The sequence below is a fragment of the Polaribacter irgensii 23-P genome (genome assembly GCF_000153225.1).
In the GTDB taxonomy this organism is placed as follows: Bacteria; Bacteroidota; Bacteroidia; order Flavobacteriales; family Flavobacteriaceae; genus Polaribacter; species Polaribacter irgensii.
The window spans coordinates 1,959,555-2,017,225 of sequence record NZ_CH724148.1 but is presented as its reverse complement, the minus strand read 5'-3'; the positions used below and the strand labels follow the sequence as shown (position 1 = coordinate 2,017,225).

Annotated in this window: 52 protein-coding genes (1 of these 52 only partly in view); 33 read left to right on the top strand and 19 right to left on the bottom strand. The window is 33.5% G+C overall.

The window, feature by feature from the left end; genetic code table 11:
• The 4 genes from gcvT to PI23P_RS09025 form a co-directional block, all read left to right on the top strand.
• Positions 1-35 carry the 3' end of a glycine cleavage system aminomethyltransferase GcvT gene (gcvT, locus tag PI23P_RS09040; protein WP_004570510.1) on the top strand. Its footprint begins 1,051 nt before the window's first position, so 35 of the gene's 1,086 nt are visible here — the last part of the coding sequence; its start codon lies off the left edge, out of view; it ends in the stop codon at positions 33-35.
• Between the two features lie 172 nt (positions 36-207).
• Complete coding sequence (locus PI23P_RS09035; RefSeq protein ID WP_004570508.1) at positions 208-1,323, top strand: SDR family oxidoreductase; 1,116 nt, start codon at positions 208-210, stop codon at positions 1,321-1,323.
• Between the two features lie 18 nt (positions 1,324-1,341).
• A complete protein-coding gene (locus PI23P_RS09030; RefSeq protein WP_004570507.1) occupies positions 1,342-2,340 on the top strand; it encodes a metal-dependent hydrolase in 999 nt (332 codons plus the stop codon).
• A 134-nt stretch (positions 2,341-2,474) separates the two neighbouring features.
• Positions 2,475-2,960 (top strand): DoxX family membrane protein, encoded by a 486-nt coding sequence (locus PI23P_RS09025; protein WP_238300010.1) that lies wholly within the window; start codon positions 2,475-2,477, stop codon positions 2,958-2,960.
• An 83-nt stretch (positions 2,961-3,043) separates the two neighbouring features.
• On the opposite strand, the gene PI23P_RS09020 is transcribed toward PI23P_RS09025, so the two are convergent.
• The 3 genes from PI23P_RS09020 to PI23P_RS09010 form a co-directional block, all read right to left on the bottom strand.
• Complete coding sequence (locus tag PI23P_RS09020) at positions 3,044-4,231, bottom strand: hypothetical protein (protein WP_004570505.1); 1,188 nt, start codon at positions 4,229-4,231, stop codon at positions 3,044-3,046.
• 110 nt (positions 4,232-4,341) lie between these two features.
• The gene (gene ychF, locus PI23P_RS09015) at positions 4,342-5,433 is read right to left on the bottom strand and encodes a redox-regulated ATPase YchF (RefSeq protein ID WP_004570504.1); all 1,092 of its coding nucleotides are present in this window, start codon (positions 5,431-5,433) and stop codon (positions 4,342-4,344) included.
• A gap of 158 nt (positions 5,434-5,591) precedes the next feature.
• Positions 5,592-5,942 carry a 4Fe-4S binding protein gene (locus PI23P_RS09010; RefSeq protein ID WP_004570503.1) on the bottom strand — a complete coding sequence of 117 codons (351 nt, stop codon included), beginning with the start codon at positions 5,940-5,942 and terminating at the stop codon, positions 5,592-5,594.
• 69 nt (positions 5,943-6,011) lie between these two features.
• Between PI23P_RS09010 and PI23P_RS09005 the strand changes: the two genes are divergently transcribed.
• From PI23P_RS09005 to PI23P_RS08980, 6 genes are all read left to right on the top strand, one after another.
• On the top strand, positions 6,012-7,076 hold the full coding sequence (locus tag PI23P_RS09005) for an acyl-CoA reductase (protein WP_004570502.1): 1,065 nt from the start codon (positions 6,012-6,014) through the stop codon (positions 7,074-7,076).
• A gap of 1 nt (position 7,077) precedes the next feature.
• Complete coding sequence (gene serC / locus PI23P_RS09000; RefSeq protein ID WP_004570501.1) at positions 7,078-8,145, top strand: 3-phosphoserine/phosphohydroxythreonine transaminase; 1,068 nt, start codon at positions 7,078-7,080, stop codon at positions 8,143-8,145.
• Positions 8,146-8,261: 116 nt separating this feature from the next.
• A complete protein-coding gene (locus PI23P_RS08995; protein ID WP_004570500.1) occupies positions 8,262-9,212 on the top strand; it encodes an NAD(P)-dependent oxidoreductase in 951 nt (316 codons plus the stop codon).
• A gap of 3 nt (positions 9,213-9,215) precedes the next feature.
• Positions 9,216-10,454 carry a DUF1015 domain-containing protein gene (locus tag PI23P_RS08990; protein ID WP_004570499.1) on the top strand — a complete coding sequence of 413 codons (1,239 nt, stop codon included), beginning with the start codon at positions 9,216-9,218 and terminating at the stop codon, positions 10,452-10,454.
• 48 nt (positions 10,455-10,502) lie between these two features.
• Positions 10,503-11,177, top strand: a complete 675-nt coding sequence (locus PI23P_RS08985; RefSeq protein ID WP_004570498.1) for a YggS family pyridoxal phosphate-dependent enzyme — start codon at positions 10,503-10,505, stop codon at positions 11,175-11,177.
• A 24-nt stretch (positions 11,178-11,201) separates the two neighbouring features.
• Positions 11,202-12,287, top strand: coding sequence for an exonuclease domain-containing protein (locus PI23P_RS08980; protein WP_004570497.1), 1,086 nt, complete (start codon positions 11,202-11,204; stop codon positions 12,285-12,287).
• Positions 12,288-12,324: 37 nt separating this feature from the next.
• Here the strand turns inward: PI23P_RS08980 and recG are convergent, their stop codons facing one another.
• Complete coding sequence (gene recG, locus PI23P_RS08975; protein WP_004570496.1) at positions 12,325-14,421, bottom strand: ATP-dependent DNA helicase RecG; 2,097 nt, start codon at positions 14,419-14,421, stop codon at positions 12,325-12,327.
• Between the two features lie 316 nt (positions 14,422-14,737).
• On the opposite strand from recG, the gene PI23P_RS08970 reads away from it, so the two are divergent.
• From PI23P_RS08970 to PI23P_RS08950, 5 genes are all read left to right on the top strand, one after another.
• Positions 14,738-15,955 (top strand): RsmB/NOP family class I SAM-dependent RNA methyltransferase, encoded by a 1,218-nt coding sequence (locus PI23P_RS08970; protein WP_004570495.1) that lies wholly within the window; start codon positions 14,738-14,740, stop codon positions 15,953-15,955.
• A gap of 466 nt (positions 15,956-16,421) precedes the next feature.
• Entirely contained in the window at positions 16,422-20,105 is a 3,684-nt protein-coding gene (purL, locus tag PI23P_RS08965) for a phosphoribosylformylglycinamidine synthase (RefSeq protein WP_004570494.1), read from the top strand.
• Positions 20,106-20,725: 620 nt separating this feature from the next.
• Positions 20,726-21,532 (top strand): helix-turn-helix domain-containing protein, encoded by an 807-nt coding sequence (locus PI23P_RS08960; protein WP_004570493.1) that lies wholly within the window; start codon positions 20,726-20,728, stop codon positions 21,530-21,532.
• An 821-nt stretch (positions 21,533-22,353) separates the two neighbouring features.
• Positions 22,354-24,141 (top strand): AMP-dependent synthetase/ligase, encoded by a 1,788-nt coding sequence (locus PI23P_RS08955; RefSeq protein WP_026288368.1) that lies wholly within the window; start codon positions 22,354-22,356, stop codon positions 24,139-24,141.
• Positions 24,142-24,299: 158 nt separating this feature from the next.
• Positions 24,300-25,016, top strand: coding sequence for a YqjF family protein (locus tag PI23P_RS08950; protein WP_004570491.1), 717 nt, complete (start codon positions 24,300-24,302; stop codon positions 25,014-25,016).
• 145 nt (positions 25,017-25,161) lie between these two features.
• Here the strand turns inward: PI23P_RS08950 and PI23P_RS08945 are convergent, their stop codons facing one another.
• Together PI23P_RS08945 and holA are read right to left on the bottom strand one after the other, a co-directional pair.
• On the bottom strand, positions 25,162-25,746 hold the full coding sequence (locus tag PI23P_RS08945) for an SOUL family heme-binding protein (protein ID WP_004570490.1): 585 nt from the start codon (positions 25,744-25,746) through the stop codon (positions 25,162-25,164).
• A 55-nt stretch (positions 25,747-25,801) separates the two neighbouring features.
• Entirely contained in the window at positions 25,802-26,803 is a 1,002-nt protein-coding gene (gene holA / locus PI23P_RS08940) for a DNA polymerase III subunit delta (protein WP_004570489.1), read from the bottom strand.
• 197 nt (positions 26,804-27,000) lie between these two features.
• Between holA and PI23P_RS08935 the strand changes: the two genes are divergently transcribed.
• Together PI23P_RS08935 and PI23P_RS08930 are read left to right on the top strand one after the other, a co-directional pair.
• Positions 27,001-27,444 carry a type I restriction enzyme HsdR N-terminal domain-containing protein gene (locus PI23P_RS08935; RefSeq protein ID WP_026288367.1) on the top strand — a complete coding sequence of 148 codons (444 nt, stop codon included), beginning with the start codon at positions 27,001-27,003 and terminating at the stop codon, positions 27,442-27,444.
• A 102-nt stretch (positions 27,445-27,546) separates the two neighbouring features.
• Positions 27,547-28,545, top strand: coding sequence for a glycosyltransferase family 2 protein (locus PI23P_RS08930; protein ID WP_004570487.1), 999 nt, complete (start codon positions 27,547-27,549; stop codon positions 28,543-28,545).
• A 62-nt stretch (positions 28,546-28,607) separates the two neighbouring features.
• On the opposite strand, the gene PI23P_RS08925 is transcribed toward PI23P_RS08930, so the two are convergent.
• The 8 genes from PI23P_RS08925 to nusB all read right to left on the bottom strand — a co-directional run bounded on the left by PI23P_RS08925 (position 28,608) and on the right by nusB (position 35,067).
• A complete protein-coding gene (locus tag PI23P_RS08925; protein WP_004570486.1) occupies positions 28,608-29,225 on the bottom strand; it encodes an L-threonylcarbamoyladenylate synthase in 618 nt (205 codons plus the stop codon).
• A gap of 68 nt (positions 29,226-29,293) precedes the next feature.
• The gene (locus PI23P_RS08920; RefSeq protein ID WP_004570485.1) at positions 29,294-29,995 is read right to left on the bottom strand and encodes a response regulator transcription factor; all 702 of its coding nucleotides are present in this window, start codon (positions 29,993-29,995) and stop codon (positions 29,294-29,296) included.
• Between the two features lie 10 nt (positions 29,996-30,005).
• Positions 30,006-31,562 (bottom strand): sensor histidine kinase, encoded by a 1,557-nt coding sequence (locus PI23P_RS08915; RefSeq protein WP_238300009.1) that lies wholly within the window; start codon positions 31,560-31,562, stop codon positions 30,006-30,008.
• A gap of 120 nt (positions 31,563-31,682) precedes the next feature.
• Positions 31,683-32,273, bottom strand: coding sequence for a dephospho-CoA kinase (coaE, locus tag PI23P_RS08910; RefSeq protein ID WP_004570483.1), 591 nt, complete (start codon positions 32,271-32,273; stop codon positions 31,683-31,685).
• A 1-nt stretch (position 32,274) separates the two neighbouring features.
• Entirely contained in the window at positions 32,275-33,213 is a 939-nt protein-coding gene (locus PI23P_RS08905; protein ID WP_004570482.1) for a CdaR family protein, read from the bottom strand.
• Between the two features lie 100 nt (positions 33,214-33,313).
• A complete protein-coding gene (yajC, locus tag PI23P_RS08900) occupies positions 33,314-33,631 on the bottom strand; it encodes a preprotein translocase subunit YajC (protein WP_004570481.1) in 318 nt (105 codons plus the stop codon).
• Positions 33,632-33,633: 2 nt separating this feature from the next.
• Complete coding sequence (locus tag PI23P_RS08895; protein ID WP_004570480.1) at positions 33,634-34,098, bottom strand: DUF1573 domain-containing protein; 465 nt, start codon at positions 34,096-34,098, stop codon at positions 33,634-33,636.
• 30 nt (positions 34,099-34,128) lie between these two features.
• Positions 34,129-35,067: a transcription antitermination factor NusB gene (gene nusB / locus PI23P_RS08890; protein WP_004570479.1), complete on the bottom strand. Its 939-nt coding sequence runs from the start codon at positions 35,065-35,067 to the stop codon at positions 34,129-34,131.
• 256 nt (positions 35,068-35,323) lie between these two features.
• Here nusB and PI23P_RS08885 point away from each other — a divergent pair, with 256 nt between their 5' ends.
• Entirely contained in the window at positions 35,324-37,078 is a 1,755-nt protein-coding gene (locus PI23P_RS08885; RefSeq protein WP_004570477.1) for an ABC transporter ATP-binding protein, read from the top strand.
• A gap of 81 nt (positions 37,079-37,159) precedes the next feature.
• On the top strand, positions 37,160-37,528 hold the full coding sequence (locus PI23P_RS08880; RefSeq protein ID WP_004570476.1) for a PUR family DNA/RNA-binding protein: 369 nt from the start codon (positions 37,160-37,162) through the stop codon (positions 37,526-37,528).
• 157 nt (positions 37,529-37,685) lie between these two features.
• On the opposite strand, the gene PI23P_RS08875 is transcribed toward PI23P_RS08880, so the two are convergent.
• Positions 37,686-38,747 carry a chorismate-binding protein gene (locus PI23P_RS08875; protein WP_238300008.1) on the bottom strand — a complete coding sequence of 354 codons (1,062 nt, stop codon included), beginning with the start codon at positions 38,745-38,747 and terminating at the stop codon, positions 37,686-37,688.
• Positions 38,748-38,754: 7 nt separating this feature from the next.
• Positions 38,755-39,177, bottom strand: a complete 423-nt coding sequence (locus PI23P_RS08870; protein ID WP_004570474.1) for a PaaI family thioesterase — start codon at positions 39,175-39,177, stop codon at positions 38,755-38,757.
• A gap of 70 nt (positions 39,178-39,247) precedes the next feature.
• On the opposite strand from PI23P_RS08870, the gene PI23P_RS08865 reads away from it, so the two are divergent.
• The 6 genes from PI23P_RS08865 (at position 39,248) to PI23P_RS08840 (ending at position 46,017) form a co-directional block, all read left to right on the top strand.
• Positions 39,248-39,748 (top strand): IS1096 element passenger TnpR family protein, encoded by a 501-nt coding sequence (locus tag PI23P_RS08865; protein ID WP_004570473.1) that lies wholly within the window; start codon positions 39,248-39,250, stop codon positions 39,746-39,748.
• Positions 39,749-40,393: 645 nt separating this feature from the next.
• Positions 40,394-40,516, top strand: coding sequence for a T9SS type B sorting domain-containing protein (locus PI23P_RS12915; RefSeq protein ID WP_081439204.1), 123 nt, complete (start codon positions 40,394-40,396; stop codon positions 40,514-40,516).
• A 161-nt stretch (positions 40,517-40,677) separates the two neighbouring features.
• The gene (gene uvrB / locus PI23P_RS08855; RefSeq protein ID WP_004570471.1) at positions 40,678-42,666 is read left to right on the top strand and encodes an excinuclease ABC subunit UvrB; all 1,989 of its coding nucleotides are present in this window, start codon (positions 40,678-40,680) and stop codon (positions 42,664-42,666) included.
• Positions 42,667-43,228: 562 nt separating this feature from the next.
• Positions 43,229-44,035: a pyrroline-5-carboxylate reductase gene (gene proC, locus PI23P_RS08850; RefSeq protein ID WP_004570470.1), complete on the top strand. Its 807-nt coding sequence runs from the start codon at positions 43,229-43,231 to the stop codon at positions 44,033-44,035.
• 1 nt (position 44,036) lies between these two features.
• A complete protein-coding gene (gene proB, locus PI23P_RS08845; protein WP_004570469.1) occupies positions 44,037-44,807 on the top strand; it encodes a glutamate 5-kinase in 771 nt (256 codons plus the stop codon).
• A 10-nt stretch (positions 44,808-44,817) separates the two neighbouring features.
• Positions 44,818-46,017 carry a glutamate-5-semialdehyde dehydrogenase gene (locus tag PI23P_RS08840; protein ID WP_004570468.1) on the top strand — a complete coding sequence of 400 codons (1,200 nt, stop codon included), beginning with the start codon at positions 44,818-44,820 and terminating at the stop codon, positions 46,015-46,017.
• A gap of 69 nt (positions 46,018-46,086) precedes the next feature.
• Here the strand turns inward: PI23P_RS08840 and sucC are convergent, their stop codons facing one another.
• Positions 46,087-47,283 (bottom strand): ADP-forming succinate--CoA ligase subunit beta, encoded by a 1,197-nt coding sequence (gene sucC, locus PI23P_RS08835; protein WP_004570467.1) that lies wholly within the window; start codon positions 47,281-47,283, stop codon positions 46,087-46,089.
• Positions 47,284-48,366: 1,083 nt separating this feature from the next.
• Here sucC and PI23P_RS08830 point away from each other — a divergent pair.
• Genes PI23P_RS08830 through PI23P_RS08820 form a run of 3 tightly spaced genes read left to right on the top strand, consistent with a single transcriptional unit; the run spans position 48,367 to position 50,379 of the window.
• Positions 48,367-49,026: an ABC transporter ATP-binding protein gene (locus tag PI23P_RS08830; protein ID WP_004570464.1), complete on the top strand. Its 660-nt coding sequence runs from the start codon at positions 48,367-48,369 to the stop codon at positions 49,024-49,026.
• Between the two features lie 38 nt (positions 49,027-49,064).
• Positions 49,065-49,613, top strand: a complete 549-nt coding sequence (locus tag PI23P_RS08825) for a CPBP family intramembrane glutamic endopeptidase (RefSeq protein ID WP_004570463.1) — start codon at positions 49,065-49,067, stop codon at positions 49,611-49,613.
• 1 nt (position 49,614) lies between these two features.
• Positions 49,615-50,379: a TIGR02757 family protein gene (locus tag PI23P_RS08820; protein ID WP_004570462.1), complete on the top strand. Its 765-nt coding sequence runs from the start codon at positions 49,615-49,617 to the stop codon at positions 50,377-50,379.
• Positions 50,380-50,626: 247 nt separating this feature from the next.
• Here the strand turns inward: PI23P_RS08820 and PI23P_RS08815 are convergent, their stop codons facing one another.
• Positions 50,627-51,898 carry an NAD(P)/FAD-dependent oxidoreductase gene (locus PI23P_RS08815; RefSeq protein ID WP_004570461.1) on the bottom strand — a complete coding sequence of 424 codons (1,272 nt, stop codon included), beginning with the start codon at positions 51,896-51,898 and terminating at the stop codon, positions 50,627-50,629.
• Between the two features lie 544 nt (positions 51,899-52,442).
• On the opposite strand from PI23P_RS08815, the gene PI23P_RS08810 reads away from it, so the two are divergent.
• From PI23P_RS08810 to PI23P_RS08790, 5 genes are read left to right on the top strand one after another with little or no spacing between them, the layout of a single operon-like run.
• Entirely contained in the window at positions 52,443-54,377 is a 1,935-nt protein-coding gene (locus tag PI23P_RS08810; RefSeq protein ID WP_004570460.1) for a BatA domain-containing protein, read from the top strand.
• Positions 54,374-55,633 (top strand): dihydroorotase, encoded by a 1,260-nt coding sequence (locus tag PI23P_RS08805; RefSeq protein ID WP_026288365.1) that lies wholly within the window; start codon positions 54,374-54,376, stop codon positions 55,631-55,633. The genes PI23P_RS08810 and PI23P_RS08805 overlap by 4 nt, the downstream gene beginning before the upstream one ends.
• Positions 55,634-55,636: 3 nt before the next feature.
• Complete coding sequence (locus PI23P_RS08800) at positions 55,637-55,963, top strand: magnetosome magnetite crystal formation protein family (RefSeq protein WP_004570458.1); 327 nt, start codon at positions 55,637-55,639, stop codon at positions 55,961-55,963.
• A 17-nt stretch (positions 55,964-55,980) separates the two neighbouring features.
• Positions 55,981-56,637, top strand: a complete 657-nt coding sequence (locus PI23P_RS08795; RefSeq protein ID WP_004570457.1) for an alpha/beta hydrolase — start codon at positions 55,981-55,983, stop codon at positions 56,635-56,637.
• 21 nt (positions 56,638-56,658) lie between these two features.
• Positions 56,659-56,964 (top strand): TIGR04104 family putative zinc finger protein, encoded by a 306-nt coding sequence (locus tag PI23P_RS08790; RefSeq protein WP_238300047.1) that lies wholly within the window; start codon positions 56,659-56,661, stop codon positions 56,962-56,964.
• A 15-nt stretch (positions 56,965-56,979) separates the two neighbouring features.
• Here the strand turns inward: PI23P_RS08790 and PI23P_RS08785 are convergent, their stop codons facing one another.
• The gene (locus PI23P_RS08785) at positions 56,980-57,648 is read right to left on the bottom strand and encodes a class I SAM-dependent methyltransferase (protein ID WP_004570455.1); all 669 of its coding nucleotides are present in this window, start codon (positions 57,646-57,648) and stop codon (positions 56,980-56,982) included.
• Positions 57,649-57,671: the final 23 nt, after the last annotated feature.

Genomic DNA, 57,671 nt, shown 5'->3' with positions numbered 1-57,671 from the left:
CAACGCTTATAAAGCTCCCTTTTTACAAAGGATAAAGCTTTGGAGTTCACAAAATAAATAGCCAATTAATTTGAATACAAAGGCGCATGAGTATCTCCAAACGAATTTTATAGATTTGGCAATACTGAAACAAAATTCTAAGGTTTTAGTCTCGTATGCAGACATCTTTAGTTTAAAAATAACCTACCAAATATTACAAAAAAAATCATGAATTGTCTATTAACAGGTGGCACGGGAATCGTTGGAAGTCATATTCTATTTGAATGGTTGCACACCGCTCTTATTGATAAAACGGTAGCACATCTTTTCGTCGTCATTCGCGATCATGAAAAATCTGCACAACAACGCTTGATCGCTATTTTAGAAGCTCCTTCGCGCCCAGCATACTTAAACGCTTTCACACTTGCCAATTGCTTAGAAAAAATCACAGTAATTTCTAGTGATCTCGACACACTTGATAAAAAGACTTTAGAATTACATGATTTCGATACAGTAATTCACTGTGCTGGATCCACTAGTTTACTGCACACATTGGACTCTAAAGATAAAGTACACACCCAGAACTATTTAGTAACAAAAAGACTTTTAGACAATTTACCGCAAAAAGTAAATCGTTTTATATACATAAGTACGGCATACTCCTTTGGTATTCAGCCTGAAAAAGTAGGAGAGGCCATCGAAAACTGTGTAGTTGATAATTTTAGAAATCCTTATGAGCAATCAAAATATGAAAGTGAATTGTATGTAAAAGAGATTTGCAAACAAAAAAAAATTACTTCTCAAATTTTAAGACCTAGCATCATTTGTGGACGCCTGCTAGATGCTCCGTTCTTTGAAACACCGAAATTTGACGTCTTCTATTCTTGGGCAATGTTTTTAGAGAAGTATGCACATAAATCAAAGGAACGCTTCAGAATTTGGATAGATACAAAAAGTGGATTGAATATTGTTCCTGTAGACTTTGTTGCCAAAGCGATCCTACACGCTTTTTTAAACCCAAAAATCCAAGAATTTAATATTGTAAACCCAACTCAAATTCTCCATAAAGAGTATGTAGGAGCCGTCTTGGATTCTTTCAATGTGCAACGATATGAATATGTCTCAGAAAAACCTACACACTTAAATTCTTTTGAGCAGCTGTATTATAAAACGATAGGCAGTCTTTTTGAAAAGTACATTTCTGTTCCCGATTTACAATTCGAATCAGATCAGGTTTTGAAATTTAGCAGTTATTTAAATTTGGATACAACCCTTGGAGTACACAAAAATTTCATGAACTTGATCCGTTTTTCCGTTGAAAAAAAATTTAGAAAAAGTTATTAATAAACATAAAAATACGCATTGGACTCATTAACCCAAATAATTTTAGGTGCTGCGGTTGGAGAAGCTGTTTTAGGAAAGAAAATTGGTAATAAAGCCATGTTGTATGGCGCTATTGCTGGAACTATTCCAGACTTAGATGTATTTTCATCATTTTTTACAGACACCGTTACTGCGCTAGAAACACACAGAGGGTTTACGCATTCTATCTTTTTTTCAGTACTTTTTGCACCTATTTTAGCATTTATAATTACCCGTTTTGAAGCCTATAAAAACATCAAAGATTGGTCTTGGCTTTTCTTTTGGACGTTTGTAACACACCCAATCTTAGACGCGCAGACTACCTGGGGAACGCAACTTTTTTGGCCTTTAGACCTCCGGTTGGCTTTTAAAAACATCTTTGTAATCGATCCTTTGTACACACTCCCCTTCCTCGTCTTTCTTATTTTAGCGATGCGTCAAAAAAAAGGTGCAAAAAAAAGACGCTTCTATAATAATTTAGGATTGGGAATCAGCAGTGCTTATTTGATATTGACTTTAATTTTGAAAGGATTTTCGTATCAGAAATTTACAACGGCATTAAAGCTTAAAAACATTGATTATAGGTCGATGCATACAAAACCAACCCCACTAAATAGTATTTTATGGAGCGCTAACGTGGATACTGAAAATGCTTATTTAATTGGATTTACCTCCTTTTTAGATTCCCAACCTATTGTTTTTTCAAGCCACCCTAAAAATCATGAATTATTAGGGGATTTAGTCCACCATCCAAAAATGCAACGAATGATTGCCATTTCAAAAGGTTGGTATACGATCAATAAAGAAGAAGATCAATTATACTTTAATGACTTGCGCTTTGGTACCATGAGTAGTTCAGCAGACGCTACTAATTTCGTTTTTAAATATAAAATTGAGGTTACTCCAAATGGTACCCCTTTTTTTATTGAAGTTCCTAAAGACAAACTCGAAGGAATACAGCTATTATCTGATTTGTGGATTCGGATTAAAGGAAATTAAAATCAGTCTTTTCTTTAGTGCAATTATGCTCAAAAACAGTTAAATTTGCACTTTTAAATAAATCACCAAAAACACGGCTTACCACAACTATAAAATACACTTGTATTTTAAAACAACTCACTAAAAAAAATGTAGTGTTTAAAGTGCTACACACCATTATGAAAGAGCTTCTTAACAAATTAGACAATCGATTTATAAAGATCATGAAAAGTGCGAGCATACCCTCTATTCGCCTATCTTTTGGTGTAATCTTTATTTGGTTCGGAATATTAAAGCCACTGGGACTCTCTTCTGCTGAAGGCTTGCTAAAAGCGACTGTAATATGGCTGCCTTTTGGTTCTCCAGAAATTTGGCTGATAATTATTGGTATCTGGGAAATTGTTATCGGTGTTTTCTTTTTCTTTAAAAGTACAACGCGTATTGCAATTATACTTTTGTTTTTACAAATGGTAGGCACGTTTATGCCTTTAATTGTTTTGACGGACGTTACTTTTCAATCGAATAATGTTTTCTTACCTACTCTAGAGGGGCAATATATCATTAAAAATTTAATGATTATCTCAGCAGCCTTAGTTCTTGGTGGCGAAATTACAAGACCAAAAAGTAAAAGCACAAAATAAAAGATATTTAAGATTCTTTTATGAAGTAAAAAAAATAGCCGTAACAAAATAAATCCCAAGCACATTCTTTGGGATTTATTGGTTTAATTTCTAAACTTATTCTGCATTATGATTCTTTTTAGTCGCTGCTTTAAATCTTGACCAGCATCATAAATCATTTGTTCATTTGTAGGAAAAAGCACCACACGTAATTTAATTAAATCCATATAGGGAGTTTCTAAAGCTCTTTTATCTCCTTTAAAACTAGCATATACATGTTCAAAAGCATAGGCACTTGAAATTGGATATGTCTGTATCTTTTGCTTTGTATTGAAGTCTACATATTTTACTTGACCTATTACTTTGGCAGATTTGAATTGTGTTATTTGATACAACTCACAACGGACAGGCACCATTTTATCTACTTTAATTTTATTTCCTTTTTTATCTAAAACCTGATTTCCGTCTGCATCTAAAAGGTATGAAAACCCGTCTTTTACTTCTTTTTCTTTGATAATTTCCTTCTCTTGAACTTGTTCTGGTGAAACCTCAATACTTCTTAGGTTCAGTTCTAATCCAAAATCGTAGATTATTTTCACGTCTTTTACACCGTGGTAAACAGTCCAAAAATCATTCAATCCATAGGTATCAAAATTCAATAAATCTTCCTCTAATCTTTTAGGAATTACTTTTTGAGTTTCGTTTTTCATGGATACAAGAACAAAATCTAAACCACTCTCTCTTGCTACCTCCATTAAATTTCGGACTTCCTTAAAGTTCGGGTTTATCTTATCGATGTATTCTAAATTATTATATGCAGTTCGATAATCAAATTTGTTATTGTTACTAAAAAGTTTTTCGGCACTTTGATATAAGTAATCTGTTAACTGATTCTTATTTGCAATAATTTCATCATCGTAATTTGTAAATTGAAAGAAGGCCGCTCTATTCACTTTTACAATGTAAAGTGGTAATAAAGGTTTTAAAAATTCTTGCCTTTTTTTCAACTGCTCATACAAGGAAAAAATAATTTCAATGTTTTCTGGATTGTTCTCCTTCTTTAAGAAATTAATTCTTGCCAAATCTTTTACAGCTGCTTTTTTAAAAGCTTCTTCTAATAGGAGGACATAAGGCTGATTTCTTTTTTTTGTCTTGTTCCTTTTTAAGTTTTCAACAGCAATAGTAATCGCATCGTCATAGTTCCCGTTACTAATAGCTTCTTGAGTGTTTTTTACGCTATTACAAGAAATTGTTAAAAAAATAAATACTGTAAAAAGCAAGAAGTTTTTCATAATTGATTTTCTTTAAAAATATGTAGCCAATTTAAATCACAAAGGTTATTACAAAAAAGCTTTCGGTAGCAACGGGTAATGCTCGCAAAGAGGTTCTAATAAACCTTCGATTATACGTTGAAACGGAAGTGCATCACATCCCCATCTTTCACAACATATTCCTTGCCTTCTACTCTCATTTTTCCTGCTTCTTTTACTTTTGCTTCAGATCCAAAAGTCACGTAATCCTGGTAAGCAATTGTTTCTGCTCTAATAAATCCTTTTTCAAAGTCCGTATGAATAACACCTGCAGCCTGTGGCGCAGTTGCTCCAATGGGCACCGTCCATGCTCTTACTTCTTTAACACCTGCTGTAAAATAGGTTTGCAAATTTAATAATTTATAAGCAGAACGCACTAAACGGGCCACACCTGCTTCTTCTAAGCCAATATCTGCAAGAAACATTTGTCTTTCTTCATAATCATCTAACTCTGTAATATCCGCCTCTGTTCCGACTGCTAATACAATTACCTCTGCATTTTCATCCTTTACAGCGGCTCTTATTTTTTCCACATAATCATTTCCTGTAACTGCAGAATCCTCATCCACATTACAAACATACAATACCGGTTTGGCAGTAATAAATTGCAATGACTGCACAAACTCCAACTCCTTTTCGTTAAAACTTAAAGCTCTTATAGAAATTCCCTTAAGCAAGGTCTCCTCAATTTTTAACAAAACAATTAGTTCTGCCTGTGCCTCTTTATTTCCCGTTTTTGCAGTTCGCTTAACGCGTTCTAGTCTTTTTTCAACGGTTTCTAAATCTTTTAATTGTAATTCTATATCGATTGTTTCTTTGTCTCTAACAGGATCTACAGATTCATCTACGTGAATAATATTGTCATTGTCAAAACATCTGATGACATGCAGAATGGCATCGGTCTCTCTAATATTTGCTAAAAACTGATTGCCTAATCCTTCTCCTTTACTTGCTCCTTTTACCAAACCAGCAATATCTACAATCTCTACTGTTGCAGGCATTACACGTTCTGGTTTTACCAATTCCTCTAATTTCTCAATTCTCTTATCTGGCACATTTACAACCCCAATATTAGGCTCTATCGTACAAAAGGGAAAATTTGCGCTTTGTGCTTTTGCATTTGATAAACAATTAAATAAGGTCGATTTTCCTACGTTTGGTAATCCTACAATTCCGGCTTTCATTTTCTTTAAATATTAAGGTAAATAGCAAAAATTAAATTTAATTTTTGCGCTGTAAATATATGTTTTTTAAACATAAAAAATTCCGAACGAACTTCGGAATTTTTTATCTTATTTTTAGTCTCTATTTGCGCTACTATTCGCGTTATACAGGCAAGGCTTTAATCGTTGTGCATAAATTTTTGTTTTGCTAACAACTCTTCTTCTGTCTCTACATTGTCATCATCGGGAACACAACAATCCACAGGACATACTGCTGCACATTGCGGTTCATCGTGAAAACCTTTACATTCTGTACACTTATCAGCAACAATAAAATAGATTTCGTCACTAATTGGTTCTTGATCCTCATCCGAATTTACTGGTTTACCGTTCGGCAATACTGCGTCTCCTTTTAAATCAGTTCCATCTGAGTATTTCCAATCATCTGCCCCTTCGTAAATTGCTGTGTTCGGACATTCGGGTTCACATGCCCCACAATTTATACATTCATCTGTTATTATAATTGCCATAACTTTCTTTTCTGTTTTGTACCTTTACAATTGCAAAAATAACGCCAAAATTAGTCACAACCAAAATAAATGGATAGTATTCAAAATAGAATTAATGCTTTTGTAAAATTAGGAGCTTTTCTGAGTCAGTTCAGCCAGGAAAAAATTGAAAAAAAACAAAAAATAGCCCACAATGAGCTCTTTTTTGACGGATTCAAACATCAGCTAAAAATCGCTCAAGAAAACAACTCATGGTTTACAAAAGAAAATATTTTGTTTGCTGTGTCGAGTTGGTCATCCGCGCTCACTAAAGAAAATTTAGACGCTTGGTTGGCGGATAATGAACTTCCTCCAGTCACTCCGAAACGTGTCGCTATCGTGATGGCAGGAAACATTCCTCTCGTAGGGTTTCATGATTTTTTATCAGTTTTAATTTCAGGCCATTCCGTCTTGGTAAAACAATCTTCTAACGACAAACATTTACTGCCTTTTTTAGCAAAATATTTAGAATATGTGGAAGCAGAGTTCAAGGGAAACATCACTTTTACAGAAGAAAAATTAGAAAAGTTTGACGCAGTAATTGCCACTGGAAGCAACAACACTGCGAGATATTTTGAGTTTTATTTTAAAAATAAACCAAACATCATTCGCAAGAGTAGAAATTCAGTTGCCGTGCTTACCGGAAGGGAATCAGAGGATGATTTGCAAAGATTAGCAGAAGATGTATTTACTTATTTTGGACTCGGATGCAGATCAGTTTCTAAACTTTATGTTCCTAGAGATTATGATTTTAATAATTTCTTTAATGGCATGTTCGTGAAAAAAGAAATCATTAACAATGCGAAATATGCCAACAATTATGATTACAATAAGGCGGTGTACTTAATGAGCTTATTTGATCTTTTAGAAAACGGATTTTTAATGATTAAGGAAGATGAGAGTTATGCATCTCCCATTGCCACCATTTTTTACGAGTATTATGAGAACGAAGTAGACTTAAAAATAAAATTGCATCAAGACAAAGAAAAGATTCAATGCATCGTTTCTAAAGGATTTATCGAAAACGAAATTGATTTTGGCGCAACACAGCATCCAAAATTATCCGATTATGCAGATGGCGTTAATACTTTAGAATTTTTATCTAAATTATCCTAAAATGAAAAAACATAATTTTAGTGCAGGACCTTGTATTCTGCCACAAGAAGTCTTGGAAAAAGCAGCAGCAGCTGTGCTTAATTTTAACAACGATGATTTATCTCTAATCGAAATTTCTCACAGAAGCAAATCATTTGTTGCTGTTATGGATACCGCAAGATCGCTGGCTTTAGAGTTGTTAGGTTTAGAAAATAAAGGATATCAAGCACTGTTTTTACATGGTGGAGCGAGCTTGGAATTTTTAATGGTTGCATACAACTTGTTAAATACAAAAGCGGCATACCTAAACACGGGAACCTGGTCAGACAACGCTATTACCGAAGCAAAAGCCTTTGGAGAAGTATTGGAAGTAGGCTCTTCAAAACATAAAAACTTTAACTATATACCCAAAGGATATACCATTCCTGAAGATGTAGATTATTTCCATTGCACAAGTAACAATACTATTTTTGGAACGCAGATGAAGACCTTTCCAGAAACCAATGTTTCCTTAATTTGTGATATGAGTTCAGACATTTTTTCTCGGCAGCTAGACTTTGAGAAATTCGATTTAATCTATGCAGGAGCGCAGAAAAATATGGGTCCTGCAGGAACCACTCTAGTGATCGTCAAAGAAGAGATTTTAGGAAAGGTAAATAGACACGTTCCTACAATGCTAAATTACCAAGCACATATTGCAAAAGAAAGTATGGCCAACACACCATCTGTATTTGCAGTATACGTATCTATGTTAAATTTGCAATGGCTGAAAGAAATCGGTGGAATTCCGTTTATTGAAGAAGTAAACAACAAAAAAGCAGCACTTTTGTATGCCGAAATTGATAGAAATCCACTATTCCAGGGCATTGTTGCTAAAGAAGACAGAAGTACCATGAATGCTACTTTTACTTTAACAAACGCCTCGCAAACTGCTGCATTTGATACCCTGTGGAAAGCTGCTGGAATTAACGGACTAAACGGTCATCGAAGTGTTGGTGGCTATAGAGCAAGCATGTACAATGCCCTCCCATTGCACAGTGTGCAAGTTTTGGTGGATGTAATGCAAGCATTAGAAAGTAAACAAGACTAGAGAAATTGGAGCTTTAAACACGCTTCAATGCGTTTTATTTATGCTCTTTCTTAGGTTTAAAAATTAAAACAATCCCTAAAAACTTCTTTCTTTCGAAAGGATTAGAAACAAAAAAAATGAAAATATTAGCAAACGACGGAATTTCTCAAAGCGGAATTGATGCTTTGGAAAAAGGAGGATTTGAGGTAATAACTACAAAAGTTGCACAAAATCAATTGGAACAATACATTAATGAAAACAACATTGACGCGCTTTTAGTAAAAAGTGCAACTCAAGTTGGTCAAGAGTTGATAGACGCATGTCAGAGTATTAAATTAATTGGCTGTGCAGGCGGCAATCTTGAAAATATTGACGTTGCCTATGCAGAAGATCAAGGCTTACATGTTATAAACGCTCCAGAAGCTGCTGCAAATGCGATTGCTGAGTTGGTTTTTGCACATTTATTTGGATTGGTAAGATTTCTACACGCTTCAAATAGAGAAATGCCTTTAGAGGGAGATACTCGTTTTAAAGAATTAAAAAAAGCGTTCAGTGCAGGCATCGAATTAAAAGGTAAAACAATTGGAATAATTGGATTTGAAAGCAGCGGGCAAGCAGTCGCTAAAATCGCTTTGGGTTTAGGAATGAACGTTCTTGCAACCGATGAAGAAATCACAAGTGCACCCATTACCATTGATTTTTTTAATGGACAGAAAATAACCATTAACATCAATACCGTGCCGAAAGCAACGGTATTGAAAGAAGCTGATTTTATTACATTGCACACATCTGATCCAGAAGGATCCGTAATTTCGGCAAGTGATATCAAAAAAATGAAAGACGGAGTTGGTATTATAAATACTGCGAACGGTAGTATTTTAAATGAAGTAGACCTCGTAAAAGCGATCGAAAGTGGAAAAGTTCAGTTCGCTGGTTTGGATGTTTTTGAGACAGAACCAACACCTGCCGTACAATTGTTAATGAATCCAGAAATCTCTTTAACACCTAATATTGGCAGTGCTACAAAAGAAACCGAAGAAAGAATTGGAACTGCATTAGCGCAACAAATAATTCAGCTACTACGTTAAAATATGGCCATTGTTAAACCTTTTAAAGCAGTTCGAACATCTGGAGATAAAGTTGCTCGGGTATCCTCTAAATCCCACAACATTTATACTCCCAGAAGGTTGGACTCTAAATTGGCGGACAATCCCTACTCTTTCTTGCACATAACAAATCCTATTTACACCTCAACAAAAGAAAAACGCAGTGAAGCAGCACGGTTTGAATTGGTGCAAAAAAAATATGCTGATTTTAAGGAACAAAAAGTATTTACACAAGATCAAATACCTGCTTTCTACATCTATAAAAAAATAACTGCTCTTGATTCTTTTTGCGGTGTTATAGCTGCAACTTCCGTTGAAGACTGTTTGAATAATCGCATAAAAAAACACGAGGGGACCCTCAAACAAAGAGAGTTTTTATTTGAAAGTTATTTGAAAAACACAGGATTTAATGCAGAACCTGTTTTGCTATCATATCCTGACAATATTCAAATTGACGAGATCTTTGAAATATATTCACAGCACAAAGCAGCCTACGAATTTACAACGACTAACGAAGATGAACACCTTTTATGGGTAGTAGATGATGCCGCTGATATTGAGAAAATAACAAAGGCATTCCAAAAAATTGATACTTTGTATATTGCAGATGGCCATCACCGGTCATCAGCCTCTTGTTTGTTAGCTGAAAGATTAAAAAAGGAAAACCCAAAACACACAGGAAACGAAGCATATAACTTTTTCATGAGTTATTTAATTGCAGAAAGTGCATTAAATATTTACGAGTTCAATCGGTTTGTAACAGATTTAAACGGTTTGACATCGAAAGAATTTTTAAACACATTGGAACACTTTTTCAATATTGAAAAGCAAGGTTCTGAATTTTATAAGCCAGCAAAAAAACATACTTTTAGTATGTATTTAGACGGAGAATTTTATGCATTGCATCTGCGTGTAAAAGGCTATCCTTTTACCGATGCGCTCAGTAGATTAGATGCACAAATTCTATACAGCACGGTTCTAAAACCTATTTTAGGGATTGAAGATATAAGAGATGAAACTAAAATCGTATATTCTCAAAACAAATCAAATGGTTTAGAACTAAAAACGAAAGTAGATGCAGGTACTTTTAAAGTGTCCTTCGGAATGCATTCAACAAATATAAAAGAACTCAAAGAAATTGTAGATTCAGACTTACTAATGCCTCCTAAAACAACATATATAGAACCAAAAATAAGAAGCGCCATCACTATTTATGAGTTTTAACTGCAGGTTCTTTTTGGCTTAAATTCACTCTCATTTAAAAAAAACGAAATGGAAATAAAAAAAAATATAGCAGAAATAAAAAAATCAATTCCTGAAAACGTAATTTTAGTTGCGGTTTCTAAAACCAAACCAATTGCCGACTTACAAGAAGCTTATGACGGTGGTCAACGTGTTTTTGGTGAAAATAAAGTACAGGAAATGGCGGAAAAGTTTGATGCACTTCCGAAAGATATTCAATGGCATATGATTGGTCATTTGCAAAGCAATAAAGTAAAATACATGGCCCATTTCGTGAATTTAATCCATGGAATTGACAAACTTAAAACTTTACAGGAAATTAATAAACAAGCAAAAAAACACGACCGTGTTATCTCATGCTTATTACAAGCAAAAATTGCAAAAGAAGAATCCAAGTTCGGATTGTCTTTTGAAGAAATTGAGCACATCTTAAAAAGTCCAGATTTTCAGGAGTTGGAAAACATAAAAATTGTTGGTTTTATGGGTATGGCTTCATTTTCAGATAATCAAGAACAACTGAACGAAGAGTTTGCATCTTTAAAAAACTTTTTTGAGCTGCATAAAAAAAATACAAGTACGAACAACTGTCAATTAGAAATTCTTTCGATGGGCATGAGTGGAGACTATCCTTTGGCAATAAAAAATGGGAGTACCATGATACGACTAGGAAGCTCAATTTTTGGTAGTAGAAATTATAGTTCGTAAATTTGCATCCAAAGAAAGAATAATTTGTACGCAATATTAGACATTGAAACTACCGGAGGAAAATTTAATGAGGAAGGCATCACAGAAATTGCCATTTACAAATTTGATGGCCATTCGGTTGTGGACCAATTTATTAGTTTGGTAAACCCAGAAAAAGAAATTCAGCAGTTTGTTGTGCGACTCACAGGAATTAATAATAAAATGTTGAGGAGTGCTCCTAAGTTTTATGAAATTGCAAAAAGAATTATTGAAATTACCAAAGATTGCACGCTGGTTGCCCACAATACTACTTTCGATTACCGAATTTTAAGCACAGAATTCGACCGTCTTGGTTATGATTTTAATAGAAATACACTCTGTACGGTAGAATTGAGCAAGCAATTAATTTTAGACCAACCTTCTTACAGTCTAGGAAAACTTACAAAGGCGCTCGGCATACCGATGACAGATAGACATCGTGCTTCTGGCGACGCTTTAGCAACTGTGCAGCTTTTTAAGTTGCTTTTAGAAAAAGACAGTACAAAAACAATCATACAGAATTTCGTAAAGCATCATGACCAGCGATTCGAAAAAGAAAGGCTTCAAAAATTAATAGCCTCGGTTCCTAAATATTTAGGGGTGTTTTACATACATGATAAAAACGGAAAAGTACTGTATTTAGGACGTGGAAAAAATATAAATGCCGAAGTCAATAAATTATTTCTCAAAGAAACAAAAAGAGCTCTAAAACTACAAGACAGAGCGATTTCAATTACATACGAAAAAACAGGAAATGAATTATTTTCGCGTTTAAAGTATTATTTACAACTAGAAACACTGTCTCCTAAATATAATATTAAGAAAAAAAGAAAGCCGTTTTTACATAATTTTAACAACGACAACTTTATTATTTTAGACAAGGGCAGAGAAACAGAGGAGCATGCATTAATTCTAATCGAAAACAATCAGGTTTTTGGGTATGGGTTTACGAACCTAGCACATCAAGAAGATAATATCGACATATTGAAAGCAATACTGACTCCTATTTCGGACAAAGAATTGGCTAAAACTGTTGTAAAAAATTACTTGAACAGTCACTCCGTTCAAAAAATAATAAGACTACAAACATAACTTAATAGCAATGTACATTCTTGCGTTTTTATTATAATTAGCTAATATTAGACCAAATTTTAGAAGACTTTGTCATCTGCATGAATGCTTTTTTTATTGGTAAATTCAGCTCATTTGATAAATTTTCATCTTCTTGTAATAAAGAAATTGCAGTATTCCTAGCAGCTACTAAAATTTTAGAATCTTTTACTACATCCGCTATTTTAAGGTCCAATACGCCACTTTGCTGTGTTCCCATGATATTTCCCGGACCTCTTAACTTCAAGTCGACCTCTGCAATTTTAAAGCCATCTGTAGTCTCCACCATCGTTTTCAAACGAGTTTTTGCCTCTGGTGATAATTTGAAGCTAGACATTAAAATACAATAGCTTTGATCTGCTCCTCGCCCAACGCGTCCTCTTAATTGATGCAATTGTGAAAGTCCAAAACGTTCTGAACTTTCAATAATCATTACACTGGCATTCGGCACATTTACACCTACTTCAATAACTGTGGTAGCTACCATAATTTGCGTTTTTCCCTTTACAAAGCGCTGCATTTCAAACTCTTTATCCGCAGGCTTCATTTTACCGTGCACAATACTAATTTGATAGTTTGGTAATGGAAACTCTCGAGAGACACTCTCATAGCCATCCATTAAATCTTTGTAGTCCATTGCGGCTGATTCTTCTATCAATGGATACACTAAATAGACCTGTCTTCCCTTCTCAATTTCATCTTTCATAAATTTAAAAACGGAGAGACGATTGCTATCAAAACGATGCACAGTCTTCACTTCTTTCCTTCCTGGAGGCAATTCATCTATGACGGAAATATCTAAATCTCCATATACAGACATCGCCAAGGTTCTTGGAATTGGAGTTGCCGTCATTACCAAAATATGAGGAGGAAGTACGTTTTTTGCCCATAACTTAGCACGCTGTTTTACACCAAACCGATGTTGCTCGTCAATAATTGCGATTCCCAGATTTTTAAATTGCACTTTATCTTCCAGTAACGCGTGCGTACCAATCAATATATTTAAAGTGCCATCTTCTAAGCCTGCGTGAATTTCTCTTCTCCTCTTCGTTCTCACAGAACCTGTTAAGATAGCAACCTTGAGTTCCATTCCAGCAACCAATTCTGAAACCGCAATAAAATGCTGATTGGCCAATATTTCTGTAGGTGCCATAATGGTTGCTTGAAAACCATTATCTATTGCTAAAAGCATGGCTAAGATAGCCACAATCGTTTTTCCCGACCCCACATCACCTTGCAACAAACGATTCATATGTGCTCCAGAAGCCACATCTTTTCGAACTTCTTTTAAGACTCTTTTTTGCGCATTTGTCAAATCAAATGGCAACTTGTTTTTATAAAAATCATTAAAAATAACACCTACTTTTTCAAAAACAACGCCTTTTATTTTTACCTTATTAATTAGTTTTTTTCGCAATAATTGCAATTGAATGAAAAATAATTCTTCAAATTTCAAGCGATTTTCTGCTTTTGTTAGATGTTCTTGACTTTTTGGAAAATGCGCATTTAAAAGCGCTTCTCGTTTGGTCATGAATTTAAAATCCTCTAAAATTTCTTGCGATAAATTTTCTTGAATACTGTCATAAAATTGCTCTAACAAACGCTGTATGAAATTTCCCATCATTTTATTTGAAATTCCTGCATTGACCAACCGCTCTGTCGTATGATAAACTGGCTGCATCTTCGTTTGAAGCTTTTTTTTATAAGCGCTAAATAATTCTAACTCTGGATGCGGAATGCTAAAACTTCCGTTGTAGTGGTTTAGTTTTCCATAAACAACATAAGGCTCGTTCACTTTCAAAGAGTCCTTGAGCCATTTTTGACCTTTAAACCATACCAATTCCATGCTTCCTGTAGCATCTTGAAAAGTCGCTACCAAACGGCTACCCCTTTTTTGTGCAATTGAATTTAATCGAGTAATACGACCTACAATTTGTACTTCTGATGCGTTTGGTTGTAATTCGTTTATTGCGTGAAATGTTGTTTTATCGATATACCGAAAAGGAAAGAAATTAAGCAAATCATTGCATGTTTTCAAACCTAATTCCGAGGATAAAAGTGACGCCCTTTGAACACTCACTCCCTCTGTATATGTGATTGGATAATTTAAATTCAACTTTATTATTTCAGAAATTCAAAAATAATGAAATCAAAATTAAAAAAGAAAATTTCGTGCATTAAAAAAAAGGGATCGTTCCACAAAACAACTTTTCAGTGCTGTCCAAGACTATCCGATAAAGAAAAAAGTATCTTTTCTAAAATAGCAAGATATAAAAACACATTTCAAACCTTGCAAAAAAACTTTGTGTTTCTAGTTTTAATCTTCTTTAAAAAGAAGATTCTTACAGGTATTTAAACCTGATTTTTCCGTGCAACTTTTAAATTGCCAACCTCTTACTTATATGTATATTTACATCCCATAAGAAGATATAATGAGATTACATAGAAATTTAACTTTCGCAGTTATAGACAGCATTAGAGATATATTTAACGAAGGCGTATATGCGGACAAGGCAGTAGAAAAAGCCCTCAAACGCGACAAACGTTGGGGTGCAAGAGACCGTAAATTTGTTGCAGAAACAATTTACGACATTGTACGTTGGAACCGCTTGTATGCTGAAATTGCGGAGGTAAAAGCACCTTATGATCGCGATAATATTTGGCGGTTATTTTCTGTTTGGTGTATTCTTCGGGGAATTGCACTTCCCGACTGGAATCAAGTGGGTGACGTGCCAGAGAGAAAAATTAAAGGACGTTTCGACGAGCTCTCAAGAACGCGAAAATTTAGGGAATCAATTCCAGATTGGATGGACGAAATGTGTGCCAAAGAGTTGGGAGAAGAGTTGTGGACGAAAGAAATTGCTGCTTTAAACGTGCAAGCAAATGTTATTTTAAGAACCAATACCTTAAATATTTCTAAAGAAATTCTTCAGAAAAAATTACATGCAGAAAATATAAGCACCGAAACTGTTCCCAATCACCCAGATGCATTAGTATTGCCTGAAAGAGCAAACGTATTCAAAACAGAAGCTTTTCACAACGGTTTTTTTGAAGTCCAAGATGCATCCTCTCAGTTGGTCGCAGCTTATTTAGATGTAAAACCAGGTATGAAGGTCATTGATACGTGCGCGGGTGCTGGTGGTAAAACATTGCATTTATCTGCACTGATGGAAAACAAGGGTCAAATTATAGCGATGGATATTTATGAGAGTAAACTCCGAAAGCTAAAAGTAAGAGCGAAAAGAAACAAAGCGCATAATATTGACATGCGAGTGATCGATTCTACAAAACCGATTAAAAAGTTACATGGCAAAGCAGATAGAATATTAATTGATGCTCCTTGTTCTGGTTTAGGGGTGCTGCGCAGAAATCCAGATTCAAAATGGAAACTACAACCTGAGTTTATAGAAAATATTAAAAAAGTACAACAGGAAATTTTACAACAGTACGCTCCTATGTTAAAGCCAGGTGGAAAAATGGTATATGCAACTTGCTCTGTGTTGCCTTCAGAAAACCAAGAACAAGTTCAAAAGTTTTTAACGTCAGAAGCAGGAAAACAATTTACATTGGTTTCAGACAAAAAGGTTTTTGCTCATATTTCTGGATTTGATGGTTTCTATATGGCACTTATGGAAAAAAAATTACCATAGTATACGATAAGAAAATCGCATATTAATTGAAAAGAGCGGAACAAATAATTTATTAAAACTGGAAATAATAAGAATATGTAACAAAGAATGAGATCTCTTTAAATTGTATTTCAAACCAAAAAATAAAAACACAAGGTGTCTCATTGTTCTTTAAAAAATAAAGATGCACACAAAACTGAGCTCACAAAACAATACAAACTACAATTATGGGGTTTGACAACAGCAGTGCAGAAATTATACTATTTTCCAGATAAATTGACATTTTAAGCACATGATAAAAAAATAAATCTATAATTTACAAATAATTACCTTTTATTAAAAACAAAAAAAACGATTCAAATTGAATCGTTTTTTTTGTTTAAAACCTCGTGCATAACTCCAAAACTTCAAAGAAATAATTCATCAACATTAAACTTAAAAAAAGTAAATTTGCTTTTTTACAACGTCACACAAATAAAACAAGACCATGATTCATTTCTTTGGAAATACAAGCAGTAAAGTATTCGCTGTACAAGCAACAAAAGATTTAACTGCAACTACAATTTCCAAGTTGACTTGGTTATTTTCAAATCAGCCAAAAATAGAGTCAAGCTCTTTAGAAGCTACGTATATAGGACCCAGAGCGGCAATGATTACTCCTTGGAGCACAAATGCTGTAGAAATCACTCAAAATATGGGGATTACAAATATCCTTAGAATTGAAGAATTTACAGCAGTTTCTGATAACTTTGAGGACTTTGATACTATGATTTCTGAAAAGTATACAAATTTGCATCAAGATCTTTTTACTATAAAAATTGAGCCTAAAGCAATTTTAAATATTGAAGATATCGCAACTTACAATACACAAGAAGGTTTGTCTTTAAGCCCTGAAGAGGTGTCTTATTTAGAGGGTATAGCTACTAAAATCGGAAGAAAACTAACGGATTCTGAGGTATTTGGGTTTAGCCAAGTAAACTCAGAACACTGTCGTCATAAAATATTTAACGGCACTTTTATCCTTGACGGAGAGGAGATGCCAACATCTCTGTTTAAACTAATTAAAGAGACTTCGAAGCAATTTCCAAACGATATTATTTCGGCATACAAAGACAATGTTGCTTTTATCAAAGGTCCTTCTGTAACGCAGTTTGCTCCAAAAACAGCGGACAAACCTGATTATTATCAAAATATAGCTTTTGATTCTGTAATTTCCATAAAAGCAGAAACGCATAATTTTCCAACGACAGTAGAACCATTTAACGGGGCTGCAACCGGTTCTGGAGGGGAAATTAGAGACCGCCTTGCGGGTGGAAAAGGCTCTTTACCATTGGCAGGGACTGCGGTGTATATGACCTCGTATTCCCGTCTAGAAGAAAAAAGATATTGGGAACACAAATTTCAAGAAAGAGAATGGTTGTATCAAACTCCTATGGATATTTTAATCAAAGCATCTAACGGAGCGTCTGATTTTGGAAATAAATTTGGGCAACCTTTAATTACGGGATCTGTATTGACTTTTGAACATGAAGAAAATACAGCTTCAAGTGCCTCAAAACCAAGAAAATTAGGTTATGACAAAGTCATTATGCAAGCGGGTGGAATTGGTTATGGAAAAGCAGATCAAGCATTAAAAGACACCCCGAAAGAAGGAGATAAAATTGTAATTCTTGGAGGTGAAAACTACAGAATTGGAATGGGTGGAGCTGCAGTGTCTTCATCAGATACAGGCGAATTTGCTTCAGGAATTGAACTGAATGCCGTGCAACGATCCAACCCAGAAATGCAAAAACGTGCCGCAAATGCAATCCGCGGAATGGTAGAAAGCGAAGAGAATTTTATTGTTTCTATTCACGATCACGGCGCAGGAGGACATTTAAACTGTCTTTCTGAATTGGTAGAAGACACCGGTGGTCATATCGACTTGGATGCACTGCCAATTGGAGACCCAACACTGTCAGCAAAGGAAATTATAGGAAATGAATCCCAAGAAAGAATGGGATTGGTTATTTCAAAAAAACATCTCGATACCTTACAAAAAATTGCAGACCGTGAACGTTCACCAATGTATACAGTGGGTGAAGTCACTGGAAATAAAAGATTTACATTTGAATCTGCAAAAAAAGGTGACAAACCGATGGACTTGGCTTTAGAAGATATGTTTGGAGCTTCTCCGAAAACAATATTAACAGACACTACTGTTGAGAGAAACTATAAAAATTCACGGTACAAAATAAAAAATATAGAAATCTATTTAAAACAAGTACTGCAGTTAGAAGCCGTTGCTTGTAAAGATTGGTTAACAAATAAAGTAGACCGTTGTGTGGGTGGTAAAGTTGCCAAACAACAATGTGCTGGTCCTTTACAAATTCCATTGAACAATGTTGGGGTAATGGCATTGGATTATAATGGAAAAGAAGGAGTTGCCACGGCTATTGGCCACGCTCCTATTGCTGCATTGATAAACCCAGCTGCAGGAAGTCGAAATGCAATTACAGAATCTCTCACAAATCTAATGTGGGCGCCTTTAAAAGACAATTTAAAAAGTGTCTCTCTTTCAGCAAATTGGATGTGGCCCTGTAGAAATGAAGGGGAAGATGCACGATTGTACAAAGCCGTAGAAGCCGTTTCAGAATTTTCTGTTGCGCTAGGAATCAATGTTCCAACGGGAAAAGACTCTTTGTCGATGAAACAGAAATATGCAGATAGCGAAGTACTTTCTCCAGGAACCGTGATTATTTCTGCTGCAGGAAACTGCAGTGCCATCACTAAAGTGGTAGAACCTCTTTTACAAATTGAAGGTGGAAACATTTATTATATCAATGTTTCCCAAGATGCCTACAAATTAGGTGGAAGCTCCTTCAATCAAACCCTAAACACCATTGGAAATGACGCTCCAGATGTAACGGATACCGCTTATGTTAAAAAAACATTCAACACCATTCAAACACTAATAAAAGCAGATAAAATAAAGGCCGGGCATGACATTGCATCTGGAGGATTTATTACAACCCTTCTCGAAATGTGCTTTGCGGATATAAATATAGGTGCAGACTTCAACATTTCTGAATTGAATGAGGAAGATTCTATTAAAGTCTTGTTTTCTGAAAATGCAGGAATTGTATTTCAAGCAGATGCTTCGGTTGAAGAGGTGTTTAAAGGAATTGGAATTACTCTTTTTAACATTGGAACTGTAAACAACTCAGGAAAAGTAACCATAAAGAATAACGAAGCGCATTTTGCTTTCGATGTAGCTGAAATGAGAGATGTATGGTATCAAACTTCTTTTTTACTAGACCAGAAACAAACTGCGAACGGCATGGCGAAAGAACGTTTTGATAATTATAAAAAGCAACCGTTAACCTATACGTTTCCAAAAAACTTTAAAGGATCCTTACCAAAAATCAATACAAAATTACCAAGACCAAAAGCGGCGATCATCAGAGAAAAAGGATCAAATTCTGAACGTGAAATGGCCAATGCAATGTATTTAGCAGGCTTTGACGTAAAAGATGTACACATGACCGATTTAATTTCGGGACGGGAAACACTAGAGGATATTCAGTTTATTGGTGCCGTTGGAGGGTTTTCTAACTCTGATGTTTTAGGATCTGCAAAAGGATGGGCCGGTGCTTTTTTATACAATGCCAAAGCAAAGAAATCATTGAAAGCCTTCTTTAAAAGAGAAGACACCCTATCTGTTGGTATTTGCAATGGGGCACAACTGTGGATGGAATTAGACTTAATCAATCCAACACATAAAGTACACGGGAAATTGATTCATAATGACTCTAAAAAACATGAAAGTTCATTTACGTCCGTTAAAATCCAAGAAAATAATTCAGTAATGCTTTCTTCTTTGGCCGGAACAACTTTAGGCGTTTGGATTTCTCATGGAGAAGGGAAATTCAATCTTCCAGAAAAGGAAGAAAATTATAATATTGTAGCCAAATACGGTTATGAAGGGTATCCGAACAATCCCAATGGTTCTGATTACAATACCGCTATGATGAGTGATGCGTCTGGAAGACATTTGGTAACCATGCCACATATAGAACGCTCTACTTTTCAGTGGAATTGGGCAAACTATCCTTCGGAAAGAAAAGATGAGGTATCTCCTTGGCTCACCGCTTTTGTAAATGCAAAAGAATGGATCGAAAATAAAAATTAATACCTCGTGATATTACATTAAAACAGCTTTTAGGCACGTCTAAAGGCTGTTTTTTTTTGAGATATGATATCCCCTTCTTAAGTTTTTGCGAAAATTAATACAGCAATGGTAGGTCGATAAATGCCAATATCAGTTAAATAATCCGTTTTGAATATAAATTTTATTTTATCTACCCACCTGCTCGATTATTTTGGCACTTGTGCAACTAATAGCTACTTTTACTACGCTTGCTGTGTAGCACAAATTTTGTTTTTAAGATGATTAACAATTCTTTTTTTATTTTAATACAGATTTTAGAAGCACCACATCAAAACGAAAACAGGTTCTTATATCACCATTTTGTAGGCGTTTTAATAAGAATTTTGGTATTCTCCAGTTCAATTCATAATACTAATTTTAATGAAGACACTTATTTCTCGGTGATTTTTACTAAATATTGTAACGCATTGTTATAAATTGGTTGTTTCACAATAATTAAGATAAAAATTTTGAAAATTCTTCAAAATAAAAGACGAAATTGAGGATCTTAACACACACTGAAAAAAAAACAAAATTAAAAGAATCATTTGTAAAAGAACTTTCTAAAAAAGAGACCTCACTTAAACTATAAATAATATTCTATGAAGCTTACTTATTTTGAAATTCAAAAAACAGCTCATTTAATTGAAGAATTTTATCATATTTCTTATTCAAATAAAACGATTCCTTATAATACTACGATCATTCCTTACGGGGTTTCAAGTCTTACCTTTGTCTACTGCGACGGACAAAGAGTATCCACAGAAAACAATGAAACGGAGTTAAAAAACTTAGTATTGGCGGGGCAATTTTTCAAGTCTTATCAATTTAGCGCAAATGAAGTTGGCTTTTCTTGTGGTATCAGCTTTAAACCTACGACACTTCACAAACTAACAAATTTAAATATTTCTAAATTTACGAACAAGCACGTATTATTTGAACAAGTTCATAAAAATATTTCGGCTAAACTGGAATTTATCTTTAAAAATAATAGTAATAATTTAATCCAATTATTTCAAAATTTAGAAAATCTACTATTTGAATTGCCACTAATTGAGAATAAAAACACAATTGCAGTTGATACGGCGATTGATTTTATCCATCAAAAACAAGGCTTACTTTCTGTACAAGAGTTGCTACAAATTATGCCATTCGGACAAAAAACGCTTGAAACTCAATTTAAAAAAATAGTAGGACTAACCCCTGCTAAATATATACGAATTCACCGTTTTATAAATTTAATGAAGCAATATGAAAACAAGAAAGTGAATTTAAAAGATTTAATTTATATGTACGACTATTATGATGAATCTCATTTCACCAAAGATTTTAAATCATTTACTTCTAAAGCTCCTAAAGATTTTTTTGAAGAGGATTTTTCTATAATTGTAGCAGCTTTAAAAAAATAGTAATTACGATTATTTACACGAATACGTCAATTTCTCTATATATATTTGCGTAGTTAATTTTTAGAAGACCATTTTATGGTTTCTTAAAATATTAACATCAAAAATGTGGAAACACAATTGCTATGAAGTTAAAAAGGTCGGATTCATTTTCGACCTTTTTTTTGCACTGTATTTAGATTTTATTAAATTTAAAATATTGAACTACTGTATTTAATTTTTCAACTTTCGTCTTGTAAAAACCTAACTACAATCGTCGCAAGAGAGATTGTCTGTTTAAAAAAGAATGATTTCACAAAAAATGTTATGCCATTATCATATTATATCCAGCCAAATGCTCTAAATAGTCGCTTCTAAAACTGACCATTCAACAAAATAAAAGAGCGCAATACATAAATTGGCCCTTCCTTACTCGCTAATAAATTTAAACCACTGCATTTTATAGAACAGCTATGGTACTTGAGAGCGTTCAAAATACTTTCATATCATTCAATTGTAGTGCTGTAAACGCAATTTCCGAAAGGCACCCAAAAAGTATTCCTTGATGTAGTAAAGAGCACAAACTACTCTTTAAAATTTAATAAATTTTTATAACAAATAATTGAGGATGCGATAACGACAAAAAAAGTATGGATACTACTCTAAACAATTCATTCTAGACACTACTTAATTGCACAAATGATGAAAATTAAAAAAGATTCGCAAAGAAAAATTTAAAAATATAGATTAAAAAATATGCTATTCTTAATTTAAAAGCAATTTATTATCTATTTGCAAATTCAATGTTAATTTCATATTTTGCAGTGCAAGAAAACAAGAACAATATGGCAATACAAGTTACACGTATATTTGATTTCCCCTACTATCAGCTTGAAAAGCACAATCTTAAAAAAGCATTTACAACAAAATATAAAGGAGCGTGGATCTCTACTTCTACAAAAGAATATATAGAGAAAGCAAATGCCATTAGCAGAGGTTTATTAAGGTTAGGTGTGCAGCCAAATGATAAAATTGCACTAATTTCTACAACCAACAGAACGGAGTGGAATATTTGTGATATCGGAATTTTACAAATAGGAGCTCAAAGTGTACCCATCTACCCCACTATTTCAAAAGAAGACTATGCATACGTGCTCAATCATTCAGAAGCTACATATTGCTTTGCTTCTGACAGTGCTATTGTAGAAAAACTAAATCAAATTAAAGGAGATACAAATTTAAAAGGAGTATTTACTTTTGACGATATCGTTGGTGAAAAAAGCTGGAATGAAATTTTAGAGACAGGGAAAGACTTTAAGAATCAAGTGGACGTAGAGGCTCGGAAAAAAGAGGTCAAACCCGAAGACTTGGCAACCATAATTTATACATCTGGAACTACAGGAAAACCAAAAGGCGTGATGTTATCACATGCAAATATTGTATCCAATGTGCGCGCTAGTAAAGAGAAAGTACCGTTGGCAAATGGAAAAGATAAAGCCCTAAGTTTTTTACCAGTATGCCATATTTTTGAGCGTATGATTTTATACTTATATCAATATTGTGGAATAGAAATTTATTTTGCTGAAGGGATTGAACAATTGGCTGAAAATGCTCAAGATATAAAGCCAAACGTAATGACCGCCGTTCCTCGTTTATATGAAAAAATCTATGATAAAATTATTTTAAAAGGAGAAACCTTAAAAGGTATCAAAAAGATCTTGTTTTTCTGGGCGGTAAAGCTTGGTTTAAGATATGAGCCTTATGGTGCAAACGGATGGTGGTACGAAAAGCAATTGAGCCTTGCTAGAAAGCTAATCTTTTCTAAATGGCAAGCTGCCTTAGGAGGAGAACTAAAACTGATGGTTTCTGGAGCTTCGGCATTGCAGCAAAGATTGACAAGGGTTTTTGCAGCGGCTGGAATGCCAATAATGGAAGGTTATGGTTTGACAGAAACATCTCCCGTAAGTTCTGTAAACTTTATTGAAGTAAACGGGGTAAGAGGCTTTAAAGTTGGTACTGTTGGAAAAGTTATCCAAGACGTCGACGTTAAAATTGCTGAAAATGGCGAGATTTTGATAAAAGGTCCGAACATCATGCAGGGATATTATAAAGATCCTGTAAAAACTGCGGAAGTTATTAAAGATGGATATTTCCATTCTGGAGATAAAGGAGAAATCGATGCAGACGGTTTTTTAAAGATCACAGGACGCACAAAAGAAATGTTTAAAACTTCTGGAGGAAAATACATCGTGCCTCCTTTATTAGAAGGAGCCTTCAAACAATCTTTATTTATAGAACAAATTATGGTAATTGGCGAAGGTGAAAAAATGCCCGCTGCACTAATTCAACCCAACTTTGAGTTTATACGTGATTGGATTGTTAAAAAAGAACATAAAATTGGCACAACAAACGAAGAAATTATAAATTCTGATATCGTGATCAATAGAATTCAAAGAGAAGTAGACAAAGGAAATACTCACTTTGGAAATTGGGAGCGAATCAAGTGTTTTGAGTTAACCTCTGATGTTTGGTCCATAGATGGTGGTCATTTAACACCAACAATGAAAATGAAGCGAGAGGTTATAAAAAAAACCTACAAAAATCTTTATGATAAAATCTACAAGAAAAAATAATTAAAACCTGATTTCTAAACTGAAATCAGGTTTTTTTTAACTAAAAACTATGAGTTTTGGTATTGATGATGTATTAAAAAAATCTAACTTTGCTCTAAACGATAAAAATAAATAAGATCGCAATTTCGCAATGTTTCGTTTTAAAAAACAATATACAAATGAGCTTTTTAAACGCAGAATGGAGAAAATTAGCAGTAGCAAATTATGTTATTGATCCAAAGGTCTTAGAACAGTACGTTCCTCCTGGAACGGAGTTGGACTTTTGGGAAGGCAAGTGTTATGTTAGCTTAATTGGGTTTATGTTTATGAACACGAAGATATTGGGTATAAAGGTTCCTTTTCACATTAACTTTGAAGAAGTAAACCTTCGATTTTACGTAAGGCGATTTGAAAACAATGCATGGAAACGCGCAGCTGTTTTTATCAAAGAAATTGTACCCAAACCCGCACTTACCTTCGTTGCAAATACATTGTATAATGAGCATTATGAAACCCTGCCTATGCGCCACCAATGGGAGGAAAATAGCCAAAACCGTGTGGTTACATACGAATGGAAAAAAAACAAGTCTTGGCAATCATTTCAGGTCACTGCAGCGCTTACAGCTACAGAAATAGAAGCAAACAGTGAAACCGAATTTATTACAGAACATTACTGGGGATATGCAAAAGTAAACAACAAAAAAAGCAACGAATATGAAGTAACCCACCCCAGATGGAAAGAATATTTAGTAGAAAGATCCGAAATTAATGTAAATTTTGAAATGGTCTACGGAGCTGAATTTAAGTTTTTAAACCTCTTGTCACCCGCCTCTGTGATGCTCGCGGAAGGTTCTGAAATTACAGTGGAAGGGAAAAAAACATTGAAGATTAAATAAAACCGAAAAAAATATCGGAAATCACTTTGATTAAATAATATATTCAAAATTTAAATATCCTTAAAATAAAAAATATTTTTATCAAATTATTTTGTGCTTTTGAGCAAATACCTATTTTTTCAATCGGCGACATGCATGCATTTTATTAATCTAATTCTACAATAATTTCATTTTTACGAAAAAATAATTCATAAGGTGGATTGTATCCTAAGACTGAAAAATGATTGGTGTGTTTAATTTTGTTTTTATTCAGCAATGCGATCAATTCTATCTTATATTTCTCTATTTTTTGATCAGTCGCCCACCCACCAAAACGAATTGCGGCCATTTTCTTTTCTGGAACCTCTAAAAACTTAATATTTTTATTGTCAGGTTTTGGTAAATTTTCTTTTGTAAAGCCTTCAGGTACTAAAAAAGACATGGTCATCTTTTTTTCTAAAGACATGGCAACAGGAGAGGTCATTGAAATCCTTTCTTGTGTTACATTCTTTCCAAAGATATACCCTGCTAAAACCGAAAAGCCTTTGCCAGAAGCTTGTTTATACTTGTTTGTATTTAGCTTTACCGTTGTAAATAAGCTTGCTTTGTATTGTCTAGTTTCGAAGCCTTCATAGATAGTCAAAACATCATAACGGTATCCCTCTATACTATGACTACTTTTATAAAGGTAAATCTGTGCTCCTAAAAAGAGAAAAATAAGCACTCCAAGAATAATTAAAAATATTTTCATACTATTATATTTTTTATGTGCGTACCCGATGTAAACAAAAAGTATACAGTTAATTTTAATGTAAGATTTTAAAGAGCAATTCCTTCAGAATATCTCTATCTGCTTGATTTGCACCAACGCCTTTACTTTTAATATCGGCATCTCTTAAAAATGCAATAACTTGCGCTACTTTGCGCATTGGGTAATTTCTACCCGCCACAAAATATTCATCGACAAAATACGGATTTACCCCTAAAGTCCTCGCCACATTATTTTTAGATTTATCCTTTAAACCGTGAAACAGTAACAACTGAGTAAAGTATCCATTCAAGAGAGAAATGGTTATTACCAATGGATTGTTCTTCGGATTTTCTCCAAAATATTTTATAATTCTATTTGCTTTTACAATTTGCTTCTCTCCTACTGCCTTTCTAAGTTCAAAGTTATTAAAGTCTTTAGAAATCCCGATGTTCTCCTCAATATGCACATCACTGATAATTGTTTCTTCGGGCAATACAAGCATGAGCTTATCAAGCTCATTAGAAATCTTACTCAAATCTGTTCCTAAAAATTCAACCAACATTAAAGATGCTTTGGGTTCAATTTTATAGTTCTTTGCGCTGAGCGCTTTCCGAATCCAATCTGACACCTGGTTTTCATACAGTTTCTTACTTTCAAAGATTAACCCTGTTTTTGCAATTACCTTGTGTAATTTTTTTCGCTTGTCTAATTTTTTATACTTATAATTTAGAACTAAAACAGTAGTAGGCTGCGGATTTTCTGCATAAGAAATCAGCTTCTCAATATTTCTGCTTAAATCTTGCGCTTCTTTAATAATCAAAACTTGTCTTTCTGCCATCATGGGATACCGCTTCGCTGCAGCAACAATATCTTCTATTGTCACATCTCTTCCATACATTACTTGCTGGTTAAATCCCTTTTCGGCCTCTCCTAAAACGTTAGCTTCAATATAATCTGAAATTTTATCGATGTAATAAGATTCTTCACCCATTAAAAAATAAATGGGCTTTAAATTCTTACTTTTTACATCTGAAACAATATTCCTTATTTCGTTCATTTTCTCATCTCTTATGTCTCCGTCACGAGTTCAAGAATATCATTCACTTTTTTACGATGTATTCTTGTTTTTTACGGTTATTTAGCCCTCTTTCTTCGTACTTTACATTTGATCGGTTCCTTAAAATAAAGTTTTAATATTACTCAAACTTTATTTTTTATAAATCGTTTTTAATCGTGATATTCGTTCCAATGAAAATGCAAAAACTAAACCTACCCCACTATAAATTTAAACTCAAAAGTAACGAAAATAAGACGTTTATTTTTGATAATTTAAGGAAAAAATATATGGTATTAACCCCCGAGGAATGGGTACGTCAGCATTTTGTCCAATTTTTAATTGAAGAAAAGAATTATCCTCCTACCTTAATTGCAATTGAAAAACAAGTTGTGGTAAATAATTTAAAAAAAAGAAGTGATATTTTAGTATTTGACAAAGAAGGAAATCCAGATATTATTGTTGAATGTAAAGCACCGAAAATTAAAATAACACAGGCAACTTTTGACCAAATTGCACGCTATAATTCAAAACTTAACGCAAATTTTTTAATAGTCACCAACGGATTAACTCATTTTTATTGTAAAATGGATTTTAAAAAAGAAACCTATGTTTTTCTAAAAGAAATTCCGAATTATAGCTAAAATCTAAACGCGCTATTTCTCTCTTTCTAAAATGAGCTTTGCGCTTGGTATAATTAAGAAAACTTTATATCAAATCTCGTTTTAAAACTGTAAATTCCCCCCTTGAAAACAGCAATTGTCATATTAAATTGGAACGGACAAAAACTCTTAGAAGAGTTTTTGCCATCAGTGATTAATTTTAGTGCAAATTTGGCGGAAATATATGTGGCCGACAATGCATCTACAGACACTTCCATTCAATATGTAAAAACATTTTATCCATCTGTCAACATTATAGAAAACAAGAGTAATGGTGGATATGCAAAGGGCTATAATGATGCCTTAGCTATCGTTGAGGCCGACATTTACTGCCTTTTAAACTCGGATGTTGCTGTGACAAAAAACTGGCTTATACCTGTTCTGTCTGTCTTCGAAAAAGAATTAAAAACAGCCATTGTACAACCAAAATTAATCGACTTAAAAGACAAAAATAAGTTTGAATATGCGGGAGCTGGTGGTGGATTCGTAGATTTATACGGGTATCCATATTGCAGAGGACGCGTTTTTAACACGATAGAAGACGACACAGGACAGTTTAATGAAAATGCTGAAATTTTCTGGGCTTCTGGTGCCTGCTTTTTTATACGCTCAAAAACATACCACGAAATAGGAGGTTTAGATGAAGATTATTTTGCGCATCAAGAAGAAATTGATCTCTGTTGGCGTGCTCAAAATATTGGTTACAACGTAAAATATGTCGGCAGCGCTACTGTTTTTCATTTGGGTGGAGCAACTCTACACGAAACAAATCCGCAAAAAACGTACCTAAATTTTAGGAACAGCCTGTTCAATGTGGTAAAAAATGTGCCTACAAAATGGTTTTTATTTGTCCTTTTTGCGCGTCTCCTCCTTGACGGCATTGCGGGTCTGAAATTTCTATTTGAATTGCGGCCAATACACACATTTGCAATTTTAAAGGCACACATTAGTCTCTATAAAAATTTCTATAAATTTTTAAAAAAACGTAAAAAACTTCAAAAAAAACAGGATTATAATTTACATACAAGCATTGTATGGCAATATTTTATTTTGGGCAGAAAAAAATTCAGAGCATTAAAATAACAATAACTGTTGCTATACTTTCAAAATTATGAACTTTAAAAACACTATTTCGGTTTTAAAATTTACAAAATATCGAGACTACCTTTTCCTTCTCTAATCACTTTTGGAGCCTCTGTTAAATCAATTACTGTAGAAGGTTCGTTGTCTCCATAGCCACCATCAATAACAACATCTACACTATTTTGCCATTTTTCAAAGATCAATTCAGGATCTGTGGTATATTCTAAAACATCATCCTCGTCTCGAATAGAAGTAGAAACAATAGGATTTCCTAATTCTGCAACGAGCATTCTTATAATATTGTTATCAGGAATCCTGATTCCTACCGTTTTCTTCTTTTTAAAGACTTTCGGCAAGTTCGTACTCCCAGGAAGAATGAAGGTGTAAGGTCCAGGCAACGCTCTTTTAAGGATTTTAAAGGTAGTAGAATCTATCTGCTTTACGTAATCTGAAAGGTGACTTAAATCGTTGCAAATGAAAGAAAAATTTGCTTTGTCTAATTTTACTCCTTTGAGTTGTGCGATTTTTTCGAGTGCTTTTACTTTCGTTATGTCACAACCCAACCCATAAACCGTATCTGTTGGATATATTACCAAACCTCCAGCCTGCAATACTTTTACAATCTTAGTTATTTCTTTTGGATTCGGATTTTCATTGTATAATTTAATAAATGTTGCCATAGTATAAAAATACAAAAAACTCAGCTTGTGAGATGGCTGAGTTCTTTATTTGTAAAAATATTTTAAATTTAATTTTTCTCTACCAGCCTAAATCCTTCTCCATGAATATTTAAAATTTCTACTTTATCATCTACTTTAAGGTATTTTCGCAATTTTGCAATATAAACGTCCATACTTCTTGAGGTAAAATAATTGTCATCTCTCCAGATCTTCGTCAATGCTAATTCTCTTGGCATTAAATCGTTTTTATGAATGGCTAGCATGCGTAACAATTTACTTTCTTTTGGAGAAAGTTTGATTGGTTCACTCTCTTCCCCAACAGATAAATGTCTTAATTTAGAATTAAAAAAGAAGCTCCCTACCGTAAACTCAAACTGCTCACTTTCAGGAGTATTATCCGCACCTTTTCGCTGTAAAATTGCTTTTATTTTATACAACAAAACTTCAGAATCGAACGGTTTGTTTAAATAATCGTCAGCGCCTACGGCATATCCTTTCAAAACATCCTCTTTTAATGTCTTTGCTGTTAAAAAAATAATTGGAATTTCTTTATTGGTAGCTCGTATGTCTTCAGCCAAAGAAAAACCATCCTTTCTCGGCATCATTACATCTAAAATACACAAATCATAATCACTGTTCTTAAACATAATTAACCCTTCTATGCCGTCTTTTGCATGGGTTACATTGTAATCATTTAATGCTAAATAGTCCTTTAAAACAGTTCCGAAATTTGGATCATCTTCTACTAATAAAATCTTTTTGCTTCCCATTTTTTTTATATTAAATTAAAGGTAATTTCACAGTAAATACGCTTCCTTTCCCTTTTTCACTCTCAATTATAACACTTCCGTGGTGCTTTTCAATTATTTCTTTTACATACGCCAAGCCTAAACCGTGGCCTTTAACATCATGAATATTTCCCTTCTGCTCTCTGTAAAACTTATTAAATGCTTGTTTTTGAACAATTTTACTCATTCCTATTCCCTTGTCTTTAATTTTAAAAATAAAAAACTTAGTGCTGCTCGAAGTATAGATATTTATTATCGGGGCACCAACAGAATACTTTATTGCATTTTCCAACATATTTACAATCACATTCGTTAAGTGAAATTGGTTTCCTGGCAATTCTGTCTCTAAAGCCTCAAAATGCATGTTTACAGTTCCTTTCCGGTCTTCTACCAATAAACTTACATGTGATATTGCATCTTCAATTGTGTCTTGTATATCGATGGTTTCTGTGCTTAAATCAATTTGATTTTTTTCCAATCTAGAAATTCTTAATACATTTTCAACTTGGGAATGCATTCTTTTGTTCTCCTGACGAATCATTTCAACATAGCGCAACACTTTTTCATCATCACCCAAAATTTTGGGATTCCTTATAGAATCCAACGCTAAATTAATCGTTGCAATTGGTGTTTTAAACTCATGCGTCATATTGTTTATAAAATCTGTCTTTATCTCTGATATCTTCTTTTGGCGAATGAGTTGATATAAAGAACTGGAAAAGGCAAGGATAATAATAAAAATAAAGAACAATGACAAAAGCAAAATACCTGAGATTCCGGACAAAATGTGATCGTTCTCATTTGGGAAAGTAACCTGTAAGTTATAGCTTACATTCCCCTGAGAGTCGTAAAAAAGAGGGTATTTAAAACTTTCCTTTGTATCTATTGTATAATATCCAGATTTTAGCTTTGTTGCCAAACCATCAATACTATAGACACCATATTTAAAATCCAATCGAATATTTCTTTTGACTAGCTGCTCTTTGATCGTTCTATTTAATTCATTATTACTAATCCTTTCATGAATTAATTTTCTTCTATTTACATCATTTAGAAGCTCTATCGCTTGAAGTTTGTCAAAATTTGAGTACGCTTTTATAAACGAATACTTTTCTTCCGTTAATTTTGGAAAATAGGAATCTACATTTTTTATTAATGAGGCTTTAAAGAAGTCTTTTTTCCCAGTAACTCTCTTATAAATAATAGAGTCATTATTTAGAAAATCTGTGGGTAGTTTAAAATTTTCTTCTAAAAAAGTACCTCCAAAAGTAATTTTTTCTTTGGTGGTGGTATCTATTTGCTGAATTAAATAACTCTTTAATTCAGCTTTATCGGCCAAACCCTTTTTTGCAATTAAATTTTCAATTTTCTTTTGAAATTCTGCCTGCTCCCGCTCATTAATGCGCTCAGAAGCTGCACCTAAAGATTTCTGGATGTCGTTTTTAAATTGAGCCTTTTTACTCTCTACGGCATTGTTAATCCAATACAGCTGCACCGCAATAATTCCGATTAAGGAAACACTCATCAAAACAACAATAAGAATGAACATTTTTTTGCGCATTCCCAAATCTACTACTTTCAGAGTTTGTAATTATTGGTTTTAAAATAAATTAAAGAATAGAATGGAATTTTAAGAATTAATTAACAAATAAAACGAGTTTTACGAAATTTAGGCTTGCTTTTTTGTTAAAATATTATGGATGTATTGCACTTGATCTTCCGTGCTTTTAAGTGTGGTATTGTAAATAACATAATTGGATAAAAGAATTTTCTTGTCCTCTCTCCATTGTGAATTAACACGAGCTAGTACTGCTTTTTTTGATGTTTTATCTCGCTCAACAACCCTTTTTATCCGTTCCTCAACAGCTACAAAAACAGATATTAAAAAGTCAAACTTTTTTGTTTTTCTGCTTTCAAATAAAATTGCACTTTCGTACACGATGTACATTTTATCCTTGTTTTTAAAAACATAACCTTCAAAATCTTTATGCACAGCGGGATGCACAATACGATTTAACAGGTCTAATTTTTTTCGGTTATTAAACACGATACTTCCAAGATACTCTTTGTTAATTTCATTCTGTAAGAATGTCTCTGGCCCAAAAGCCTCTATCAATTTCTTTTGAACAATCTTACATGAATTCATAATTCTCTTGGCTTCAACATCGGCGACATACACGGCAACTTTATCAAACTTTTCGAATAGTTTTGCGACTGTTGTTTTTCCACTGCCGATACCACCTGTTAAACCAATTATCATTTTAATTCTGGATTAAAAAATCTATTTTGTTAGGCACCATTTTATAACTTTTTATTTCGGAAGGTTTGTGTAGTAATTTTGGGATTAAATAACCCAAATTACTTTCTTTAGAAGCTGCATAATCACAAACAATCTGAAAAGAGTTTTCACTTAGTTTATTGAAATTAGACAAGCCCACAATAAAAGTAACTTGTATTTTTTTTGAAAGCGTATTAATTACCAGTCCCTTTGGAACGTTAATTATTTTGTATTGCACCTCAAAGATTCCCTCTGTAAACTTTTCTATTTTTCCTGAAATTGTTATTTCTTGCGCTTCAAATTTTAAATTCTTAATTCCTGTTGGAATTTGTACGCTTACTTTTTGGGTAAAATCCATTTTAATATCTTCTAAAGAAATCTGCATAAGATCAATACTCGTTACTGAAGAAATATAATTTTCTGGTCCTGAAACAAAAATACTGTCGGGTTCTACTCTAATCTTTTCCGAAAGATCATAGCCTACATGGTACTGTAATTTTAAATTTGGTTTCAACGCTAATTTTTTAGTAGCCAGACTTTCCACATTAAAAAATAAAGTGTCTGCTATAATATCTTGTAAAATAATTCCAGAAGGCAATTGCTTTTGAATTTGTTGTTTTTGAGGTTTAATAAGTACGTAATATCTAGTTTTCTTTTTTTTAAGCAACCTACTAGCGCTTATTTCAATCTTTTTTGTATTAAATCTTGTTTTTAGTATTTTAAAACCTGTTGCTTTTAGAACAATTTCTAATTCTTTTGTAAAAGAATCTTGTAATAATTTATTTTGTGCAATTTGAACATAAGATATTGGAAAATTAACACTGACAGTATATTCTTTAGATAGTGTTATTAAAAGCCAAATAAGAATAGATGCCAATAAAAAGCTTACAAATGTTTTCGGTACTTTTCTTTTCAGTTTCAAGGGTAATTTTTATAAGATGCAATTTACAAAAAAGCAGACAAATAAAAAAGTGAGTACTGTCTCGAAAGACAATACTCACTTTAAGTTGGTTACAAATAAATTATTTTTTTACTGGCGCGGCATATCTTTGGCTTAATTCCATTGAAATTACAGAACTCTCAAATTTAATTTTCCCTGCACCTGTTTCGATTGTAATGGTTTTGTCTGTTGTATTTACTTCTGTTATTTTTCCGTGAATACCACTGGCAGTGACCACTTTGGCACCTGTTTTAATCTCTGCTTGAAAAGTTTTTTCTTTCTTTTGGCGCTTCATCTGAGGCCGTATCATAAAAAAATATAAAACTAAAATCATTGCTGCAAAAGGCAGCATACTTGTTAAACTTGCTGCGTCGAATTGTAAAAAAATTGTGTAGAACATCTTTATATTTTTGCTTTTGGTGTTACTGAACCTCTTAATGTTAATACTTCTCTTCCAGAGGCTGTATTTGTAGTTAAAGTCACTGTTTTCATTTGTCTATTTGGTTTCCCTGATGTATTAAATTTCACGGCGACTTCTCCGATTTCTCCCGGCTTGATGGGTGCTTTTGGCCACACAGGAACGGTACAACCACAAGAACCTTTTGCATTGGTAATTACCAAGTCTACTGTACCGGAATTTGTTACCATAAAGATCGTTTCAACGATGTCTCCTTCCGCAACAGTTCCAAAATCATATTCTCTCTTATCTAAAGAAATAGAAGCGACTTCTCTCTCAATCGCTGCATCTCGAGACTTTGCATTTTCAACATTTTCTTTATTTACTTTTGCCGACGCGCTTTTCTTTCCGCAAGAAATTATGAATGTCGTTGCTATTGCGAGCACAAATACTGTTATTATTTTTTTCATTTTGACTATTTTGAGTGTAAAATTAATAAATTAAATAAGCCCTCTGCCAATTTTTACAATCTTTTTATCGGCTATAAATTCTTTAGCTATTTTATCTAAAACGCCATTTATAAAAAAGCTACTCCTTGAAGTTGAATAATCTTTGGAAATTTCTATGTATTCGTTTATCGTGACCTTTGTTGGTATAGACGAAAAATTAAGAAACTCTGCAATTGCCATTTTAATCAATATCATATCTATTCCCGCAATTCTATCAGACTCCCAGTTTGGTGTTTTTTCAGCAATCATTGGCTCATAATCAGCTTGTTTTAAAACTGTTTTCCTAAAGAGTTTCGAAACAAATTCCTCATCATCTTTGTCCTTATATAGAGATCCCAATACAAATAATCCCGTTGGCTTTTGTTTGCTTAAGGTTTTTACCACCCATGTATTTACAAATGGAATGTCATCAACCCAAGAAATCATGTGGTCTTCATAATACTCTGCTAACTTTTCATTTGGAGCAATGATTTCCCTAAAAAAATCAACTACAAAATCTTTATCTATTTTAAAAGAGTCCTCTTTATTCGCTAAATACGTTTCATAAAAATCACTTTTAAGCAACGCTTCAAAAATAATTTTCACATATTCATCGTCCTCCTCCCAGTTATTCAACTTATTTAATTCAACATACCCCTCTAGACTAATGCTCTCTGAGATTGTGTGAATTAGTTTGTTCTGAATAAATTTAATGTTTGGATTTAAATCGGAGGCAGTAGCAAGTATCTTATTTTTAGAAAGCGCTATTTTTTTTGCGGCTAATTTCTGAACAGCTACTAATAATTGAATGTTCAACACATAGAGATCAAACATTTTTAGAACACTATGCTTTAAGAATTTTTCTTCATTAATAACGTCATCATCATGAGATTGTAGCATCGCGTAAACAGATTGCATTACTTTTACTCTAATATGTCTCCTGTTTATCATTTTTTTAAAGAACTTTTAGTAAATAAAATAGTTGTGTTAGTTATTGGATCACAAAAATAATTAATTTATGTTTAATTAAGCATCTATATTAAATTCTTTTAATATTTTATTTCTGCGATTGAACCATACTTTAATGGAGGTTAGATTCTATATAAAAATGTATCTTCGTAGCTCAGAAAAAAATGTTTTTCCTGGTTTTTTAAAAAAAAATATTTCTGAAAATCTCTCTTTTATTATTTAAAATTTTTTCTCTAAATTGAAAGCTCTAAAATACATAAATAAATATTTTATTAAATACAAGTGGCGGTTAATAATAGGTATCTCTATAACCGTATTATCGAAGTTATTAGCATTAAAAGTACCCCAAATTGTGGGAGAATCTTTAAATATTGTTGAAGATTATCAAAATGGAACAATTACCGATCTCAAGTTGGTAGAACATGAACTTTTAATGAACGTTCTATTGCTAATTGGGGTTGCAGTGCTCGCCGGATTCTTCACTTTTCTCATGCGCCAAACGATCATTGTAACTTCCCGTTTGATTGAATTCGATCTTAAAAATGAGATTTATCACCAATATCAGAGACTATCCCTGAATTTTTACAAGAAAAATAGAACAGGAGATTTAATGAATAGAATCTCTGAAGATGTTTCTAAAGTAAGAATGTATGTAGGTCCCGCAGTTATGTATACCATGAATATCATTGTACTTCTCGTTGTTGGGTTTACACAGATGATACAGATAGATGTTAAATTAACAATGTACACCCTATTTCCATTTCCTCTTTTATCAATTGCTATTTTCACTTTAAGCAAGGTCATTCATAAAAGAAGTAGCATTGTGCAAGAATACTTATCAAAATTAACCACCTTTAATCAAGAGTTTTTTTCCGGTATTAGCGTTGTGAAGTCCTATGGAATTGAAAAATCTATTATCAAAGATTTTGATGAAATTGCAGACAAAAGCAAAGAAAAAAACATCCATCTCCAACAAGCAAATGCTTTATTTTTTCCTTTGATGATTTTATTGATAGGAATCAGTAACATTATTGTAATTTATGTTGGCGGACAACAATACATCAATAATGAAATTCAAATAGGAACTATTATTGAATTTATGTTGTATATAAATATTCTAACATGGCCAGTAGCAGTAGTTGGATGGGTCACTTCCATGATACAGCAAGCAGAAGCCTCTCAACTAAGAATTAATGAATTTTTACGACAGGTACCAGAAATTCAGAACTACAACACAGCACCGACAGTTTTACAAGGTAAAGTAGAGTTCAAAAATGTAACGTTCACCTACGATGACACGAATATTACCGCTTTGAAAAATGTTTCCTTTTTGGCCCAAGCAGGAGAAACTGTGGCTATTTTAGGAAAAACAGGAGCTGGAAAATCTACAATTATAGAACTTATTGCACGGTTATACGATACTAAAGTAGGAAGCATTCTCATGGACCAAAATCCAATTGAAAGCCTCAATTTAAATGATTTAAGAAATCAAATTGGTTTTGTTCCCCAGGATCCTTTTTTATTTTCTGAAAGCATTAGCAACAACATAAAATTTGGTAAGGAAGATGCAACTGATAACGAGATCGTACAAGCAGCAAAAGATGCAGTAGTGCACAACAATATTATTGACTTTCCAAATGGGTATAAAACTGTTTTAGGAGAACGTGGAGTGACCCTTTCAGGAGGACAAAAACAACGTGTTTCCATCGCCAGAGCAATCATTAAAAATCCAAAAATATTAATTTTCGATGACTGCTTGTCTGCTGTGGATACAGAGACAGAGGAACGTATTTTAACAAACTTAAAAAAGGTTTCTAAAAACAAAACTACCTTTATCATCAGTCATCGTATTTCTTCTGCCAAAAACGCAGACAAAATTATTATTTTAGAGCAAGGAGAAATTATACAGCAAGGAACTCATAATCAGCTTATAAACACAGCTGGATACTATAAAGAATTACACGATCAACAACTTTTAGAAAAAGAAAATTAATCTTTAACATTGCTGCGTAAAATATTTTATTAGATTTGTTAGTAGAAATAAACGATTTATACAATCACGATATCAAAGAGCATGGCAGAGAGAGTTGAACAAGAGGAAATTTTTTCACAGGTATTAAGAGCAGGAAGAAGAACGTATTTTTTTGACGTAAGAGCGACAAAAGCAGACGATTATTACTTGACGGTTACAGAAAGTAAAAAATTTACACATGATGATGGCACGTTCCATTATCAAAAGCATAAGATATATTTGTACAAGGAAGATTTTACAGACTTTCATGAAATGTTGAAAAAAGCCACAGATTATATCATCAATGAAAAAGGGGATGAAGTAATTAGCGAACGGCACCAAAAAGACTTTAAGAAAGAAGACCCTTCTACGGAGTCAGAAGAATCACATACCACTGAAAATTTTACAGATATTTCTTTTGAAGATATCTAAAAATTAATGGCATGAAAGGCTTAGCCTGTTAGACTTAAAGAGCACTTAATTTTTTAATGGCATTTTTAAAACCAATTACAGTTCAAAAATAACTTTACACAAAAAAACCATAAACACACTGTTTATGGTTTTTTTGTTATATTTCATTCCTGTATTCTTACAACGCACATTTCATTGTTTTCGTTTTTAAAACAGTTTCCTCCCACTCTTTTTCAGCGTCGCTATCTCTTGTAATTCCTCCGCCAACATAAACCGAAGCAAACTTGTTTTTAATCTTCATACATCTTAAGTTTACAAAAAGCGCTGACGTTTTAGACTGTTCTTTGGAATGTTGTAAATTCAATTCCCCCAGAAAACCAGTATAAAAACTTCTATCGTATTTTTCATTCTCGAAAATAAAGTTTCGTGCTGCTTCTCTTGGCAACCCGCAGATCGCGGGTGTTGGATGTAAAACACGAATCAATTCTTTTAAACTTGCAGGCGCTTTTAAACTTCCGGAGACCTTCGTTCTTAAATGTAATAAATTCCCTGCTTTTATAGTTTCCCTTTTTTCAACTTCTAGATTGGTAGCAACTGTGGCTAACTGCTGTTCGATAAAAGTAGTTACCAATTGTTGCTCTTCTAGTTCTTTCGATTTCCAAACTGCTTTTTCGTGTTCTTTGTAAACCTGTGTTCCCGCAAGAGACATGGTTCTAAAATCAGTTCCGTTTATACTTAACAACGTTTCTGGAGTTGCACCAAACCACAGTCCCACCTTTGGATGAAACCATGCGTAAACAAATGCATTTTTATAAGTTAAAAGTAGTTTCTCGTAAATTTCAATCACACTAAAATTATCAACAGATACAAGTTCTTCTCTAGAAATTACAACTTTTTTCAGATGACCAGATATGATTTGATCAATTGCCTTTTCAACTGTTTTTAAATATTTTTCTTTGGATACATTAAAAGATTCTAATTCAATATTCTTAAAATTATATGCACTTGTTAAAAGCTCTTCAGAGACAAAATCGGCTTGATCCTCGCGAAACAAAATAGCCTTTTCTGAATCGCTAAATGGAGCAAATACAAACCCTTTTTCTTGAAAATTTGTAGTGAAAGTTAAATCGGCATCCCTCATTAAAAATGCAGAGACACCCTTCTCGTTCGGCTTTCTATAAATTACAAAAGGCAATTGTTGCTGATATTGAGTGCTAATAGTATTGAGTAATTGGACCAAGTTAAAATTATTTTTTGCTGCTATTTAAAACAATATTCGTCATTTTCGCAATGGAGATTAAATGATCCTCTTCGTCTACAATTCGAACTTCCCAAAGGTGCGTTGTTTTACCTTTGTGAATGTTTCTTGCAGTTGCAAAAACCATCCCTTCTCGTTTACTTTTAATATGATTTATAGAAAGTTGAATTCCGTTTATAAACTGCGTTTTCTGATCAATAAAAAAATTGGATGCCGCACTGCCTACACTTTCAGCTAAAGCTGCTGTAGCGCCTCCGTGTAACTGACCATATGGTTGATGTACTCTAGCATTTACTGGCATTTGTGCTGTTAAAAAATCACTGCCGACAGCAATATATTCAATACCAAGTGTGTCCATGAGCGTATTTTTAGAATGCTCATTAAATTTTTGTAAAATTGCAGTTTTATCCATTCCGATTCTTTAATGTGCAAAAATACACATAAAAAATTGTATTTTTGTCACAGAAAAGTTAAAGCGTTCTATGTATAAAATAAGAGTAATTTTAGATACCAAGAAAGATGTTATCAGAACTATTTTAGTTGATAGCCATTTAAATTTAGAGGATTTGCACAGCACAATTGCAAAGTCTTTTGGTTTTAAAGGACAGGAATTGGCGTCTTTCTACAGAACAGATGATGAGTGGACGCAAGGTGAAGAAATACCATTATTTAATATGGAAGAAGTTGGTACTGGTATCTCCATGCAAAACTGCCTTTTAAAGGAAATAATACCTGTCGTTAATGACAAATTGATCTACGTCTACGACTTCTTAAAAATGTGGACTTTTTATGTAGATGTTATTGAAGTTTCCGAAGAAAAAACTCCAGATTTGCCAAAAATTATTTTGACAGTTGGTGAAATACCTGATGAAGCTCCCGAAAAAGAATTTATAGCAGAAAAACGAGACGACGGATTTGTCGATGAAGATGACAATGACGATGAATTTGGAGATTTTGATGAATTTGACTACAATGAATACTAAATAGGGTGGTGCAATCATTTAAAAAAAGTTGTGTTAACTTTTTTTGACTTTCTTCTCACAAAACTTAAAGGCTTTGTTTTTTTGCACTTGAAAATAACGGCCAAACTTTACGGATCTAGTTTTTAAAAAAATCTTTCGCGCATCCAAAACTAGCAATGCTGTCTATTTCAGGAAGTACACATTATTAAAACTTTTGAGCACCAAATATTCATTAGGACTGTGCGCTATCAAAGAAAAATATTTCGCATTTTTTAAATTTATTGAACACTTAAAAGGAAGTAGGCCAAACATGAAAAAATTAATATTATTTGGACTATTATTTTTTTCATTCCATATGCATTCTTAAAAAGAAGCGAATGTTTGGTGTTTTGGTAGAAAAGCTTCAATAAATTTTAATACAAATCCTCTAACCGCTAGAAAAAACCGAAAACGAGTACCGATTGAAGGCTATTCCTCTTTTTCAGATTCAGATGAGAACTTATTATTTTCTAAAGACACCCCTTTTAAAAGAATATACCACGAACTGAATACTACCCTACAAGTATCTGCGCTAAAGTCTCCAAGATTCTTTCCATCCAATAGAGACGGTGAAAATGAGACTGGGGTCATAAAAAGAGCGAGTATACCTTTTATTCGAAAAGTAGTATTCATATTTACAATCGATATGATAAATTAGTTTCAAAAATTGCATTACTCAGTAGTGGCTGGGATGGCGCCTACAATGGTAAAATAATGCCTTCTGACAATTACTGGTATAATAGTATATAATCCACAGAGATACTTCAAAACCATCCGTAAACAAAACGAAAAACCGCTCTTTACTGAGAAAGTAATTACTAGTACCCGCTACTAATGATAAACTTTAAGAAAAGTACTATTTTCGTTTATTTAGAAAATAGAATTACAATTAGTATCCGTATTTTTGCAAAATGGAATTTAAATTAGTGTCAGAGTTTTCTCCAACAGGAGACCAACCACAAGCAATTCAGGAACTTTCGGACGGTATCAATACTGGTGAAAAATTTCAAACATTACTCGGAGTAACAGGCTCTGGTAAAACATTTACAGTTGCCAATGTAATTCAAGAAGTAAGAAAGCCTACCCTAGTTTTAGCCCACAATAAAACTTTAGCAGCACAATTATATTCAGAATTCAAACAGTTTTTTCCTGAAAATGCTGTGGAATATTTTGTCTCCTATTATGATTATTACCAGCCTGAAGCGTACATTCCAGTTACAGGAACCTATATAGAAAAAGATTTATCTATTAATGAAGATATCGAACGCCTTCGTTTAAGCACCACTTCTTCCCTACTCTCCGGACGAAGAGATGTCTTAGTAATCGCTTCTGTCTCCTGCCTGTATGGAATTGGAAACCCTACAGAATTTAAGAAAAACGTAATTCCAGTACAAGTTGGACAATTAATTTCTAGAACTAAATTTTTGCATCAATTGGTACAAAGCTTGTACTCTAGAACAGAACATGAAATAAAAAGTGGAACCTTTAAAGTTAAAGGCGACGTCGTTACAATCTATCCATCCTATGGTGACAACGGATATCGCATCCATTTTTTTGGTGATGAAGTTGAAGAAATCGAATTGTTTGATTTAGAGAGTAATGCCATTATAAATACTTTTGAGGAATTGAGTATTTATCCTGCCAATTTATTTGTAACCTCTCCTGATGTGCTTCAAAATGCGATCCATCATATTCAAGAAGATATGGTAAAGCAGGTTGCATACTTTGAAGAAATCGGACGGAGTTTAGAGGCCAAAAGAATCAAAGAACGGACGGAATTTGATTTAGAAATGATCCGTGAACTTGGCTATTGTTCGGGAATTGAAAACTATTCAAGATACCTGGATGGAAGAGATCCAGGAACCAGACCTTTCTGTCTGTTAGACTACTTTCCTGACGATTATTTAATGATTATAGATGAAAGTCATGTGACCGTTCCTCAAACACATGCGATGTATGGTGGTGATCGAAGTAGAAAAGAAAATTTAGTTGATTATGGTTTTCGTCTGCCAGCAGCAATGGACAACAGGCCCTTGAAATTCGAAGAATTTGAAGCCATTCAAAACCAAACCATATTTGTTTCTGCAACTCCTGCAGATTATGAGCTTCAGAAAACTGAGGGTGTATTTGTAGAACAAATTATAAGGCCTACGGGATTATTAGATCCAATGATTGAAGTAAGACCAAGTTTAAATCAAATAGACGACCTAATTGAAGAAATTCAAATTAGAATAGAAAAAGACGAACGTACTTTGGTCACCACGCTCACCAAAAGAATGGCAGAGGAGTTGACAAAATATCTTACGAGGGTAAATATTCGATGTAGATATATACACTCAGATGTAGATACCCTAGAACGTGTTGAAATTTTACAGGATTTACGAAAAGGCCTTTTTGATGTTCTTATCGGAGTAAATTTATTGCGCGAAGGTTTAGATTTACCAGAAGTCTCCCTGGTTGCAATTTTAGACGCTGATAAAGAGGGTTTTTTAAGAAATGTAAAATCGCTGACACAGACTATTGGAAGGGCAGCAAGAAATGTAAACGGTTTGGCCATTTTATATGCTGATAAAATGACAAAAAGTATGCAAAAAACAATTGATGAAACAGACCGAAGAAGAGAAAAACAAATTGCTTACAATACGGCCAACAACATGGTGCCTACCCAAATAAAGAAAAAGATAGATGACACGCTCACAAAAACTGCCGTTTCCAGCTATCACTACGACAATGCCAAGCAAGTTGCTGCTGAGCAAGACTTGCAATATTTGCCAAAAGAAGAAATAGAGAAACGCATACGAGACAAGCGCAAGCAGATGGAAGCTGCTGCTAAAGAATTAGATTTTGTTGTTGCTGCAAAGCTGCGTGACGAAATAGCGCTGTTAAAAGAAAGTGTCTGATAGTCTTTGCTGATAGCGGGATGAATTAATAACTTCGCCATTACTTGGCTAAACGCTTGCATTTAGCTATCTTTGCCTGTCCTTAAAATAAGGAAACATAAATTGCATAGCTTTAGAATATTCAATTTTAATTTCTAGATTCTGTCAAAAAAGTCTAAAAATTAATCAAAAAAAACTCATATCTCTTCACCCTATATTCTAGGAGACTTAATAAGAAATGTATTCCCGTCATTAGAATCTTTCTTGTTATAAAAATATTTTCAGCTATATAATTGCAGTGTATTATCATTAAAAACAAGACTGCAATTACACCAATCTTATTCACCCTTGCAAAGGGTATTTTTTAAAGAAAAAAATGTAAAAAAAATTTACACATTTATTATAAGAGTGTAAAACACCAAGAATACCTCAAGAAAACCGCTATTTATTATACAAAAGCTATTTCCGTTTAGGGAGTATAGTTTTTGGGTTCCGAAGCATGACTATTTGATCCTAAAAGCATCAAATAGTCACTGATACAGTAGCAAAAAAAAAAAAACTAATAATACTTAATAAAAATAAAATGAAAATTTTAGTAATTGGCGCAGGAAACATGGGACTTACATATGCTCAAGGGATGTCAAAATCAAAATTGTTAAAGAAAAAAAACATCATGATTTTAGACAACTCTGAGGAAAAACTTGAGGAATTGAATGGAATCTCTCACTTTGACGCTTTTAAAGACCTGGAAGATTGTGTGCCAAAAGCAGATATTATATTTATCGCTGTAAAACCTTACCATGCAGTAGAGCTCTTTAAAAATTTAAAACCGTTCACAAAGCCCGGTCAAATTATCGTGTCTATTATGGCAGGTATCAATATTGACAGCATTAAAAAATATTCAGGGCTTCAAAAGATTGTGAGAGCAATGCCAAATCTGCCCGCTCAAATTGGTAAAGGTTTGACTTCATATGTAACCTCTCCAGAAATATCAAGAATTGAGAAATTAACGATTGAAAGCTTATTAGACACCACGGGAAAATCGATGGAAGTTAGCAGTGAAACCCTCATAGATGCCTCTACAGGAATTTCTGGAAGTGGCCCTGCCTATGTGTTTTATTTTATGCAAAGTATGATGGAGGCTGCACTAAAAATGGGCTTTTCAAAAAACGACTCTTCCGTTTTAGTGAGTCAAACATTTACCGGAGCGATAGAACTCTTTAATCAATCCAACCTATCTCCCAACTCATGGATAAAGAAAGTGGCTTCCAAAGGAGGAACAACAAGAGCCGCATTAGATTCTATGGAAGGAAATAATGTAAATGAATTAATTAAGGATGCTGCTTTTGCAGCTTTTAAGAGGGCCGTTGAACTAGATAAAGAAAATTAAGATGTACAAAGAAAGAATTGTAATCAAAGTAGGAACTAACGTAATGACAAATAGGGACAATAGAATTGTTAGACCTGTTTTAAGACGTTTAGTAAAACAAGTTGCAGAATTGTATGAACGTGGGATTATCTGTATTTTGGTTTCCTCAGGCTCTGTAATTGCTGGAAAAGAAGTATTAGGTGACTCTATCATTGAAAATGAGACCCAAAGAAGACAAGTCTATTCTGCTATTGGACAGCCAAGAATGATGCGTCATTATTATAATATTTTCAATGATTATGGAATGAAATGCGCACAAGTACTGCCAACTAAAAGAGATTTTAGCGAAGGAGTACATCGAGAGAATATGATCAATTGTTGCGAAGGTTTATTGGCAGAAGGAGTCATACCTATCGCCAATGAAGACGATGCCGTTTCTGTAACCATGTCTATGTTTTCAGACAATGACGAATTAGCTTGCTTAATCGCGCAATTAATGAAAGCTGACAAACTAATTATCTTAACAGATATTGATGGTTTGTATTCAGGGCATCCAGACTCTGATAACAGCGATTTGATTACCAATGTGAATCCAAATGATGATTTAAATAAGTATATTAAAGACAGTGATAAAAAACCAGGTGAAGGGCGCGGTGGCATGGGGTCTAAATTAGACCATGCCCAAGAGGCTGCTGCTAACAATATCCCTACTTATATTGCCAACGGAAAAAGAGACAATACCATTATTGACATTATCGACGGAAAATCCGTAGGTACCAAAGTGGCACTTTAAAATTTATAGTATGAAATTATTAAATACTCAAGTAAAAAATAATGTTTTACAAAGCATGATCACAATTCTCGATACACATCGAGCACCTTTATTAGAGGCGAATAAAAAAGACTTAGACGCATTTCAAAAAGAAGATCAAGCCATGTATGATCGTTTAATTTTAAACGATCAAAAAATTGACGGAATGATTACTGCTATCAATGAAGTAAAGGCACAAGAAGATCCAGTAAATCAGATTATTAGTGATAAAAAACTAGCAAACGGCTTAATTGTTACCAACAAAACAGTGCCCTTTGGAACCATCATGATTATTTATGAATCGAGACCAGATGTGACTGTAGAAGCGGCAGTTTTAGCTTTTAAATCAAACAACAGAATTTTATTAAAAGGTGGTAAAGAAGCTATTTATAGCAATAAAACACTAGTCGATTTTTGGCACAAAGCCTTGCTTGAAAATAATATATCCTCCGATTATATTAAATTACTGCAGATGGATCGAAAAGAAACGCAGTCATTTTTAAAAAACCCAACAGAACAATTAGATTTAGTGGTCCCAAGGGGTGGGGAACGTTTGATAGATTTTGTAAAAGAACACGCAAAATGTGCAGTTCTAATAAGCGGCAGAGGAAATAATTTTTTATACATCGACGAAAGTGCAGATTGGAATCAAACACTCGCTGTTATTCTCGATGCAAAAACAGCTAAGATTTCTGCTTGTAATGCATTAGATAAGATACTAATCAATAAAAATACACCAAATCTAGAGGAAAAACTAATTGCACTACACACTGTTTTGAAAGAGAAAAATGTAGCTATTTTAGTAGATAAAGAGGTGCAAACGGTTTTAACAGGAGAAACCCTAATTGCTGAAAATACAATTTGGTCTGAAGAATTTTTAGCTTTAAAATGTTGCATCGGTATGGTTTCAGAACTTGAAGAAGCTATTGAAATGATCAACCTATATTCTGGTGGCCATTCGGCCTCGATAATGACCACAAATAACTCTAATGCTGCAGACTTTATGCAACAAGTAGATTGCGCTGCAGTCTATAAAAATGCCTCCACTAGGTTTACGGACGGTGGACAATTAGGTGTGGGAGCAGAACTTGCTATTAGTACCGATAAATTACACCACAGGGGTCCTTTGGGATTAAAAAAACTGGTTACCAATAAATATTATATTTATGGTGAAGGCCATGTGCGTGATTAACGCAAAATACACAAACATAAAAAACGCCTCACATACATGAGGCGTTTTTTAATACATATGCTTAAAATATTATGCTTCTAAAACTGCTTGCACTTTATCTGAAGCTTCTTGAAATTCTGTTGCTGAAATAATTTTCATTCCAGAATTATCAATTAATTCCTTTGCTTCTTTCGCATTTGTTCCTTGTAATCTGCAAATAATAGGCACATTGATTCTGTCGCCCATACTCTTGTATGCATCTACTACACCTTGTGCAACTCTATCACAACGAACAATACCCCCAAAAATATTTACTAAAATGGCTTTCACATTTTTATCTTTTAAGATAATACCAAAAGCTATTTCAACTCTCTGTGCATCTGCGGTACCTCCAACATCTAAAAAGTTCGCAGGCTCTCCTCCAGACTCTTTGATCAAATCCATTGTTCCCATTGCCAAACCAGCACCGTTTACCATACAACCTACGTTTCCATCTAAGTCTACGTAGTTTAAACCTGCCGCTTTCGCTTCTACCTCAATTGGATTTTCTTCTCTTAAATCGCGCATTGCTGCGTAATCTCTGTGTCTGTACAATGCATTTTCATCTAAAGAAACTTTAGCATCCACAGCCATTATTTTATCATCTGACGTTTTTAAAACCGGATTGATTTCGAACATTGCAGAATCTGATTTTATATACGCAGTATATAACGCAGTTACAAATTTAGTCATCTCTTTAAAAGCCGTCCCAGACAATCCTAAATTGAATGCTATTTTACGCGCTTGAAAAGGCATTAAACCTAATAAAGGATCTACTTCTTCTGTAAATATTAAGTGGGGTGTTTCCTCTGCAACTGTTTCAATATCCATTCCACCTTCGGTAGAATACATAATCATATTTTTTCCTGAAGCTCTGTTTAGCAAAACAGACATGTAATATTCCTCTGGCTCTGAATCTCCAGGATAGTATACATCTTCGCAAACTAACACTTGATTTACCAACTTTCCCTCTGCCGAAGTTTGAGGCGTCACCAACATCATTCCAATAATATCGTTGGCAATACTTTCTACCTCTTGTAAATTTTTAGCCAATTTAACACCACCGCCTTTTCCACGTCCACCGGCATGCACCTGTGCTTTGATTACGTGCCATCCAGTACCAGTTTCAGCAGTTAATTGTTTGGCTGCGTCTACAGCTTCCTTATGATTACTTGCCACAATTCCGCGTTGTATTCTAACACCAAAACTGCTTAATATTTCTTTTCCTTGATATTCGTGTAGATTCATTCTCTAAAAGTTTTAAAACAGCCCAAAAATACAAATTCAGAAGCTAATTTCTGCAATGATTCCTATAAAAATTGAAAAACTGCTCAGATATTTTATGCGAGACATAAAACAATATGCAATTTTAATATTTTCGTTATTGCAACGTCTTTATACTGTAAGTCAATGTTTTACGGATTATATTATTTGCAAAAAAAAATATTTCTACTCCTACAAACAACAAAAAAATGCTAAAAAACACTTTTGATAAGTGTCTGAATCTTGTGTAAATATTCATTTTACGGATAAAAAAATAGAAAAAGAAAGGTAATAACGATTACAAGAGTCCCAAAACAAGCCAAAATTGAGGCCCTTCTAAATAACACGCTTGACGCAAAATTAAAATAGTATCTGACTTTGTTCTTTTTAGACCTACTTGCGGAAAATTGGTTTTTTCATAGCTTCAAACTTACGTCTAAGTTATTTGTGCAGAAATGCGCAATCCAACTACTGAAAATATTCCATCATAGTTCCCGATAAAAGATAATTTTAGTCAAACCTTTTTTTTTAGCATTCATTTAAATAATAATGGATAGCATCCGAATGAACTCGTTGTTCAGATTACAAGAAAATAAGAAGATCTAAAACTTCAAATAAAAATGAAGATTTCTATTGACCTGCCTTTTAGGAAAGGCATCAAAATAATTACTATTGGTTAAGATGTAGAAATAAAAGGACCTTATTGATCGATTGGCTTTTGAGATGGACGAACAAAACTTTGAAAATTTAATTTCGCATACGTTTAGAGTACGTTAACGAACAACATATTTGAACACATCTTAACAATAGCTGTTAAAAATAAATGCAATATGACGGCTTCATTCAAGTTCATAACACCAATTATAATGCAAATCTAAATTTTTACAAAAAAAACAAAGAGGTATTTAATCAAACAAATCAGGATACATTTTATTTGAGGTTTGTCTATTTGATCGGTTACATTGCCATAAAAACCATGTTGTAAACAGTATTTATTATGAGATATCAGAAGCGCGTTTATGGCTTTCTGCTTTCTTTTTTATACTTTTGTGAACAAATTATTAAGGTATGATTGTTTGCAACAATATTCACAAGCATTATGGGGACGTAGCGGTCTTAAAAGGTGTCAATTTGCACATTAAAAAAGGGGAAATCGTAGCAATTGTCGGTCCTTCTGGAGCGGGAAAAACAACCCTTTTGCAAATCTTAGGAACATTAGATAAACCCCTAAAAAACAATGATTTTGAGCTTTTGTTAAACGAAAAATCCCTTAAAAATTTAACAGACAAAGAACTCTCTTCTTTTAGAAATACGCACATAGGTTTTATTTTCCAATTTCATCAATTATTACCAGAATTTACGGCACTTGAAAATGTATGCATCCCCGCTTTTATTGGAAAAAAACAAAAAAAAGAAACGGAAATAAAGGCAAAAGAAATCTTAGAATTTTTGGGGCTTTCACATCGAATCCACCACAAACCAAGTGAACTTTCTGGTGGTGAACAGCAAAGAGTAGCAGTTGCACGGGCATTGATAAACAATCCTTCTGTGATTTTAGCAGATGAACCTAGTGGAAACTTAGACAGTGAATCTGCAAAAAAATTACATAAATTGTTTTTTCAGCTGCGCGATAAATTTGGTCAAACTTTTGTTTTAGTCACGCACAATGAAGCATTAGCCGAAATGGCGGATCGAAAGTTAACAATGAAAGATGGAGTAATAATTTAAAATTCATCAGTCGCTCTGAAACAACACATCACAAAAAAATGAAAGAAACTTTCAAAAATGTATACAACTATCTAAAAAACCCTTTATTGCAGCAGGACGCAAATACTAATTTAACGTATCGCTTTAAAATATTTTTTCAACTACTGCTCATTTGTATTTTAACTGGAATCGCTATCTCCCCTATTTTCGCACTTTTTGATGCGATAGGATGGATCGATATGAAAGACCATAAAACGGATATTCTCTTTAAAGAAATGACTGCTATCCAAATATTATTGCTTGGAGCAGTACTTCTACCTATAATAGAAGAAATAGTGTTTAGGGCACCAATTGTATTATTTAAAAAAGCAAAAAGTTTTAAAATTGCCTTTTATCTATTCACTTTGGTTTTCGGTTTTATACACATTACCAACTTTGAGATGACATCAAATGTACTATTATTAGCTCCAATACTTGTATTGCCGCAAATCTTAGTGGGTGCTTATTTTGGATATATACGAGTCCGTTTTGGCTTACTTTGGTCTATGCTCTTGCACGGTTCCTACAATGCAATTTTTATTATTTTAAGTTTAATTCCTGAGTTATAAAATGAAAAAAGCAGAGCTAAAAGAGTTTTTAGACGAAAAAGTAGTACTGTACAACACTCCAGAATTTATTACTTCAGATCCCATTCAGATTCCACACCTATTCTCTAAAAAAGAAGATATTGAAATAGCCAGTTTTTTAACTTCTATTATCTCGTGGGGAAACAGAACTATGATTATCAGGAATGCTTCAAAAATGATGGAGTTACTAGATCAAGCTCCGCACGATTTTGTCATAAACCACCAAGAAAGCGATTTGAAAAGTTTAGAAGGCTTTGTGCACCGAACTTTTAATCATCTTGACTTCCAGCAATTCATAAAATCATTGCAACATATTTATTTAAATTATGGTGGTTTAGAACAAGCACTTTTGATAACAGATAAATCTACAACCTATCAAAGCGCTATTCATCATTTTAAAAATTGTTTTTTTGAGCTCCCACACACACAAAGAACCCAAAAACATATTTCTGATCCTTTAAAAAATTCTGCAGCGAAAAGAATCAATATGTTCTTGCGATGGATGGTAAGGAGCAGTGCTGGAGGTGTCGATTTTGGACTTTGGAAAACGCACAATCCGGCTTATCTATCTTGCCCCCTAGATGTGCATTCAGGCAACGTAGCACGAAAACTAAAACTATTGCTTAGGAAACAGAATGACTGGAAAGCAGTCGCCGAATTGGATGAAAACTTAAGAAAACTAGATAAGAATGACCCCGTAAAATACGATTTTGCACTTTTTGGACTCGGTGTCTTTGAAAAGTTTTAAACGAACATTTTTGTATTCATGAATTCTTTTTTTTACACTAGGTTCAAAACTGAAAAACATAAAAAAAGTACTACGTGCTGTTTGTGCTATCAGAATTTTGTACTGTTTAACGGCAAAACAAAAGATCTTTTATGCTTTGCCGCTAAAAAATTAGAAGAGTTACTAAAGTATGTACAAGCTCAATGTCGCTGTCTCATAACATTAAAATAAACTAGAACCTAGTGTCAAAATAACAGTGATAATGTCTTTATTCTATCTCGCTATTTGGCTTAATAATCATTCTAAAAGACTGGTCTTTGTAAATGTAATATCCCAACCAGTTGTAGAGCGCTCTCAGTTTACTTTTAAAATTAACCAACCCCATGATGTGAACAAAAATCCAAATTAGCCAGGACAAAAAGCCACTCATTGCATATTTTTGATTTGGAAAATCCATCACAGCTTTATTTCTTCCAATAATGGCTAAAGATCCCTTATCCTTGTATTCAAATGCTTTCCAATCACCATGATTTTTTAATAGATTATCTGCTAAGTTTTTTGCCTGTTGTATTGCTGGTTGTGCTACCTGAGGATGCCCTAAAGGATAATTTTTATCTCCATCTAAAAATGCACAATCTCCTAAAGCATATATATTACTAGACAAGTGTACCTGATTAAATTCATTTGTTTTTAATCTTTTACCATGCCCAAAACTATCCGGATGAAAACCTTCAAATACCTTGGCATGAACGCCTGCGGCCCAGATTAAATTTTTAGTTTCAATTTTATTTCCATTGGATAACAATACACTTTCACCGTCAAAATCTTTCACAAAAGTATCCATCAAAAGATGTACCCCATAAGCTGTTAACTTTTTAGCAGCATATTTTTGAGCATGTGGGGACATAGAAGACAGCACTTCTTTTTGACCGTCTACTAAATAAATTTCGCCTAGCTCTTCTTCTTTTAATTCTGGATAATCTTTCATAATTACCGAGCTGCTCAATTCTGCAATGATCCCAGAAAGCTCAACACCTGTTGGCCCTGCCCCAGCAATTACGAACGTTAGGTATTTCTTTCTTTCCGCTGCATCCTCAATTCTAGTTGCTAAATCTAAACGTGTTAAAATGGTATTTCGCAGTGACAAAGCGTCACTTATTGTTTTCATTGGCAAACATTTTTCTTTGATATTTTCATTACCAAAATAATTTGTTTCTGTCCCTGTTGCCATAATTAAGGCATCATACGCCAACTCCCCATTATTTAAAATTATTTTATGTTCTTCAGGAACCACTTTTACAAGAGAGCCAAGCCTAAAACGCACATTTTTAAAATTGCGCAAAATTTTACGGAAAGGATAGCTAATTGCAGACGGCTCCATAAACCCACTTGACACTTGGTAAATCAGAGGAGCAAAAAAATTATAATTATTACTATCTACTAAAATAATGTCATATTTAGATGAATTTCCCAAGCGCTTTATCAACTCTAATCCGGCAAATCCGCCACCAACAACGATAATTTTTTTTCGTAAATCCATGTATGCTATTCTGTTTTTTTCAATACGGTAAGACGATTTTACCCTTGTTTTACCGTATTAATTATGAGCGGCAAATTTAGTGAATAAAACAAAAAGCAAGTGCTTATTTTGTAACTTTTATATCCATTTTATTTTGTAAAATACCGAGAATATTCTGTATATTAATAATGACAATGCACTTAAATAAAAATAGAATCTGTTTGTAATAAACGTATTTTCGAGGTTGTATGTTAGTCCAAATATGCGTGTGTAGCGTAATTATTTAAAAGATACTTTTTTTTCTAATCCCTGCAAAGTGCCCTATTTATAATAACAATCGTTTCAGAAATAGAAAATTTGTGAATGTACTGCTTGTCTTTATAGCATTTTAAAATAAGATAAGATCAACGTAAATTTGAAGTGTTGCAATCACAATTGAATGAACCTTCCTCTAATCCTCTTAATGTAAGACGCCTTAAAAAGTTTTAATAAGAAGTTAACAAGTGTTTCGAAACTCTTATTTTTGTAATAAATTTAGGGTTCAAAAACTGAATAAGAATACCAAATGCAATTTAAAAACCCTGAAGTTTTATACTTTTTAGCACTGCTCATTATTCCTATTTTAGTGTATCTTTTCCAGCTTCAAAAATTCATAAAAGTTCCGTTCACCAATGTTGCTTTTTTACAAACGATTCAACAACAAACCCGCAAAAGTTCTCGTTTAAAAAAATGGTTAATTTTAGGAATACGACTACTCTTATTTACATCGATAGTTTTTGCTTTTTCAAGACCGTACCTGAGTGCAGACAACCCTGATGAAAAACAACCTTATTTTATTTATTTGGATACATCTCTTAGTACAGATACCCGAGGAGAAAAAGGGAATTTACTAAAGATTGCTGCCCAAGAAATTGTAGAAAATATCACGCTCAATAATAGGTACTCTTTGCTAACGAATACTAATTTTTACAAAGATCTCAATACAACGGAATTGAAAAAAATTCTATTATCAGTAGAGAATTCACCATTAAAACTCGATTTAAAAACTGTTTTTCTTAAAATTAAACAAGAAAATAAAATCAAAACTAAAACTTTACATAGAAATATACTAATATCTGATTTTCAGTCTTCTTCTGAAAATAAATTCACAAATGTAACAACTGATTTTACAGCCATACAGTTAGTCGGAACTAAAAAAGATAACATTTCCATAGACAGTGTTTATATCAGTAATAAAAATGGTGATCATTTTACAGTACACGGACTTATAAAAAACCAGGGTTCTAAAAAAGAGAATGTTCCTATTGCCCTTTTTAATGGAAATGAACTGCGAGGCAAACAAAGCTTTCAAATTGAAAAAAATACTACAAAAGAAATTGAGTTTATAGTGTACCAAACAGGTGATTTTTTAGGGAAATTAGAGATTACTTTTTCCGATACTTTTTTGTTTGACAACAGCTATTTTTTTAGCCTAAACACAAAAAATATCAACGTTTTATCCATTGGAAAAACGGCTTCTTTTTTATCAAAAATATATACTGAAGCTCCTTTTAAATACCAACATAGATCCCCCAATAAAGTAGATTATAATACGCTTCAAAAACAACAGTTGATCGTGTTAAACGAGTTGGAAATTATTCCAGAAATCTTAGCAAAAGATTTAAAAAAGTTTTATCAAAATGGAGGCAGCCTTGTTTTGATACCCTCTGAAAAATTGGTCCTTCAATCATACAACGCTTTTTTGAAAAGCTTGAACTTTGGTAAGATTGAAACCCCAACAAAAGATACCTTAAAAATAACAGCGATAAACTACACGCATCCCATATTTAAAAATGTCTTTACAAAAAGAATAACAAATTTTCAATATCCAATAGCTCGAAGCTACTCGCCCATTTCAGGGAGTCAATCTAAAATCCTTTCTTTCGAGAACAATACTGCTTTTATCAGTCAAATGGATAACAGCAAAGTCTATTATGTAGCTTCCGCGTTAAATACAAACAATAGCAACTTTGCAAGTGCCCCGTTAATTGTTCCTATCTTTTACAACTTTGGCACTTTGAGTGCTCAGTATCCAAAACTCGCATATTGCATTGGAAAAGAAAATATGTTTGAAATAGAAACAGTATTAAACAAAGATGAAATATTAACAATTACAAATACTCAGAATTCTTTTATACCATCCCAAAGGACATTTCAAAAAAAGGTAATGATCACGACAAAGGAGCAACCACAAAAAGCTGGTTTTTATACAGTATTAAATGAAGGCATTAAAATTCAGGACCTGGCATATAATAATCCTCCCGAGGAAAGTCTTTTGAAATTTTTAGATTTTAATAAGTTGCGGAACGCCAAGAACATTACTATCGCTGCCTCTATTAAAGACGTCTTTGATAAAATTGATAAAAATAATGAAGTTCATTGGCTTTGGAAATGGTTTTTAATCCTAGCAATTGTATCTTTGTTTTTAGAAATTTTGATTTTAAAATTCTATACGCTATGAATACGCTTATAAAATCAGCAACCATTATAGACCCTTCAAGTCCTTTTCACCAGCAAAAAAAAGATATTTTAATTGTGGATGGAATCATCACAAAAATTGAAGATCTCATTCCTTCCCAAAAAGATTTTACCATCGTAACAAGAGAAAACCTACATGTTTCCTGCGGTTGGTTTGACACCAGTGTTTCTTTTGGTGAACCTGGTTATGAAGAACGTGAGACCATTAAAAATGGTTTGGAAGTTGCTGCAAAAAGTGGCTTTACGGCTGTAGCTGTTAATGCAAACACAAATCCCGTAATTGATAACAAAGCTGCTGTAGCGTTTCTAACCAATAAAGCGCAAGGTTTTGCTACTAAATTATATCCAATTGCCGCATTGACGAAGGATAGCGAAGGAAAAGAAATGGCAGAACTGTTCGACATGCAACAGTCTGGTGCCATCGCTTTTGGGGATTATAAAAAACCTGTTGTCAATGAAAATTTGATGAAAATTTCTTTACTGTATGCTCAAAATTTTAACGGCCTCGTATTGAGTTTTCCAAAAAATCAATCCATCGCTGGAGATGGCATTGCAAATGAAGGCATCAATAGCACAAAATTAGGCCTAAAAGGAATTCCTGCATTGGCAGAAGAATTACAGATTGCGAGTAATTTATTAATTTTAGAATACACAGGTGGGAAATTACACATTCCGACAATTTCTACTGCAAAATCTGTCACATTAATAAAAGATGCAAAGAAAAAAGGTCTCCAAGTTTCTTGTAGTGTTGCCGCACATCATCTTGTTTTAACAGATGATGAGCTACACGAATTTGACAGCAATTATAAAACGAACCCACCGTTGAGAACAAAAGCGGACTGTAAAGCTTTGCAAAAAGGAATAACTATGGGCGTTATCGACATCATTACTTCAGACCACAACCCAATAGATATTGAATATAAAAAGGTAGAATTCAGTGAAGCAAAAAACGGAACTATTGGCTTAGAAAGTTTTTTTGGAGCCATCAACTCTGTGCTTAGCATATCTGATTTCATTGAAAACATCACTTTAAAACCACGCGCAATTTTTGGATTGGAGACGACTTCAATTACCACTGGAAATAAGGCTGACATCTCTTTCTTTAATCCTGAAGAAAAATATATTTTCACAAAGAAGAATATTTTTTCAACTTCAAAAAATAGTGCTTTTATAAATAAAAAAATGACGGGAAAAGTTTACGGAATTTTCTCAAACAATCAACTTATTTTAAATTCTTAAAACTTGGAAAACCACAGCGTAAAAGAAGGAAAAAAAATTGCAGTAATAAGCTACATCCCTTTTGTTGGACTTATAATTGCAATTTTATTAAACAAAGAAAAACGAAATTACTTTGCTCGATTTCACATGCGACAAAGCATTGGATTGAATGTGTTGTACTTTATAAATAGATTTATTGTCTATGGTTATTTTGGAAATACTGCAGGTGATATCGGAAAAGTTGGAGTGATCGTTCTTTTTATACTTGGTGTTTTAGGAGCACTTCAAGGAAAAGAGAAATTAATTCCTGTTTTTGGAGCACAGTTTCAAGAATGGTTTAAAAATATTTAAAAAAGACTTCTTTTTTTATGAGTGATTTACATTACATCGTTAGAACCCCGAAAATTACAATAGAAAATCCACCTTTGCTTATTTTATTACACGGGTACGGAAGCAATGAAGAAGATTTATTTTCCTTTGCAGAAGAGCTTCCCGAGGAGTTGCTTATTGTCAGCCCACAGGCCCCGCTTTCTATGGGTTTCGGAAGTTATGCTTGGTACACTATAAATTTTGACGAAATCAACGGGAAATTTTCCGATTTAAAAGAAGCCAAAGAGTCCGTTGATAAAATTGCGCTGTTTGTTGATGTCATAAAAAAGAAATACAATACAGATGCTGATCAAACATTTTTACTTGGCTTTAGTCAGGGTGCTATTCTGAGCTATTCCCTTAGTTTTTTCTACCCAAATAAAATTCAGCATGTGATTGCTTTAAGTGGATATATCAATACGGAATTGCTGCCAGAAAATATTTCATCAGAAATCAAAACAGACTATTACTGCTCGCACGGAACAGTAGATCAAGTGTTACCGATCGCTTGGGCACGAAATTCTAAACCCTTTTTAGAGGCATTAAAGTTAAATACTGAATACTCGGAGTACAATGTTGGCCATGGTGTTGCACCTCAAAACTTTTACAGCTTTAAAAAATGGATTACAGCGCGATTATTGCCTGTAAAAAACTAATTGTCAAAAGTAAATGCATCTATGGATACGTGTAAAAAGTGTAATGAAAAATTTAGTTTTTGGCAAATCTATAAAAACTACTGGAGTGCCAAGCAAATGCTTAAATGTTCAAATTGTCAAGCTGAGCACACATGCACAATAAAGAGTAGAGTGGTCTCAAGTGTTTTTGTTCTTTTCGTTCCAGGACTCCTTCAAACTGCAATCCAAACTTGGGAAAAGCCTGAAATACTTGAAATTTGGACAATATTGTTCTTGTACATTGGAACCTCATTTGTCATGTCTTTTTTAACCAATCCGTTATTAAAATTTAAATTAATTCAGAAGTAAAATTAAAAAAAACGCTCAATAAACTTCATATTGGGTCGTTACTAAAACACCCTTTTCCTTCCCTAAAGAGATTGATAATAGCTGTTTTTCTCTTTTCACCTGCATATAGAACGGAGCCTTTAACAAATTCAATCCGCTTTGCTTTTTTAATCGAATTCCTTGTCCAGAAATAATGTCTTTGTTTGGTTTGAAATCTTCTTGTGGAAGATGCTCGGTTAATATTATATATTTAAAGGCAACCAATTTAGCAGTAATTCGATGTACCTCCGCGTTTGAGAGATGCTGCAATACTTGTCTAACAATTGCACAATCTCCAGGAGGTAAGACGTCATTGGCAATATCTAAGCAATAAAAGGTTACCCTTTCTGACGTGAAATGCAATTTATTGAAAAGAATAAGTGCTGGAACAATATCAACGGCCCTATATCTCCTTGCGTGTGGAGCCAATTCTTTCCCAATATTAAAATCGCCACAACCTAAATCACAGACATCTATAGGGTTCTTAAAACTAGTTAAAAAAGTGCTCACTGCGGAGATATAAGGCTGGATAAGGTTTGCTTGATGTGATCCAATACCTGAGTAAAAAACATCCTTATTTGCCCCCCAAAGTTTCATTTCATACACTTGCTCCATTGCTTCTTTTGTTGGCCAAGGCTCTTTTTGAGATTTCTCTTTTTTCTTCATAGCTCGCAAGCTAACAAAACAAA

What these genes read in the sequence shown, in the direction of transcription:
- PI23P_RS08795 (WP_004570457.1), top strand. Translation starts at nt 55,981, where the DNA reads ATGAGTGATTTACATTACATCGTTAGAACCCCGAAAATTACAATAGAA.
- PI23P_RS08990 (WP_004570499.1), top strand. Translation starts at nt 9,216, where the DNA reads ATGGCCATTGTTAAACCTTTTAAAGCAGTTCGAACATCTGGAGATAAA.
- PI23P_RS09035 (WP_004570508.1), top strand. Translation starts at nt 208, where the DNA reads ATGAATTGTCTATTAACAGGTGGCACGGGAATCGTTGGAAGTCATATT.
- PI23P_RS09010 (WP_004570503.1), bottom strand. Translation starts at nt 5,942, where the DNA reads ATGGCAATTATAATAACAGATGAATGTATAAATTGTGGGGCATGTGAA.
- PI23P_RS08915 (WP_238300009.1), bottom strand. Translation starts at nt 31,562, where the DNA reads ATGTTCATTCTTATTGTTGTTTTGATGAGTGTTTCCTTAATCGGAATT.
- PI23P_RS08825 (WP_004570463.1), top strand. Translation starts at nt 49,065, where the DNA reads ATGAAAGAAACTTTCAAAAATGTATACAACTATCTAAAAAACCCTTTA.
- PI23P_RS08895 (WP_004570480.1), bottom strand. Translation starts at nt 34,098, where the DNA reads ATGAAAAAAATAATAACAGTATTTGTGCTCGCAATAGCAACGACATTC.
- nusB (WP_004570479.1), bottom strand. Translation starts at nt 35,067, where the DNA reads ATGATAAACAGGAGACATATTAGAGTAAAAGTAATGCAATCTGTTTAC.
- yajC (WP_004570481.1), bottom strand. Translation starts at nt 33,631, where the DNA reads ATGTTCTACACAATTTTTTTACAATTCGACGCAGCAAGTTTAACAAGT.
- PI23P_RS08950 (WP_004570491.1), top strand. Translation starts at nt 24,300, where the DNA reads ATGAGCTTTTTAAACGCAGAATGGAGAAAATTAGCAGTAGCAAATTAT.
- PI23P_RS08820 (WP_004570462.1), top strand. Translation starts at nt 49,615, where the DNA reads ATGAAAAAAGCAGAGCTAAAAGAGTTTTTAGACGAAAAAGTAGTACTG.
- PI23P_RS08865 (WP_004570473.1), top strand. Translation starts at nt 39,248, where the DNA reads ATGTATAAAATAAGAGTAATTTTAGATACCAAGAAAGATGTTATCAGA.
- PI23P_RS08790 (WP_238300047.1), top strand. Translation starts at nt 56,659, where the DNA reads ATGGATACGTGTAAAAAGTGTAATGAAAAATTTAGTTTTTGGCAAATC.
- proC (WP_004570470.1), top strand. Translation starts at nt 43,229, where the DNA reads ATGAAAATTTTAGTAATTGGCGCAGGAAACATGGGACTTACATATGCT.
- PI23P_RS08785 (WP_004570455.1), bottom strand. Translation starts at nt 57,648, where the DNA reads ATGAAGAAAAAAGAGAAATCTCAAAAAGAGCCTTGGCCAACAAAAGAA.
- PI23P_RS08870 (WP_004570474.1), bottom strand. Translation starts at nt 39,177, where the DNA reads ATGGATAAAACTGCAATTTTACAAAAATTTAATGAGCATTCTAAAAAT.
- PI23P_RS08805 (WP_026288365.1), top strand. Translation starts at nt 54,374, where the DNA reads ATGAATACGCTTATAAAATCAGCAACCATTATAGACCCTTCAAGTCCT.
- PI23P_RS08810 (WP_004570460.1), top strand. Translation starts at nt 52,443, where the DNA reads ATGCAATTTAAAAACCCTGAAGTTTTATACTTTTTAGCACTGCTCATT.
- PI23P_RS08935 (WP_026288367.1), top strand. Translation starts at nt 27,001, where the DNA reads ATGCAAAAACTAAACCTACCCCACTATAAATTTAAACTCAAAAGTAAC.
- proB (WP_004570469.1), top strand. Translation starts at nt 44,037, where the DNA reads ATGTACAAAGAAAGAATTGTAATCAAAGTAGGAACTAACGTAATGACA.
- uvrB (WP_004570471.1), top strand. Translation starts at nt 40,678, where the DNA reads ATGGAATTTAAATTAGTGTCAGAGTTTTCTCCAACAGGAGACCAACCA.
- purL (WP_004570494.1), top strand. Translation starts at nt 16,422, where the DNA reads ATGATTCATTTCTTTGGAAATACAAGCAGTAAAGTATTCGCTGTACAA.
- PI23P_RS08955 (WP_026288368.1), top strand. Translation starts at nt 22,354, where the DNA reads ATGGCAATACAAGTTACACGTATATTTGATTTCCCCTACTATCAGCTT.
- sucC (WP_004570467.1), bottom strand. Translation starts at nt 47,283, where the DNA reads ATGAATCTACACGAATATCAAGGAAAAGAAATATTAAGCAGTTTTGGT.
- ychF (WP_004570504.1), bottom strand. Translation starts at nt 5,433, where the DNA reads ATGAAAGCCGGAATTGTAGGATTACCAAACGTAGGAAAATCGACCTTA.
- PI23P_RS09005 (WP_004570502.1), top strand. Translation starts at nt 6,012, where the DNA reads ATGGATAGTATTCAAAATAGAATTAATGCTTTTGTAAAATTAGGAGCT.
- PI23P_RS08830 (WP_004570464.1), top strand. Translation starts at nt 48,367, where the DNA reads ATGATTGTTTGCAACAATATTCACAAGCATTATGGGGACGTAGCGGTC.
- PI23P_RS09020 (WP_004570505.1), bottom strand. Translation starts at nt 4,231, where the DNA reads ATGAAAAACTTCTTGCTTTTTACAGTATTTATTTTTTTAACAATTTCT.
- PI23P_RS08880 (WP_004570476.1), top strand. Translation starts at nt 37,160, where the DNA reads ATGGCAGAGAGAGTTGAACAAGAGGAAATTTTTTCACAGGTATTAAGA.
- serC (WP_004570501.1), top strand. Translation starts at nt 7,078, where the DNA reads ATGAAAAAACATAATTTTAGTGCAGGACCTTGTATTCTGCCACAAGAA.
- PI23P_RS08995 (WP_004570500.1), top strand. Translation starts at nt 8,262, where the DNA reads ATGAAAATATTAGCAAACGACGGAATTTCTCAAAGCGGAATTGATGCT.
- holA (WP_004570489.1), bottom strand. Translation starts at nt 26,803, where the DNA reads ATGAACGAAATAAGGAATATTGTTTCAGATGTAAAAAGTAAGAATTTA.
- PI23P_RS08920 (WP_004570485.1), bottom strand. Translation starts at nt 29,995, where the DNA reads ATGGGAAGCAAAAAGATTTTATTAGTAGAAGATGATCCAAATTTCGGA.
- PI23P_RS08925 (WP_004570486.1), bottom strand. Translation starts at nt 29,225, where the DNA reads ATGGCAACATTTATTAAATTATACAATGAAAATCCGAATCCAAAAGAA.
- PI23P_RS08840 (WP_004570468.1), top strand. Translation starts at nt 44,818, where the DNA reads ATGAAATTATTAAATACTCAAGTAAAAAATAATGTTTTACAAAGCATG.
- PI23P_RS08960 (WP_004570493.1), top strand. Translation starts at nt 20,726, where the DNA reads ATGAAGCTTACTTATTTTGAAATTCAAAAAACAGCTCATTTAATTGAA.
- PI23P_RS08815 (WP_004570461.1), bottom strand. Translation starts at nt 51,898, where the DNA reads ATGGATTTACGAAAAAAAATTATCGTTGTTGGTGGCGGATTTGCCGGA.
- coaE (WP_004570483.1), bottom strand. Translation starts at nt 32,273, where the DNA reads ATGATAATTGGTTTAACAGGTGGTATCGGCAGTGGAAAAACAACAGTC.
- PI23P_RS08985 (WP_004570498.1), top strand. Translation starts at nt 10,503, where the DNA reads ATGGAAATAAAAAAAAATATAGCAGAAATAAAAAAATCAATTCCTGAA.
- PI23P_RS08970 (WP_004570495.1), top strand. Translation starts at nt 14,738, where the DNA reads ATGAGATTACATAGAAATTTAACTTTCGCAGTTATAGACAGCATTAGA.
- PI23P_RS08945 (WP_004570490.1), bottom strand. Translation starts at nt 25,746, where the DNA reads ATGAAAATATTTTTAATTATTCTTGGAGTGCTTATTTTTCTCTTTTTA.